The organism is Agrobacterium tumefaciens str. B6, from assembly GCF_001541315.1.
Lineage (GTDB): Bacteria > Pseudomonadota > Alphaproteobacteria > Rhizobiales > Rhizobiaceae > Agrobacterium > Agrobacterium radiobacter.
Window position 1 is genome coordinate 1 of the sequence record NZ_LMVK01000005.1, and the last position, 55,639, is coordinate 55,639.

Annotated in this window: 62 protein-coding genes and 1 tRNA gene; 11 read left to right on the top strand and 52 right to left on the bottom strand. The window is 58.4% G+C overall.

Translation table 11 applies throughout. The annotated features are described in order from the left end of the window. Window positions 1-280 (top strand): 3,4-dihydroxy-2-butanone-4-phosphate synthase (locus ASB65_RS05735; RefSeq protein WP_162266769.1); only part of this gene is annotated, 280 nt, incomplete at its 5' end. A gap of 75 nt (window positions 281-355) precedes the next feature. Here the strand turns inward: ASB65_RS05735 and ASB65_RS05740 are convergent. The 5 genes from ASB65_RS05740 to ASB65_RS05765 form a co-directional block, all read right to left on the bottom strand. After that, window positions 356-1,117 (bottom strand): ABC transporter permease, encoded by a 762-nt coding sequence (locus tag ASB65_RS05740; protein WP_003507827.1) that lies wholly within the window; start codon window positions 1,115-1,117, stop codon window positions 356-358. After that, a complete protein-coding gene (locus ASB65_RS05745) occupies window positions 1,114-2,040 on the bottom strand; it encodes an ABC transporter ATP-binding protein (protein WP_003507825.1) in 927 nt (308 codons plus the stop codon). The genes ASB65_RS05740 and ASB65_RS05745 overlap by 4 nt, the downstream gene beginning before the upstream one ends. Before the next feature lie 105 nt (window positions 2,041-2,145). Further along, window positions 2,146-2,967 (bottom strand): sulfite exporter TauE/SafE family protein, encoded by an 822-nt coding sequence (locus ASB65_RS05750; protein ID WP_060723298.1) that lies wholly within the window; start codon window positions 2,965-2,967, stop codon window positions 2,146-2,148. Between the two features lie 480 nt (window positions 2,968-3,447). Beyond that, on the bottom strand, window positions 3,448-4,731 hold the full coding sequence (locus ASB65_RS05760; RefSeq protein WP_060723299.1) for an extensin family protein: 1,284 nt from the start codon (window positions 4,729-4,731) through the stop codon (window positions 3,448-3,450). 339 nt (window positions 4,732-5,070) lie between these two features. Further along, window positions 5,071-6,885 (bottom strand): methyl-accepting chemotaxis protein, encoded by a 1,815-nt coding sequence (locus ASB65_RS05765; protein WP_060723300.1) that lies wholly within the window; start codon window positions 6,883-6,885, stop codon window positions 5,071-5,073. 242 nt (window positions 6,886-7,127) lie between these two features. On the opposite strand from ASB65_RS05765, the gene ASB65_RS05770 reads away from it, so the two are divergent. Then, complete coding sequence (locus tag ASB65_RS05770) at window positions 7,128-7,442, top strand: DUF1883 domain-containing protein (RefSeq protein ID WP_060723301.1); 315 nt, start codon at window positions 7,128-7,130, stop codon at window positions 7,440-7,442. Between the two features lie 112 nt (window positions 7,443-7,554). Here ASB65_RS05770 and ASB65_RS05775 read toward each other — a convergent pair whose 3' ends face one another. Both ASB65_RS05775 and ASB65_RS05780 read right to left on the bottom strand, forming a co-directional pair. Continuing rightward, a complete protein-coding gene (locus ASB65_RS05775) occupies window positions 7,555-8,871 on the bottom strand; it encodes a replication-associated recombination protein A (RefSeq protein WP_060723302.1) in 1,317 nt (438 codons plus the stop codon). Beyond that, window positions 8,868-10,274: a DegQ family serine endoprotease gene (locus ASB65_RS05780; RefSeq protein ID WP_060723303.1), complete on the bottom strand. Its 1,407-nt coding sequence runs from the start codon at window positions 10,272-10,274 to the stop codon at window positions 8,868-8,870. Before ASB65_RS05780 ends, ASB65_RS05775 begins: the two co-directional genes overlap by 4 nt. A 220-nt stretch (window positions 10,275-10,494) precedes the next feature. Here ASB65_RS05780 and ASB65_RS05785 point away from each other — a divergent pair, with 220 nt between their 5' ends. Further along, window positions 10,495-10,845 carry a lysozyme inhibitor LprI family protein gene (locus ASB65_RS05785; RefSeq protein WP_060723304.1) on the top strand — a complete coding sequence of 117 codons (351 nt, stop codon included), beginning with the start codon at window positions 10,495-10,497 and terminating at the stop codon, window positions 10,843-10,845. A 16-nt stretch (window positions 10,846-10,861) separates the two neighbouring features. Here the strand turns inward: ASB65_RS05785 and ASB65_RS05790 are convergent, their stop codons facing one another. Next, window positions 10,862-11,863: a serine hydrolase domain-containing protein gene (locus tag ASB65_RS05790; RefSeq protein WP_060723305.1), complete on the bottom strand. Its 1,002-nt coding sequence runs from the start codon at window positions 11,861-11,863 to the stop codon at window positions 10,862-10,864. A gap of 229 nt (window positions 11,864-12,092) precedes the next feature. Between ASB65_RS05790 and ASB65_RS05795 the strand changes: the two genes are divergently transcribed. Continuing rightward, window positions 12,093-12,575, top strand: a complete 483-nt coding sequence (locus ASB65_RS05795; RefSeq protein ID WP_077998587.1) for a GNAT family N-acetyltransferase — start codon at window positions 12,093-12,095, stop codon at window positions 12,573-12,575. Between the two features lie 61 nt (window positions 12,576-12,636). On the opposite strand, the gene ilvD is transcribed toward ASB65_RS05795, so the two are convergent. Continuing rightward, entirely contained in the window at window positions 12,637-14,472 is a 1,836-nt protein-coding gene (gene ilvD / locus ASB65_RS05800; RefSeq protein ID WP_060723307.1) for a dihydroxy-acid dehydratase, read from the bottom strand. Window positions 14,473-14,784: 312 nt separating this feature from the next. Here ilvD and msrP point away from each other — a divergent pair, with 312 nt between their 5' ends. Together msrP and msrQ are read left to right on the top strand one after the other, a co-directional pair. Then, on the top strand, window positions 14,785-15,726 hold the full coding sequence (gene msrP, locus ASB65_RS05805; protein ID WP_060723308.1) for a protein-methionine-sulfoxide reductase catalytic subunit MsrP: 942 nt from the start codon (window positions 14,785-14,787) through the stop codon (window positions 15,724-15,726). Between the two features lie 2 nt (window positions 15,727-15,728). Continuing rightward, a complete protein-coding gene (gene msrQ / locus ASB65_RS05810) occupies window positions 15,729-16,376 on the top strand; it encodes a protein-methionine-sulfoxide reductase heme-binding subunit MsrQ (RefSeq protein ID WP_060723309.1) in 648 nt (215 codons plus the stop codon). Here the strand turns inward: msrQ and ASB65_RS05815 are convergent. After that, a complete protein-coding gene (locus tag ASB65_RS05815) occupies window positions 16,330-16,758 on the bottom strand; it encodes a DUF2809 domain-containing protein (RefSeq protein ID WP_060723310.1) in 429 nt (142 codons plus the stop codon). The genes msrQ and ASB65_RS05815 overlap by 47 nt on opposite strands. A 55-nt stretch (window positions 16,759-16,813) precedes the next feature. Here ASB65_RS05815 and ASB65_RS05820 point away from each other — a divergent pair, with 55 nt between their 5' ends. Both ASB65_RS05820 and ASB65_RS05825 read left to right on the top strand, forming a co-directional pair. Continuing rightward, complete coding sequence (locus ASB65_RS05820) at window positions 16,814-17,686, top strand: DUF817 domain-containing protein (RefSeq protein WP_060723311.1); 873 nt, start codon at window positions 16,814-16,816, stop codon at window positions 17,684-17,686. A 5-nt stretch (window positions 17,687-17,691) separates the two neighbouring features. Continuing rightward, the gene (locus ASB65_RS05825) at window positions 17,692-18,210 is read left to right on the top strand and encodes a hypothetical protein (protein WP_060723312.1); all 519 of its coding nucleotides are present in this window, start codon (window positions 17,692-17,694) and stop codon (window positions 18,208-18,210) included. 152 nt (window positions 18,211-18,362) lie between these two features. Here the strand turns inward: ASB65_RS05825 and rplQ are convergent, their stop codons facing one another. The 31 genes from rplQ to rpsL form a co-directional block, all read right to left on the bottom strand. Continuing rightward, window positions 18,363-18,788: a 50S ribosomal protein L17 gene (rplQ, locus tag ASB65_RS05830; protein WP_003495230.1), complete on the bottom strand. Its 426-nt coding sequence runs from the start codon at window positions 18,786-18,788 to the stop codon at window positions 18,363-18,365. A 119-nt stretch (window positions 18,789-18,907) separates the two neighbouring features. Further along, a complete protein-coding gene (locus tag ASB65_RS05835) occupies window positions 18,908-19,918 on the bottom strand; it encodes a DNA-directed RNA polymerase subunit alpha (RefSeq protein ID WP_003495228.1) in 1,011 nt (336 codons plus the stop codon). 195 nt (window positions 19,919-20,113) lie between these two features. After that, complete coding sequence (gene rpsK, locus ASB65_RS05840; RefSeq protein ID WP_003495225.1) at window positions 20,114-20,503, bottom strand: 30S ribosomal protein S11; 390 nt, start codon at window positions 20,501-20,503, stop codon at window positions 20,114-20,116. Between the two features lie 138 nt (window positions 20,504-20,641). Continuing rightward, window positions 20,642-21,010, bottom strand: coding sequence for a 30S ribosomal protein S13 (gene rpsM, locus ASB65_RS05845; RefSeq protein ID WP_003507791.1), 369 nt, complete (start codon window positions 21,008-21,010; stop codon window positions 20,642-20,644). 299 nt (window positions 21,011-21,309) lie between these two features. Next, window positions 21,310-21,900, bottom strand: a complete 591-nt coding sequence (locus tag ASB65_RS05850; protein ID WP_003507790.1) for an adenylate kinase — start codon at window positions 21,898-21,900, stop codon at window positions 21,310-21,312. Then, window positions 21,897-23,237: a preprotein translocase subunit SecY gene (secY, locus tag ASB65_RS05855; protein ID WP_003507789.1), complete on the bottom strand. Its 1,341-nt coding sequence runs from the start codon at window positions 23,235-23,237 to the stop codon at window positions 21,897-21,899. The genes ASB65_RS05850 and secY overlap by 4 nt, the downstream gene beginning before the upstream one ends. A gap of 331 nt (window positions 23,238-23,568) precedes the next feature. Continuing rightward, window positions 23,569-24,048, bottom strand: a complete 480-nt coding sequence (rplO, locus tag ASB65_RS05860; RefSeq protein ID WP_003507788.1) for a 50S ribosomal protein L15 — start codon at window positions 24,046-24,048, stop codon at window positions 23,569-23,571. Between the two features lie 16 nt (window positions 24,049-24,064). Then, window positions 24,065-24,271 carry a 50S ribosomal protein L30 gene (gene rpmD / locus ASB65_RS05865; protein WP_003495212.1) on the bottom strand — a complete coding sequence of 69 codons (207 nt, stop codon included), beginning with the start codon at window positions 24,269-24,271 and terminating at the stop codon, window positions 24,065-24,067. Between the two features lie 11 nt (window positions 24,272-24,282). Further along, complete coding sequence (gene rpsE / locus ASB65_RS05870) at window positions 24,283-24,852, bottom strand: 30S ribosomal protein S5 (protein WP_003495208.1); 570 nt, start codon at window positions 24,850-24,852, stop codon at window positions 24,283-24,285. Window positions 24,853-24,971: 119 nt separating this feature from the next. Next, window positions 24,972-25,334: a 50S ribosomal protein L18 gene (gene rplR / locus ASB65_RS05875; RefSeq protein WP_003507787.1), complete on the bottom strand. Its 363-nt coding sequence runs from the start codon at window positions 25,332-25,334 to the stop codon at window positions 24,972-24,974. 12 nt (window positions 25,335-25,346) lie between these two features. Continuing rightward, window positions 25,347-25,880, bottom strand: a complete 534-nt coding sequence (rplF, locus tag ASB65_RS05880) for a 50S ribosomal protein L6 (protein WP_003495204.1) — start codon at window positions 25,878-25,880, stop codon at window positions 25,347-25,349. Window positions 25,881-25,923: 43 nt separating this feature from the next. After that, complete coding sequence (gene rpsH / locus ASB65_RS05885) at window positions 25,924-26,322, bottom strand: 30S ribosomal protein S8 (RefSeq protein WP_003507786.1); 399 nt, start codon at window positions 26,320-26,322, stop codon at window positions 25,924-25,926. Window positions 26,323-26,334: 12 nt separating this feature from the next. After that, window positions 26,335-26,640: a 30S ribosomal protein S14 gene (gene rpsN / locus ASB65_RS05890; RefSeq protein ID WP_003507785.1), complete on the bottom strand. Its 306-nt coding sequence runs from the start codon at window positions 26,638-26,640 to the stop codon at window positions 26,335-26,337. 33 nt (window positions 26,641-26,673) lie between these two features. Next, window positions 26,674-27,228, bottom strand: coding sequence for a 50S ribosomal protein L5 (gene rplE / locus ASB65_RS05895; RefSeq protein WP_060723313.1), 555 nt, complete (start codon window positions 27,226-27,228; stop codon window positions 26,674-26,676). Continuing rightward, window positions 27,221-27,529, bottom strand: a complete 309-nt coding sequence (gene rplX / locus ASB65_RS05900) for a 50S ribosomal protein L24 (RefSeq protein ID WP_003495200.1) — start codon at window positions 27,527-27,529, stop codon at window positions 27,221-27,223. The genes rplE and rplX overlap by 8 nt, the downstream gene beginning before the upstream one ends. Window positions 27,530-27,541: 12 nt before the next feature. Next, a complete protein-coding gene (rplN, locus tag ASB65_RS05905) occupies window positions 27,542-27,910 on the bottom strand; it encodes a 50S ribosomal protein L14 (protein ID WP_003495199.1) in 369 nt (122 codons plus the stop codon). A gap of 235 nt (window positions 27,911-28,145) precedes the next feature. After that, the gene (gene rpsQ / locus ASB65_RS05910) at window positions 28,146-28,382 is read right to left on the bottom strand and encodes a 30S ribosomal protein S17 (protein ID WP_003495195.1); all 237 of its coding nucleotides are present in this window, start codon (window positions 28,380-28,382) and stop codon (window positions 28,146-28,148) included. 11 nt (window positions 28,383-28,393) lie between these two features. Then, window positions 28,394-28,594, bottom strand: coding sequence for a 50S ribosomal protein L29 (gene rpmC, locus ASB65_RS05915; RefSeq protein WP_060723314.1), 201 nt, complete (start codon window positions 28,592-28,594; stop codon window positions 28,394-28,396). 12 nt (window positions 28,595-28,606) lie between these two features. Further along, window positions 28,607-29,020 carry a 50S ribosomal protein L16 gene (gene rplP, locus ASB65_RS05920; RefSeq protein WP_003507774.1) on the bottom strand — a complete coding sequence of 138 codons (414 nt, stop codon included), beginning with the start codon at window positions 29,018-29,020 and terminating at the stop codon, window positions 28,607-28,609. Window positions 29,021-29,058: 38 nt separating this feature from the next. After that, window positions 29,059-29,790 (bottom strand): 30S ribosomal protein S3, encoded by a 732-nt coding sequence (gene rpsC, locus ASB65_RS05925; RefSeq protein ID WP_003507773.1) that lies wholly within the window; start codon window positions 29,788-29,790, stop codon window positions 29,059-29,061. Continuing rightward, complete coding sequence (gene rplV / locus ASB65_RS05930; protein WP_003495184.1) at window positions 29,790-30,179, bottom strand: 50S ribosomal protein L22; 390 nt, start codon at window positions 30,177-30,179, stop codon at window positions 29,790-29,792. The genes rpsC and rplV overlap by 1 nt, the downstream gene beginning before the upstream one ends. 2 nt (window positions 30,180-30,181) lie before the next feature. Continuing rightward, window positions 30,182-30,460, bottom strand: a complete 279-nt coding sequence (gene rpsS, locus ASB65_RS05935; protein WP_003507772.1) for a 30S ribosomal protein S19 — start codon at window positions 30,458-30,460, stop codon at window positions 30,182-30,184. A 15-nt stretch (window positions 30,461-30,475) separates the two neighbouring features. Beyond that, window positions 30,476-31,312 carry a 50S ribosomal protein L2 gene (gene rplB / locus ASB65_RS05940; RefSeq protein ID WP_003507771.1) on the bottom strand — a complete coding sequence of 279 codons (837 nt, stop codon included), beginning with the start codon at window positions 31,310-31,312 and terminating at the stop codon, window positions 30,476-30,478. A 43-nt stretch (window positions 31,313-31,355) separates the two neighbouring features. Then, entirely contained in the window at window positions 31,356-31,649 is a 294-nt protein-coding gene (locus ASB65_RS05945) for a 50S ribosomal protein L23 (RefSeq protein WP_003495178.1), read from the bottom strand. Then, a complete protein-coding gene (gene rplD / locus ASB65_RS05950; protein WP_003495173.1) occupies window positions 31,646-32,266 on the bottom strand; it encodes a 50S ribosomal protein L4 in 621 nt (206 codons plus the stop codon). Before rplD ends, ASB65_RS05945 begins: the two co-directional genes overlap by 4 nt. A 12-nt stretch (window positions 32,267-32,278) precedes the next feature. Beyond that, the gene (gene rplC, locus ASB65_RS05955; protein WP_060723315.1) at window positions 32,279-32,920 is read right to left on the bottom strand and encodes a 50S ribosomal protein L3; all 642 of its coding nucleotides are present in this window, start codon (window positions 32,918-32,920) and stop codon (window positions 32,279-32,281) included. 204 nt (window positions 32,921-33,124) lie between these two features. Beyond that, window positions 33,125-33,433, bottom strand: coding sequence for a 30S ribosomal protein S10 (gene rpsJ / locus ASB65_RS05960; protein WP_003507767.1), 309 nt, complete (start codon window positions 33,431-33,433; stop codon window positions 33,125-33,127). A 311-nt stretch (window positions 33,434-33,744) separates the two neighbouring features. Further along, window positions 33,745-34,920 carry an elongation factor Tu gene (gene tuf, locus ASB65_RS05965; protein ID WP_060723316.1) on the bottom strand — a complete coding sequence of 392 codons (1,176 nt, stop codon included), beginning with the start codon at window positions 34,918-34,920 and terminating at the stop codon, window positions 33,745-33,747. A gap of 65 nt (window positions 34,921-34,985) precedes the next feature. Next, window positions 34,986-37,085 carry an elongation factor G gene (fusA, locus tag ASB65_RS05970; RefSeq protein WP_003507762.1) on the bottom strand — a complete coding sequence of 700 codons (2,100 nt, stop codon included), beginning with the start codon at window positions 37,083-37,085 and terminating at the stop codon, window positions 34,986-34,988. Between the two features lie 34 nt (window positions 37,086-37,119). Continuing rightward, a complete protein-coding gene (gene rpsG / locus ASB65_RS05975) occupies window positions 37,120-37,590 on the bottom strand; it encodes a 30S ribosomal protein S7 (protein WP_003507761.1) in 471 nt (156 codons plus the stop codon). Between the two features lie 77 nt (window positions 37,591-37,667). Then, on the bottom strand, window positions 37,668-38,039 hold the full coding sequence (rpsL, locus tag ASB65_RS05980) for a 30S ribosomal protein S12 (RefSeq protein WP_003507760.1): 372 nt from the start codon (window positions 38,037-38,039) through the stop codon (window positions 37,668-37,670). A gap of 526 nt (window positions 38,040-38,565) precedes the next feature. On the opposite strand from rpsL, the gene ASB65_RS05985 reads away from it, so the two are divergent. From ASB65_RS05985 to ASB65_RS05995, 3 genes are all read left to right on the top strand, one after another. Next, on the top strand, window positions 38,566-38,859 hold the full coding sequence (locus tag ASB65_RS05985) for a hypothetical protein (protein ID WP_003507722.1): 294 nt from the start codon (window positions 38,566-38,568) through the stop codon (window positions 38,857-38,859). An 11-nt stretch (window positions 38,860-38,870) separates the two neighbouring features. Continuing rightward, entirely contained in the window at window positions 38,871-39,221 is a 351-nt protein-coding gene (locus tag ASB65_RS05990) for a VOC family protein (RefSeq protein ID WP_003507721.1), read from the top strand. A 98-nt stretch (window positions 39,222-39,319) separates the two neighbouring features. Continuing rightward, window positions 39,320-40,405, top strand: a complete 1,086-nt coding sequence (locus tag ASB65_RS05995; protein ID WP_080868446.1) for a helix-turn-helix transcriptional regulator — start codon at window positions 39,320-39,322, stop codon at window positions 40,403-40,405. A gap of 154 nt (window positions 40,406-40,559) precedes the next feature. Here ASB65_RS05995 and rpoC read toward each other — a convergent pair whose 3' ends face one another. From rpoC to tuf (ASB65_RS06050), 11 genes are all read right to left on the bottom strand, one after another. Beyond that, window positions 40,560-44,768, bottom strand: coding sequence for a DNA-directed RNA polymerase subunit beta' (gene rpoC, locus ASB65_RS06000; RefSeq protein WP_003507719.1), 4,209 nt, complete (start codon window positions 44,766-44,768; stop codon window positions 40,560-40,562). 181 nt (window positions 44,769-44,949) lie between these two features. Beyond that, complete coding sequence (gene rpoB, locus ASB65_RS06005; RefSeq protein ID WP_060723318.1) at window positions 44,950-49,086, bottom strand: DNA-directed RNA polymerase subunit beta; 4,137 nt, start codon at window positions 49,084-49,086, stop codon at window positions 44,950-44,952. A gap of 263 nt (window positions 49,087-49,349) precedes the next feature. Next, on the bottom strand, window positions 49,350-49,727 hold the full coding sequence (rplL, locus tag ASB65_RS06010) for a 50S ribosomal protein L7/L12 (protein WP_003507708.1): 378 nt from the start codon (window positions 49,725-49,727) through the stop codon (window positions 49,350-49,352). A gap of 59 nt (window positions 49,728-49,786) precedes the next feature. Further along, window positions 49,787-50,305 (bottom strand): 50S ribosomal protein L10, encoded by a 519-nt coding sequence (gene rplJ / locus ASB65_RS06015; protein WP_003507705.1) that lies wholly within the window; start codon window positions 50,303-50,305, stop codon window positions 49,787-49,789. A gap of 355 nt (window positions 50,306-50,660) precedes the next feature. Beyond that, window positions 50,661-51,356, bottom strand: coding sequence for a 50S ribosomal protein L1 (gene rplA / locus ASB65_RS06020; protein WP_003507704.1), 696 nt, complete (start codon window positions 51,354-51,356; stop codon window positions 50,661-50,663). A 2-nt stretch (window positions 51,357-51,358) separates the two neighbouring features. Next, window positions 51,359-51,790 carry a 50S ribosomal protein L11 gene (rplK, locus tag ASB65_RS06025; protein WP_003507702.1) on the bottom strand — a complete coding sequence of 144 codons (432 nt, stop codon included), beginning with the start codon at window positions 51,788-51,790 and terminating at the stop codon, window positions 51,359-51,361. A gap of 144 nt (window positions 51,791-51,934) precedes the next feature. Continuing rightward, window positions 51,935-52,465 carry a transcription termination/antitermination protein NusG gene (gene nusG / locus ASB65_RS06030; RefSeq protein ID WP_003507690.1) on the bottom strand — a complete coding sequence of 177 codons (531 nt, stop codon included), beginning with the start codon at window positions 52,463-52,465 and terminating at the stop codon, window positions 51,935-51,937. A gap of 22 nt (window positions 52,466-52,487) precedes the next feature. Beyond that, window positions 52,488-52,688, bottom strand: a complete 201-nt coding sequence (secE, locus tag ASB65_RS06035; RefSeq protein ID WP_003507689.1) for a preprotein translocase subunit SecE — start codon at window positions 52,686-52,688, stop codon at window positions 52,488-52,490. 183 nt (window positions 52,689-52,871) lie between these two features. Further along, window positions 52,872-52,947 (bottom strand) — tRNA-Trp (locus tag ASB65_RS06040). Window positions 52,948-53,072: 125 nt separating this feature from the next. Continuing rightward, window positions 53,073-53,966, bottom strand: a complete 894-nt coding sequence (locus ASB65_RS06045; RefSeq protein ID WP_060723319.1) for an NAD-dependent epimerase/dehydratase family protein — start codon at window positions 53,964-53,966, stop codon at window positions 53,073-53,075. A gap of 142 nt (window positions 53,967-54,108) precedes the next feature. After that, complete coding sequence (gene tuf, locus ASB65_RS06050) at window positions 54,109-55,284, bottom strand: elongation factor Tu (RefSeq protein WP_003507684.1); 1,176 nt, start codon at window positions 55,282-55,284, stop codon at window positions 54,109-54,111. Window positions 55,285-55,639: the final 355 nt, after the last annotated feature.

The window sequence follows — 55,639 nt, forward strand, 5'->3', positions numbered from 1 at the left end:
CGCCCGCCCCGGCCATATCTTCCCGCTGCGCGCCAACCCGCAAGGCGTTCTCGGCCGCACCGGTCATACCGAAGCGGCCGTCGATCTTTGCCGTCTAGCCGGGAAATTCCCCTGCGGCACCATCTGCGAAGTCGCCAATGACGACGGCACCATGGCCCGCCTGCCCCAGCTCGAAGCCTTTGCCGAACGCCACGGCCTGCTCGTTGTGACGATCAAGGATCTCGTTTCTTACCTCAAGGGCGAGGTTGTCGAGGACGTGGTGCAGAAGCAGGTCGCCTGATCTGCGCTTCCTTGTTGTGAATACGAAAACGCCCGGTGCAAACCGGGCGTTAAATTTTAAAAAAAGCTTTTCCGATCAGTTTCGCAACCGATACCCCGTCTTGAACATCCAGCTGACAACACCGAGGCAGAGCGCCAGAAACAGCGTGATCATCGCCAGACTGATGATCGGATTGACGTCGGCGATCTCATAGAAGCTCCAGCGGAAACCGCTGATGAGATAAAGCACCGGATTGAAGTGGCTGACCGTCTGCCAGAAGGGCGGCAGCATGTCGATGGAATAGAAGCTGCCGCCAAGGAAGGTCAAAGGCGGCACCACCAGCATGGGGATGAGGTTCAGCTGCTCGAAATTCGTCGCCCATATGCCGATGATGAAGCCGAACAGGCTGAAACTGACAGCCGTCAGCACGAAGAACAGCACCATCATGAACGGATGAGCGATGGTGATATCCACGAAGAAGGTGGCTGTTATCAGGATGATCGTCCCGATCATCAGGCCCTTGGTCGCCGCCGCCCCGACATAGCCGGCGACAATTTCCGTCATCGATACGGGCGCGGACAATATCTCATAGACCGTGCCGGTGAATTTCGGAAAATAAATGCCGAAGGAGCCGTTGCCGATACATTGCGTCAGCAGCGTCAGCATGATGAGGCCGGGCGTTATGAACGCGCCGTAGGAAACCCCGCCAACCTCCTGAATCCGCGAGCCGATCGCGGTTCCGAAGACGATGAAATAAAGCGAGGTGGAGATGACTGGCGAGACCACGCTCTGCAGCAGGGTGCGCCGCGTGCGTGCCATTTCGAACAGATAGATGGCCTTGATGGCTTCGAAATTCATTTCTGGCCTCCCACCAGCGAAACGAAGATATCCTCAAGCGAGCTCTGTCGCGTTGAAATATCCTTGAAATGGATGTTGGCGGCGGAAAGGGCGCTCAGAACATCGGCAATACGGCCCTGCTCGCCATTATCCTCGATTTCATAGGTGACGGTGCAACCGTCTTCAGAAAGCGTCAGACCGAAGGGCGCGAGGCTTTCGGGCAATTGCTCCACCGGCTGGGCGAGTTCTAGGAAAAGCTGCTTGCGGCCGAGTTTCTTCATCAGCGCCGTCTTTTCTTCCACCAGCAGCAATTCGCCGCCATTGATGACGCCCACCCGGTCGGCGATTTCTTCCGCCTCCTCGATGTAATGCGTGGTGAGGATGATGGTGACACCCTTGGCCCGCAGCTCGGACACGACGTTCCACATGTCGCGGCGGAGCGCCACATCAACGCCGGCGGTTGGCTCGTCGAGGAACAGAACCTTCGGCTCATGCGCCAGCGCCTTGGCGATCAGCACACGGCGCTTCATGCCGCCGGAAAGCTCGCGCAGCATGTTGTCCTTCTTGTTCCAGAGCGACAGGGATTTCAGGATGCGCTCGATCAGTTCCGGGTTCTTCTTCTGCCCGTGCAGGCCGCGCGAGAAGCTGACGGTGTTCCACACCGTCTCGAACTGGTCGGTCGTCAGTTCCTGCGGCACGAGGCCGATCAGGGCGCGGGTCTGGCGAAAATCCTTCACCACATCATGCCCGCCGACAAGCACCGAACCTTCACCCGGATTGACGAGGCCGCAGACAATCGAGATCAGCGTCGTCTTGCCGGCGCCGTTCGGGCCGAGAAGGGCAAGGATTTCACCCTCCCTGATATCGAGGCTGACACCTTTGAGCGCCTGAAAGCCGTTTGCGTAGGATTTTGTCAGATTCCGTATCGAAACAATGGCATTCATGGCGAATTCTTTCGAAAAACCGAGTAAGATGAACGCCATATAGACCGCAGAGGTTGCAAATGCCACCCCAGCGGACCGAACACTGCGTTCGGCAGAGACGGAAAATCAGCCGTAGACGCTATAGAAAAACTGCGCTGCGACGAAGACCAGAAACACCCCAAAGGCCCGCTCCAGCTGCTTCTTGCTGAGCGCATGGGCGAGCCGAGCGCCATAGGGCGCAACGACAAGCGTGATGGGGATCAGCAGCACCACGGCGATCCAGTTGATGAAGCCGGTGGAAAACGGCGGCAAGCCCGAATGCCCCCAGCCGGCCCAGATGTAGCCCAGAAGACCCGGCAGCGAAATCAGCACGCCGACACCGGAAGAGGTGGCGACCGCCTGATGGATCGTGCGTCCATAGAGCGTCATGAAGGTATTGTTCATCACCCCGCCGCCCACGCCCATCAGGCCGGAAAAGAGCCCGATGCCGGTGCCAACAAGAAAGCGGCCCGGGTTTTGCGGCAGGTCGGAACCGAGATGCCAGCTCGCCCGGTTGAAGATCATCCGGAAGGCGAGCGCGAGCGCGATGAAAGCGAAGATCAGCCGCAGTGCAACGCTGGAGGCATAGGCGGCAACCACGGATGCGAGGATGGTGCCGAGCGGTACGGCAACGATCCAGCCCTTCAGCAGATCGATATCAACAGCGCCTTTCTGACGATGCGTGAGAAACGAACGGATGGAGGTGGGCACGATGATGGCAAGCGAGGTGCCGAGCGAGAGATGCATGCCCACCGCCTCCGGCACATCCAGAAGCCCGAAGACCTGGTAGAAGACGGGCACCAGCACCGCGCCGCCGCCGATGCCGAACAGGCCGGCCAGAAGACCGGCGACCACACCCGCTACCGCAAGCGCCGCCGCAAAGACCATCAGCTCTGAAACAGGGGGCATAAAGGCAGGCTCCCGAAGGCCGTTGTCACAAACATGTGACCCTCATAGCGTATCAGAAGAGCGCGGCAAGCCATGTTGGCCGCAGGTCAGTACGGCGCGATGTCTTTTGCCGCATATCCGCGCCGGATGGACCACTCCATGGGATCGTTTTCCCATTGCATGCCCTTGCAAAGACGCCGATATCCCCCCGATAAGGCTGTCTTCTTCAACCGGCCTTCGGGCCGGTCTTTTTTTGTGGGAATGTGACAGAAGAGTTGGAATTCCGGAAAGTGAATCCACACTTCCGTCATTCCGGCCTTGAGCCGGAATCCAGCCGACGCGCGTCGGCGCGACGGCAAGGCTCCTTTCAGCTCAAGGACTTCAGCTGGCTGGATTCCGGTTCAAGGCCGGAATGACGGAAGTTGCAAACATGACGCATTATAGCGAGCGTCTAAAACGCCGCCCGACTATCGCCCCGCCCAATCACGCCTTTCGCGTCTCCTAGTCACAATGCCTGTAACCTGACTTGCGCGTGCGCAGGTCGAAGTGAAAATGGTTCCAGTGGTTGGGATCGCTGCCCGGTCCGAGAACGGTCGAGAAATATTTGCAGCTGTCGGACCTCACCGCCTTCAGCAGCGCCTTTTCGCGGAAGGCGAAGAAGCTCTTGCTGCGCACGTCGATTTCCTTGCCGTTCTTCAGCGTGATGGTGCCGATGTCGATGGCGTTACCGCGCGCATGTTCCGACCAGGGATTGCTGGAACGCGAATTCATCTTGCGGCAGGAATAGCCGCCCATCGGCGTGATGCGACCAACGCCGGAGAGATAACGGAAGCGCGAGGATGGCACGAGTTCGAACTTCACCCATTTGGCAAAGGCAAGCGTGACCTGGCAATTGAGCTTCACGGCCGGGCGGATGGCGACGCCGCTGGCGAGACCGCTGAGTTCGATCGGATAATCGATACCGCAGGTCGGACCATCGGCAATGCGCGCAACGTCCCGGAAAGCAACGCCGAGGCGGCGCAGTTCGGAGCGGCAGGCAACTTCGGAAGATGGCATGACGCCTGGTGGCATCGAGCGGTTGCTTTGCGGCCCACCGCCCGCCATCGGATTATCAGGCATGAGCATGGCGACTTCCTCCACCGGCTGGCGGCGCGAGGAGGAGCCGAGCGGCGGCGGCGGGATGAGCCGCGACTGGCTGGCCCGTTGCGGCTGGCGGGCCGGAGGCACGGCCATGGGATTATCCGTGCCGATGCCATCCACCACCGGCTGCGCGGAAGCACCCTCGGCAATCTCCGCATCCTGTTCTTCGGCAAGTCCGCGGACCGGCTCCACACCCAGCATGGAATCCATGTTCACGCCGCCTTCGCCTTCAGCGATCTGGTTGCCGGTCATCTGCTGCGCGGGCATGGTCTGGCTCTGCATGGTCTGCGCCGGCACAGTGGTATGGCCGCTGGCCGCCATGCGCGCCTGATGCTGGGAATCGAGTGTCGAATAACCCTGCCCGCCCTGCGGCGATTGCAGCAGGGGATCCTGCGAGGCGTAAGGTTCCGGCATCGGCTGAGAAATGGCCGCGGGATAGTCACCGCCCTGCCCGACCCGCTCCGCCTGATACACGGCACCCGCCGGCGCGCTGTAACCCTGCTGCCGCGAGGAGCGGATAGCGCTGACGCGCGTGGTGCCGTCCACTTCCGCCGGTGGCACGAGGCCCTCCGCCGAACACGACACCATGACCGTAGAAATCATCAGCAACGTCACAAGACGACGCGGAAGGGAAACATACGCCATACGAGAACCTGTACCTTCAGCGGCCGCTATTCGCGGCAATACAGGATAAATTTTAAAGAAATGAGGTAAACGAAACCTTATTGGTTACGGGAAATAACGAACCTGGTTGTTGCGTGACGCTGCAAATGAAGAAGGCACGATCGAAATCGCGTCGAAGGTCATAACAGAAACGCTGAAACCTCTCCTCCGACATCCTCGGGCTTGACCCGAGGATCAAGAGCCGCACGAGGAATGAATCCTCGGGTCAAGCCCGAGGATGACGTCGAGTGCTGGAAAAGCTTCTCATTCATCTAAGGGCGCAGCCATGGCCGCGCCCTCCACTTTACCAAAACGCATATGTCACGCGGCCCGTGAAACCTCGCGCGCAACCCCATTTCCAAGTTCGAAACGCGACAGCAGCGAGCGCAGCTGGCGGCTTTCCTCGGCGAGCGTCTGGCTGGCCGCCGTCGTTTCTTCCACCATGGCGGCGTTCTGCTGGGTCATCTGGTCCATGTGGTTGACGGAGGTGTTGATCTCCTGCAGGCCGGTCGCCTGTTCGCGCGCGGCCGTGGCGATGGAGTTGACATGGCCATCGACACGGTTGACCAGCGCCAAGATCTCCTCCAGCGCATCACCTGTCGAGCGCACGAGTGCGACGCCGCCGCCGACCTCCTCCGCCGAACGGTTGATGAGGGTCTTGATCTCCTTGGCTGCATTGGCAGAACGTTGCGCCAGTTCGCGAACTTCCTGCGCCACCACGGCAAAACCACGCCCGGCCTCGCCCGCACGCGCCGCTTCCACACCGGCATTCAGCGCCAGAAGATTGGTCTGGAAAGCGATCTCGTCGATAACAGAGATGATCTGCCCGATGCGCTTGGAAGAGTCCTCGATGCGGCCCATGGCGTCGACGGCATTACGCACGATCTCGCCCGAGCGGCCGGCGCTGGTTTTCGTGTCCTGCACCATCTGCCGGGCCTCGTTGGCCCGCTCGGAAGCGGTGCGCACCGTGGCGGTGATTTCGTCGAGAGCGGCTGCCGTCTCCTCCAGCGCCGCCGCCTGCTGTTCGGTCCGGCGGGAAAGATTGCCGGTCGCGCCGCTGATATCAGAGGCACTGTCATTGACGACATGGCCGGTCCTGGCAATGGCCTCGATCGCACCGTGCAATGCGCCGACGGCACGGTTGAAGTCCATGCGCAGCTTTTCATAGTCCGTGCCGATATCGGTAAGCGAAACGGTCAGATCGCCATTGGCAAGCGCTTCGAGCGCATTGCCCAGTTGCTCCATGGCATGGGCCTGCCGCTCGGATGCGGAACGAAGCACCATCTCGTTGCCGTGCCGCGCTTCTTCCAGCGCCCGTTGCTGGTCGGCCTCGCGGGCCTGCAGCGCGCTGCGCTCATTGACGCTGTCGCGCAGTACCAGCAGCGTCTTGGCAATCGCGCCGATTTCATTGCGACGGTCGGCGAACTGGATATCCGCCGCGCCGTCACCATCGGCGATGCGCCGCATGCTCTGGCGGATGAGATCGATCGGCCGGGTCACGCTGCGCACGACGGCTGCGGCCACGCCGACAACCAGAAGGCCGGCCACGACACAAAGACCGCCATTAAAATAGACGTCGCGCCAGAACACCGCTTCAAGATCGTCAACATAAACACCGGTGCCGACAATCCATCCCCAGGGGGCGAAACCGGCGACATGGGAGAATTTCTCGACCGGTTCCGGCGCACCGGGCTTCGGCCAGTAATAATCGACAAAGCCCTTGCCGCCTGCCTTGACCGTGTTCACGAACTCGACGAACAGCGCCTTGCCGTTCGGGTCCTTGTTGGCGGTAAGGTCCGTGCCGTTCATCTCGGGCTTGATCGGATGCATCACCATTTTCGGATGCATGTCGTTGATCCAGAAATAGCCGCTGCCATTGCCGTAGCGCATTGCCGCAATGGTCGTCTTGGCCTGCTGTTGCGCCGCCTCCCGCGTCAGGCTTCCGCCCTGCTCCAGCCGGTAATATTGATCGAGAATGGCAACAGCGGTTTCGTTCATTGCCGCAAGCCCGGCTTTCCGTTCGCGCTCCATTTCGTGGTAGCTTTCAAACAGGCTGAATGTGAGAGCCGCGGCCAGTATTGCCAGAAACAATGCGACGAGCGCATACAGGCGCATAGATATTGTTACGTTTTTCATGTTCCCCCTCAACGTCGCTGATGCACTTCGACCAGCCGATGTTAAAGGCAAAAAATTTATTATTATTAAATACACATATTATACGTTGGTATTATTCTTATATGCTCACATTAATTCGCACCGCCATTCCAAACCGGTACAAAAAGCGTGAATTTTCAAACCGGCCGGCGGCATTTAAAGACAGCGTTAACCCTGCCGCCCCTATCCTCCTTGACCGAAATTACACTGCAGGGAGGCGCGCGATGGCACGGCCCAATTTTCGCTATACGCATTATGACCTGAAGGAACTTCGGGCCGGCACGGTCATTGAAGTATCCCTGTCGGCCGTCAACAATGTCCGGCTGATGACGGGGGCGAATTTCCAGCGTTTTACCGAATTGCTCGACTTCAAATATCTCGGCGGCGTCGCGAAAAAATCGCCGATCCGCCTCGCCATTCCAGAGACGTTACACTGGCATTTGGTCATCGACGCCGAAGGCCATAGCGGCCTCGCCGAATCCTCGGTCAAGATGCTGCCCGCGCAGCCGCAGGCAGCACCACATCGCAAGGCATCCTGATCTTCTTTAAAAACAGTGAGTTGCCGCGGTTTTGCGACTCTTTTTGCCAACGGCCTGAATCTTTTTCTTAAGATCGACCGCAATACGGTTTCGGCTCAAACCGCGCAAAAACCTAACGCGATCCCCGCTCGCGGCGCAGCTTCGCCCACCAGTCCAGACGCTTGCGGATTTCCCTTTCGAAACCCCGGTCCGGCGGATCGTAAAAGGTCGTGCGCCCCATTTTCTCCGGGAAATAATCCTGCCCGGAAAAGGCATCCGGCTCGTCATGGTCGTAGCGATAGCCATCGCCGTAACCTTCGCCCTTCATGAGCTTGGTCGGCGCGTTCAGAATATGTTTCGGAGGCACCAGCGAGCCGTTTTCCTTGGCCGCCCGCATCGCCGACTTGAAGGCGTTATAGACGGCGTTCGATTTCGGCGCGGTGGCGAGATAGACGCAGGCCTGAGCCAATGCGAGCTCGCCTTCCGGTGAGCCCAGATAATCATAGGCGTCCTTGGCGGCATTGCAGACGACGAGCGCCTGCGGATCGGCAAGGCCGATATCCTCAACCGCCATGCGCACCAGCCGCCGCCCGAGATAGAGCGGGTCTTCGCCGGCATCGAACATGCGGGCGAGATAATAAAGCGCCGCATCCGGGTCCGAACCGCGCACGGACTTATGCAGTGCGGAAATGAGATTATAGTGGCCGTCCTGGCTCTTGTCGTAAACCGGGGCGCGGCGCTGCACGATGCGGGTCAGCCCCTCGGTATCGAAGGTCTCATCCTTGCGCGCCGCACGCCAGACCTCTTCGGCAAGCGTCAGCACGGCGCGGCCATCGCCGTCGGCCATGCGGATGAGGCTTGCGCGCGCCTCCTCGGTGAGCGGCAGGGGCTTGCCCTCCGCCTCCTCGGCGCGTTTCAATAATTCGCTCAGGCTCTCTTCGTCATGCGAGCCGAACGTCAACACGCGCGCCCGTGACAACAGAGCGGCATTCAGCTCAAAGGACGGGTTTTCGGTGGTGGCGCCCACCAGAATGATGGTGCCGTCTTCCATCACCGGCAGGAAACTGTCCTGCTGGGCGCGGTTGAAACGATGAATTTCATCAACGAAAAGCAGCGTCTGCCGCCCATTCATCCGACGTGTGCGCGCTGCCTCGAAAACCTTCTTGAGATCGGCGCCACCGGAAAAGATCGCCGAAATCTGCTCAAAGGCCACCCCCGCCTCGCCGGAAAGCAGCCGCGCAACGGTGGTCTTGCCGGTGCCGGGCGGGCCCCAGAAGATCATCGATCCCAACGACCCGCTATCGATCATGCGGCGCAGAACGCCCTCCTCGCCCGTCAGATGCGGCTGCCCGGTCACCTCCGCCAGCGTCTTCGGACGCAGGCGATCGGCAAGAGGCCGCCGGTTGGCGACCTCCACGGGCACTTGCGGGGCGAAAAGATCGTCGCTCATCGCAGGAACTGCCGAATGCGTTGCCCGTCACGCAGGATTTCCACGCGCCAGAAGCCGGGATTGTCATCCAGCGCCTTTTCGACCGCAGCGGTGGAGGCGATGTCTGCACCGTTCAGCGACAGGATCACATCCTTCGGCTGGAAACCGACACGATAGGCCGGCGAACCGCGCTTCACATCGGTGATCACAACACCCGTCACCTGCGACGGCATCCGCAATTCATCGGCAAGCTTCGGCGAGAGATTGGCGACTGTCGCGCCGGCAAAGGGATTGCGGCCCTCGATCAGGCGCTCATCACGCGGCGCGGTTTCCGGCGCGGTGTCGAGCGCAATCGTAACTTTCTTCTCTTTGCCCTTTTCCACCACCGTTAGTTCGGCGGATTTGCCGATACCGGCGGTGGTCACGCGATATCCCAGCGCATCCGGATGCTCCACCTCGAAGCCATTGACGGCGGTAACGACCTCGCCGGGCTCGATGCCCGCCTTTTCGGCCGGTCCACCCTTGACGACGCTGACGACAAGCGCGCCGCGGGCCCGGTGCAGGCCAAGCGCTTCAGCAACGTCTGATGTCACGGGATCGAAGGTGGCACCGATATAGGGACGCTCGAAGCTCGCGTCACCGCGTTCAGCAGCAGCGACGAAAACCCGGACGAGATTGGCGGGGGTGGCGAAACCGATACCGTTCGATCCGCCGCCCCTGGAGAAGATCGCCGTATTGATGCCGATCAGCTCACCCGCCATGTTCATCAGCGCGCCGCCGGAATTGCCGGGGTTGATGGAGGCGTCGGTCTGGATGAAGAAGCCGAAATCACCCTGCGTTACCTGGTTGCGGGCGAGACCCGAGACAATGCCGCTCGTCACCGTCTGGCCGACACCGAAGGGGTTGCCGATGGCAAGCACCAGATCACCAACTTCAATCGCATCGGAATTGCCAAGCGACAGCACCGGGAACTGCTCTTTCGCATCAATCTGCAGAACGGCGAGATCGACCCGGTCATCTTTCAGCAGCACCTTGGAGGAGAACTCACGCCCATCCGCCAGCGCCACCTTGATGTCGTCAGCACCGTCGATGACGTGATTGTTGGTCACCACGAGGCCGCCGGCGGTCACGATCACGCCGGAGCCGAGCGACGACTGTTTTTCCGTGCGGTTCGGCATCTGCTGGCCGAAGAACTGCTCGAAGAAAGGATCGCCGGCAAAGGGCGACAGACGCCGCTGCACGACACGCTCGGCATAGACATTCACGACAGCGCCTGCGGTGCGCTTGACCAGCGGCGCAAAGGAAAGCTGCATTTCCGTGTGGCTTGAGGGCACGGTCCTGTTGTCCTGTGCGCCAGCGCCCCCGGGCAGGAGAATGAGCGCGGCAAGAAAGCCGGTGGACAGATACTTCAACACGCTTCGCATGTGATTCCTCATCGTCATCAGTATGATGGAGTTATAACGCCAAAGCCTGTAAAGCAAAGAGCGGCAAGATGATGGCTATCCTTTTCCCAAGCCGCGCCTTTTCCCAAGCCGCGCCTTTTCCCAAGCCGCGCCTTTTCCCAAATCATGGCAACAGCGAAATGGAACCAGCGAGCCGCCTTTCCGGTTTCATCCGCAACAGCATTTCTCAAAGAGACACGTCATGGATTTGAAAAAGCCCCTCCTCGCCTGCGGCCTGCTCCTCGCCCCCTCCCTCGTTTCGCCGGCCGCTGCTGCAAGCTTCGATTGCGGAAAGACCGATCTGGCGGCCGATGAAAAGGCGATCTGCGACAACCGTGCCCTCAACGATCAGGATGTGAAGATGGCCACCACCTTCGACATCCTCACCCAGCTGATGGCCATGGGTGCACGCGACACGCTGCGCGACGAACAGAGCAAATGGCTGAAGAAACGTCAGGAGTGTTCAGCCGACGTTGCCTGCCTGACAGCCGCCTATGAGGAGCGCATGAAACGTCTCGGAGAGGCGTTCCAGAGCATCAACAGGCCGCTCTGACCATTATCGCCTGCCCTTACACCGCACGGATGATGACTTCCATGAGGCCATGCAACTGATCGCGATAACCGGTTCTGGCGGAAGGTGCATCCTCACGAGAGGTCATCACGACGGATAGCCGCCTTGCGGGAACGATATAGAGCATCTGCCCGCCATAACCCCAGGCGTAATAGACCGTTTCGCCCGCCATTTCCTTGATGAACCAGCAATAACCATATCCGTCGCCGTTGAAGACCGAATTTGTGCGCTGCTGCCAGGACTGGTCGATCCAGCCTTGCGAAATCAGTCGCTCGCCCTCCGGTGTCGTCCCGCCACGCCGGTAAAGCTCGCCGAAGGCCAGCAACGATCGCGCCGTCATCGCCATCTGGTTGCCGCCGAGATAGACACCCTGCGGATCACGCTCCCAGCCGCCGATCGCAAATCCCTTGAGCGGACGAAACCAGTCACGTGCCAGAGCAAGCGTCGAGCGGCCGGAGGCCCTGGTCAATATCGCCGAGAGCAGATGGGTGGAGGCGGTGGAATAAAGCATGCCGCCGCCCGGTTCTCCGGCAAAACCGGAACCCAGCGCCATCCGAACCCAGTTGCGGCTGGCGACCCAGCGGCCGTAATTCGGCCCGGACATGCGCTCCAGACCTGACTGCATGGACAACAGGTTGCCGATGGTGATCCGTTCCAGCCGGGGATCGGGACTTGGCGGAAAATCGCCGCGCAGAACTGTCGCAATCGGCTGGTCTGCACTCTCGATGATCTTGCGATCAATCGCCATGCCGACCAGCGCCGAAATGATCGATTTCGAGGCCGACTTGATATTGGTGGAGCCATTCACGCTGGCCCCATGATAGGCGCGGCTTGCGACCTCCTCGCCGTCAATGCTGACTAGGACCGTCCTGAGGCTGGAAAGCGCGTCCGCCTCCCTCAGCAACGGATCGAAACGGATGCCATTGCTGGAGCTTTGCGCGCGGGCAAGTTCAGCAAAAGGCAGGGACGCAATGAGGGCGAGTGCGGTTCGTCTTTTCATGTCACTGAGCTAGTAAGCCATACGGCGATGAAAAGAGGTAACTCCGCCAATCACTCCAATGTGACCATATTTCAAGTACCGCATTCCCATACCGCAATTTGATAGTCCACCGGAACCTTCATGAAAACAAGGCGTTGCCATGCATTCCGGAATCGAGATGCGAAGCGCTTGAATCAGTTTCTGATCTTGAGGACTATCGCCCTGCCACAAATGCAAAAGACGGGAAACGATGCCGCAATTGAAATCATCACGCCTTGTCCTCCGACCTTTTAAGATGACGGACTCGCCGCCGCTCGCCCGGCTGACGAACGACCCGCTCATATTGCGCAATCTGCTGCGCACGACCTACCCTTTCGAACCCGATGATGCACGGCGTCTGATCAGGCGCATTGCTGAACGCCGGCTCCCGGTATGGGCGGTGGATGACGGCAGGCTGGTCGGTCTCATCGGCCTTTCAGGCGAATTCGGCCTTTGGCTTGATCGCCGTGTTTGGGGAAAGGGCTACGGAGAAGAAGCCGGACGCCTCGTCATCGATTATGCCTTTCAGCACATGGGCATCAAGACCCTGCATGCCAATCCCCTATTTGACAACAGGGCGTCGCACCGTCTGATGGACAAGCTGGGTTTTGTTGCGACCGGCCGTGCAACTGCCCTTTGCAGGCAACGGAGAAAAGTTGTGCCGCTTCGACCTTATCGGCTCGATAAAGAGTGATCGGCACAAAAAAGCCGCCGTTAATCAACGGCGGCTTTTTATCATCTCGCAGATCCGGAAATTACTCCGGCAGAATCCGCACGGCACCCTTGTCCGCACTGGACGCAAAGGCAGCATAGGCCTTCAGCGCCGTCGTGACATTGCGCTTGCGCGGTGCTTCCGGCTTCCAGCCCAGCTCTTCCTGTTCGGCGCGGCGCGAAGCCAGTTCCGAATCCGCTACCCTGAGATTGATCGTGCGGTTCGGGATATCGATCTCGATCAGGTCACCCTGGCGTACGAGGCCGATTGCGCCGCCCTGCGCCGCTTCCGGCGAGGCGTGACCGATCGAGAGGCCAGAAGTGCCGCCCGAGAAACGACCGTCGGTGATCAGTGCGCAGGCTTTGCCGAGGCCCTTGGATTTCAGGTAGCTGGTCGGATAGAGCATTTCCTGCATGCCCGGGCCGCCCTTCGGTCCTTCATAACGGATGACGACGACGTCGCCCGCCTTGACCTCGTTGCCGAGAATGCCCTTCACCGCTGCGTCCTGGCTTTCGTAAACGACCGCCGGGCCAGTGAATTTCAGGATGGATTCGTCAACACCCGCAGTTTTCACGATGCAGCCGTCGAGCGCGATGTTGCCGTAAAGCACGGCCAGACCACCATCCTTGGAGAAGGGCTTTTCGACCGAGCGGATGACGCCGTTGTCGCTATCTGTATCCAGATCGTCCCAACGCGAGGACTGGCTGAAAGCCACCTGTGTCGGCACGCCGCCGGGGGCAGCCTTGAAGAATTCACGCACCGTCTCGCTATTGGTGCGGGTGATGTCCCAGCGGTCGATGGCATCGCCAAGCGTCGCTTCGTGCACCGTATAGGTATCGCGGTTGATGAGGCCGCCGCGTTCCAGCTCACCGAGAATACGCATGATGCCACCCGCACGGTGAACGTCTTCCATGTGCACGTCCTGCTTGGCAGGCGCCACCTTGGAAAGGCAGGGAACCTTGCGGGAAAGACGATCGATGTCTTCCATGCCGAAATCGACACCGCCCTCATGCGCCGCCGCCAGAATATGCAGCACCGTATTGGTGGAGCCGCCCATGGCGATATCCAGCGACATGGCGTTTTCGAACGCCGCCTTGTTGGCGATGGTGCGCGGCAGAACGGTCTCGTCGTCCTGCTCGTAATAACGGCGCGCCAGATCAACGATCAGGTGACCGGCTTCGACAAACAGCCGCCGGCGATCCGAATGGGTGGCGAGCGTCGAACCGTTGCCGGGCAATGACAGACCCAGAGCCTCGGTCAGACAGTTCATCGAATTGGCGGTGAACATGCCGGAGCAGGAACCGCAGGTCGGGCAGGCCGAACGCTCGATGACCTTCACGTCCTCGTCGGAAATCTTGTCATCTGCTGCCGCAACCATGGCGTCGACCAGATCAAGCGCGACCGTCTTGCCGTGCAGAACGACCTTGCCCGCTTCCATGGGGCCGCCGGAAACGAAAACGGCGGGAATGTTGAGACGCCTCGCCGCATTCAGCATGCCGGGCGGGGTCTTGTCGCAGTTGGAAATGCACACCATCGCATCGGCGCAATGGGCATTGACCATATATTCCACGGAATCCGCAATGATTTCGCGCGACGGCAGCGAATAGAGCATGCCGTCATGGCCCATGGCGATGCCGTCATCAACCGCGATGGTGTTGAATTCCTTGGCGACGCCGCCTGCCGCCTCGATTTCACGGGCAACGAGCTGGCCAAGATCCTTCAGATGCACATGGCCCGGCACGAACTGCGTGAAGGAATTGACGACAGCGATGATCGGCTTGCCGAAATCGCTGTCCTTCATGCCGGTGGCGCGCCAAAGGCCGCGCGCGCCCGCCATGTTGCGGCCGTGGGTTGTCGTTCTTGAGCGATAGGCTGGCATGGTGTTTTCCTCGATCTCATGGCGAAGAGCGCATTGCCGCAAAGGCGGTAAAAATAGCTCCTGCCCTATTTTGCGGTTTTTCTAGCGCAAACCGCAAGCCCTGTCACTGTCACCTTCAGGCAAAACAGTACGGTTCGGTACGGTACGCCGCTTCCCGATGCAGCAATTCACGCGACCACTTATCACAAATGCGCGATTTCCGCCGCCCGGCCGTTGTTTTTGCACGACGCGCTGAAACATATCTGTGCAGCAGCCGTATAGCCTATCATAATCGATTTATCGCCGATGCACCCGGCTTTTGTGGAGGTTGAAATGCCCGCCTATCGTCCGCCCCTGATCGCGGCTACAGAAATCACGCCGAAGAATATCTACCTGTCCCGACGCGGCTTCCTCGGTACGGCGGCAGGACTTGCAGCAATCGGGCTTGGCGGCCGCGAGGCAATTGCCGCTCCGCTTACGGCGAAACCAGGCGCCTACAAGCTGGATGAAAAGCTCACCCCGCTCGACGCCGTCACCAGCTACAATAATTTTTACGAATTCGGCGTCGGAAAATCCGACCCTAAGGAAAATTCCGGCAAGTTCAAGCCCACCCCATGGACCGTGAAGGTGGATGGCCTTGTCTCCAAACCGCAAGAATTCGGCATCGAAGAGCTGATGAAATATCAGCTCGAAGAGCGTACCTATCGCATGCGTTGTGTCGAGGGCTGGTCGATGGTCATTCCATGGATCGGTTTCCCCCTCGCGGCACTTCTCGATAAGGTGGAGCCGCTTGGCAGCGCCAAATACGTGTCCTTCGAAACCGTGGTGCGGCCGGATGAAATGCCCGGCCAGAGCGGTCTGTTCCAGCCTCTGTCCTGGCCCTATGTCGAGGGTTTGCGCCTCGATGAGGCACGCCACCCGCTGACCATTCTGGCCGTCGGCCTATACGGCGAAACGCTGCCGAACCAGAACGGCGCACCTATCCGCCTCGTTGTTCCGTGGAAATACGGTTTCAAGGGCATCAAATCCATCGTCCGGATTTCGCTGACCGAGAAACAGCCGGAAACGACGTGGAAAAACTCCAACGCCCGCGAATATGGCTTCTACTCCAACGTCAATCCGCATGTGGACCATCCGCGCTGGAGCCAGGCGACGGAACAGCGCATCGGCGAAGGCGGCTTTTTTGGCACCCAGAACCGCCCTACCCTGATGTTCAACGGTTATGACGAGGTGGCTGGCCTTTATACCGGCATGGACCTGAAAGCGAATTATTGATCATGGCCCTCGCCTTTTCGCTTCCGTCGCTGCCGAAGCGTTACCAGCCGGCGGCTATCTGGTCGCTTTATGCGATCGGCCTCTGTCCGGGCGTCTGGTATTTCTACCTCGCCGCAACCGGTGGCCTCGGCTTCAATCCGGTCAAGGATTTCGAGCACCTGCTCGGCATTTGGGCGTTACGTTTCCTCTGCATCGGGCTTCTGGTGACGCCGCTGCGAGACCTGTTCAACATCAACCTCATCGCCTATCGCCGGGCGCTGGGGCTGATCGCCTTTTATTACGTGCTGGCACATTTCACCGTCTATCTGGTGCTGGACCGTGGCCTGATCATCAGCTCCATCGCCGGCGATATTCTGAAACGGCCCTATATCATGCTCGGCATGGCAGGGCTTACCATGCTCATTCCACTTGCGCTCACCTCCAACCGCTGGTCGATCCGCAAGCTCGGCAGTAGCTGGAACACGCTGCACAAACTCGTCTATCTCGTGCTCATCGTTGGCGTGCTGCATTTTGTGCTGGCGCGGAAATCAATCACGCTGGAGCCGGTGTTTTATATCAGCACGATGGTGGTGTTGCTCGGATACCGGCTGGTGCGGCCATCGATCATGGCAATGAAGAGGGCAAAGCGCGCCAGACCCGTCCGGCCATAATGGCGGCGGCCCCAATTCCCGCGATATAACAGACCATATTCCACAGCGAAAAAACACGGCCGAGCAGCAAAGCGCCGGAGGTCGTTGCGCGAAACCCATCCAGCGCCGGGAAATGAACAAGCCGGACGAGTTCCACGAGGATAGCCGCAATAATGGCGGCATGGACCTCATAGCCACGCCAACGGTAGGGAAAGACGGTCGCCAGCAACAGATAAACCATCGCACCCCAGAGCACTGATCCGCCATATTTTACCGCCACGAACGGCAGTCCCACATCGTAACCCAAGGTCCGCAGGCAAAGGCCGCAAACGATCACCGCCATCGCCGCCGCCAGAAACCGGATGCGGGCTAAATAAGATGGGGATACGCGCTGCAGGCCCATACGGCTTCCTTCGGGTTTTCGTATGAAAGGTGACTAACTGAGATCGGGGACGGAAATGAGCACAACAACAAGCCCGGCCGCAAGCCGCCTCTCCGTCTTGGACAATCTGCTCTGCGATACCTATCCCTGGGGCGAACTCAAGGGCATCAGGCGTTTTATCGTCGAGTTTCTGTATTTCGGCATCAAGGAGGCACGGGCCTGCATGTTCGCGGGCTTGTTCTTCGTCTCCATCTTCGTGGTGCCGCATGGCGGCGTGTTCGGCATCCCCCGATATGACGTGCTGCTGATCATTGCGCTCGGCATCCAGTTCTTCATGATCTGGAGCAGGCTCGAAACGCTTGACGAGGCCAAGGCCATCCTGCTGTTCCATATCGTCGGCTTCGCACTGGAAGTGTTCAAGACGTCGAGCGCCATCCAGTCATGGTCTTATCCGGATTTCGCCTACACCAAAGTGCTAGGCGTACCGCTCTTTTCCGGTTTCATGTATGCCGCCGTCGGCAGCTACATCATTCAGGCGTGGCGGCTGCTGGATGTGCGCATTCGCCACTATCCCGCCTACTGGATGGCGACCCTGATCGGTATCGCCATCTACGCCAACTTCTTCACCCATCACTTCATCGGCGATTACCGCTGGTACATCGCCGCCTGCGCCATCGGCCTCTATTCCCGCGCCACCGTCGTTTACCGCCCCTATGATCGCGACCGCAAGATGCCTCTGCTTCTCTCCTTCGTCCTGATCGGCTTTTTTGTCTGGCTGGCGGAAAACATCTCCACCTTCTTCGGTATCTGGAAATATCCCGATCAGATCGGTGCCTGGTCCGTCGTGCATATCGGCAAATGGAGTTCATGGTCACTGCTGGTCATCATGACCTTCACCATCGTCGCCCACCTCAAACACATCAAGGCCCGTATTCATATTCCGGAGTGAGAAAGATGAATTACTCCAAGGCATTTTCAAGTCTCGCAAGTTTTACAACTAAGCGCGTGGGCCTGAAATCCAACAATAGAACTGGCGGCCCTATATTCGCATTCCTAATAATCGCTTTGGCCGGTTGTGGTGTAGATTCACCTGATCGTTTGCGCAGCGATATCCCGGACGGCATCCCCGCTGGTGAGACGGTCTACTACAATACCAGATGGTTTGAATGCGCTGTCGCCATTTACAAGCTCGACTCCGTTTTCATGGATGAGGTCCGTCGGAACGGATTGCTTTCTCTAAACAAAGCAACATCCGCGCCTTGGGCTGAGGCGCCGGTACTGGGGGCGAACTACGCCATGGATCGCTGGGTCGCTGATTTTGTAAGTAGTTTGGACTGTATCGAAGACAAGAAGCTGCAAACGCTCTTTGAGCGAGCATCAGCCAACGGCGGCTATTTTCAAGTTCAGCTTACAAACTCGACAACCCTAATCGCGCCTGATGAGGGTTTAATGATGGTTGGCGGATACGAGTAGCTGCATCGCTAAGTATGGATTTAACTATCCCACTCCAACATTTCGCCGCGACGCAAACCTTAATCATTCTGTCGGTTGATATCTGAACGCAAAAAAGCCGGGTGATCTCTCACCCGGCTTTTTAACTCACGACGCCCTGAAGGCGTCAGAACTTATGCGGCTTCGGCGGCAGCAGCTTCTGCGGCAACGCGAGCCTTGTCGGCTGCGCCCTTGGCATCAACGTCGCGCTCGACGAATTCAACGACGGCGAGAGCCGCGTTGTCGCCCTGGCGGAAGCCGGCCTTCATGATACGCAGGTAGCCGCCGTTGCGGGTTGCGTAACGCGAAGCGATCGCGTCGAACAGCTTGCGAACGGCGTCCTGATCCTTGATCTGCGAGATCGCCTGACGACGAGCGTGCAGGTCGCCGCGCTTGCCGAGGGTCACGAGACGCTCGACGATCGGACGGATTTCCTTCGCCTTCGGAAGGGTGGTTACGATCTGCTCATGGGTGATGAGCGAAGCAGCCATGTTGGCAAACATTGCCTTGCGGTGGCTGGCGGTTCTATTGAGCTTGCGGCCTGAATTTCCGTGGCGCATTGCTATTCTCCTTTAGTGCAGGCTTCCTATCCGGACCTGCCGTTTCCTGGCACATGCAGGTGACTTACCTGCTGTTTGACGGGGAAAGGCAGTCTTTAAAGGGTCTGCCTTTTTGATTGTTAGTATTGGTCTTCGTAACGCTTGGCGAGATCTTCGATGTTCTCAGGCGGCCATGCCGGTACTTCCATACCGAGGTGCAGACCCATGGAAGCGAGAACTTCCTTGATTTCGTTCAGCGACTTGCGACCAAAGTTCGGCGTGCGAAGCATTTCGGCTTCGGTCTTCTGGATCAGGTCGCCGATATAGACGATGTTGTCGTTCTTCAGGCAGTTAGCCGAACGAACCGACAGCTCCAGCTCGTCGACCTTCTTGAGAAGCGCCGGGTTGAACGCGAGTTCGGTAACCGATTCTTCTTCTGCTTCCTTCTGCGGCTCGTCGAAGTTGACGAAGACGCCGAGCTGGTCCTGAAGAATACGAGCGGCGAAGGCAACGGCGTCTTCGCCGGAAACCGAACCGTTGGTCTCGATCGTCATGATCAGCTTGTCATAGTCGAGAACCTGGCCTTCACGGGTGTTTTCCACCTTGTAGGACACTTTCTTGACCGGAGAATAGAGGCTGTCCACCGGAATGAGGCCAATCGGGGCATCTTCCGCGCGGTTGCGCTCAGCCGGTACGTAACCCTTGCCGTTGTTGACGGTGAATTCCATGCGGATTTCAGCGCCATCATCCAGCGTGCAGATCACGTGGTCGGGGTTCAGGATCTCGATGTCGCCAACCGTCTGGATATCACCAGCTGTTACGGCACCTGGACCCTGCTTGCGCACGACCATGCGCTTGGAATCGTCACCATCCATCTTAATGGCGATTTCCTTGATGTTGAGCACGATATCCGTCACATCTTCCCGAACGCCGGGGATGGAGGAGAATTCGTGCAGGACACCGTCGATCTGCACGGCCGTTACAGCGGCGCCGCGCAGAGAAGACAACAGAACGCGACGCAGCGCGTTGCCGAGGGTGAGGCCGAAACCACGTTCCAGCGGCTCGGCAACGAGCGTTGCCTTGGTGCGGCTGGACGAGGTGAACTCGACCTTGTTCGGCTTGATAAGTTCCTGCCAGTTCTTCTGAATCATCTTTAAACCTTCCGTTCGCCGCCACCATCCAATCGTGACGGACCGAGCATGAAAACACCGAGAGGAACCTAATTCAGTGGTTCATCGGTGGGTTCTTGAGCGCAAGTCCGTCGATCGAAATCGACGCGCACACGCCAGATACACGAAAATTCCGCCTGACCTGGGGAAAGGCGGAATTTCCGAACCACGGTCGCGTCAGACGCGGCGCTTCTTGCGCGGACGGCAACCGTTGTGCGGGATCGGCGTCACGTCGCGAATGGAGGTGATCATGAAACCGGCAGCCTGCAGAGCGCGAAGTGCCGATTCACGACCGGAACCCGGACCGCAAACTTCAACTTCAAGCGACTTCATGCCGTGTTCCTGAGCCTTCTTCGCGCAATCTTCAGCAGCGATCTGGGCAGCGAACGGGGTCGACTTACGCGAACCCTTGAAGCCCTTGGCACCAGCAGACGACCAGGCAATAGCATTGCCCTGTGCGTCGGTGATGGTGATCATCGTGTTGTTGAAGGTCGAGTTGACGTGCGCGACGCCCGACGTGATATTTTTACGTTCGCGACGGCGAACGCGTGCGGCTTCCTTGGCCATTTTATACCTTTCATTGATCTCTTCACCGCCGTAACACCAGCGGCTACACCGGCGATCGACCCGTCTCCGAGCTTCACGCCAAACTCAGAAAGGCTGGCGCGGACTGCACCAGCCTCCCCTTTCCGGAGAACCGGAAAATTACTTCTTCTTACCAGCGATAGCCTTCGCCGGACCCTTACGGGTGCGGGCGTTGGTGTGCGTGCGCTGACCGCGGACCGGAAGGCCACGACGGTGACGCAGGCCGCGGTAGCAACCGAGGTCCATCAAACGCTTGATGTTCATCGACGTGTCGCGACGCAGGTCGCCTTCGACCTGGTAGTCGCGGTCGATGGCTTCGCGGATCTGAAGAACTTCAGCATCCGTCAGCTGATGAACGCGCTTGTCAGCCGGAAGACCGACCTTGTCCATGATTTCCTGCGCGAATTTCGGACCAATCCCGTGAATGTAGGTCAGCGCAATAACAACGCGCTTTGCAGTCGGGATGTTGACGCCAGCGATACGTGCCACGTCTTTTCTCCTTGGTTCCAGTTGCCATCCGGCAAGTGGTGATTCCATTCGAGCGGCCGAGACCGCCAGTTCAAAATTGATGTCCGCGACAAGTCAAAACGACCGAACCCGGATCTCCCTTCCCTCAGGGAAATCCGCGCCAGTCGCTTGGGATGTCGCGAGTTGGCGCGGTGTTTAACGGAATCAGCGCAAAAAAGCAACCGGCTCCGCCAAGATTCTTTTGCGATCCAAAGGATCAGTCGCCATGCGGAAGCGAGATATGGGCAAGAACACAACAGCCTCGCCCATCCGCTCCATGATCAGGCGGAGGCTTTCTCGAGAACGCGCTCGATGGCCTCGGTGACAGCATCGACGTCAGCCATACCGTCAAGCGTTACGAGTTCGCCCTGTTCGCTGTAATAGGCAGACAGCGGCGCGGTCTTCTCGCGATATTCCGTCAGGCGCTTGCGGAACGCTTCCGGATTGTCATCCGAGCGAACCGTGCCGCCGGCGGCAATGGTTTCAGCCACACGGTTTTCGATTCGGCGAATCAACGCCTCTTCGTCGACCTTGAGTTCGATAACGGCATCTAGGACCAGATTCTTCTTGCGCATGTTGTCTGCAAGCGCCTTGGCCTGCGGAACGGTGCGCGGATAGCCGTCCAGAATAAAGCCCTTGGCACAGTCCGGTGCTTCGATGCGTTCGGAAACGATCTGATTGACGATATCGTCGGAAACAAGCCCGCCGGCGTCCATGACGGCCTTGGCGCGTTTGCCGATTTCGGTGCCCGCGCTGACCGCAGCGCGAAGCATGTCACCGGTGGAAAGCTGCGGGATCCCGTACTTATCAGTCAGGCGCTTGGCCTGGGTTCCCTTGCCCGCACCCGGCGGACCCAAAAATATCAGTCTCATCGTCCCCTCTTTCCTCCACGCAACTTCGACTTCTTGATCAGCCCTTCATATTGCTGCGCGATCAGGTGGCCCTGAATCTGCGCAACCGTATCCAGAGTTACACTGACAACGATCAAAAGCGAAGTACCACCAAGGGCTAATGGAATGCCCGTGCGTGCGATAAGTGTCTCAGGAAGGATACACACGAAGACCAGATAAATCGCGCCGACCACGGTGATACGGGTCAGGACGTAATCAATGTACTCCGCGGTGCGCTCGCCCGGACGAATGCCCGGAATGAAGCCGCCATGCTTCTTGAGGTTATCTGCGGTGTCCTTCGGATTGAAGACGATCGCCGTATAGAAAAACGCGAAGAACGCGATCAGCAGGCCATAGAGCGCCATGAACAGTGGCTGGCCGTGCTGCAGCGACGCGATGATCGAAGTCGCCCAGGCCGGCAGGTTGGTGTTGCCGGCAAAACCAGCAGCCGTTGCCGGCAGGAGCAGCAGCGAAGATGCGAAGATCGCGGGAATGACGCCGGCCGTGTTGAGCTTCAGCGGCAGATGCGAAGTATCGCCCTGGAACATCCGGTTGCCGACCTGTCGCTTCGGATATTGAATGAGCAGACGGCGCTGGGCGCGCTCCACGAAGACGATAAGAGCGATGACACCGATGGCGACCACGACAACCATCAGGATGAGCGGGGTCGAAAGCGCACCGGTGCGGCCGAGTTCCAGCGTGCCGGCGAGCGCCTTGGGCAGGCCTGCGGCAATACCCGCGAAGATGATCAGCGAAATACCGTTGCCGATACCACGCGAAGTGATCTGCTCACCGAGCCACATCAGGAACATCGTGCCGCCGAGCAGCGTGATGACGGTGGAAACGCGGAAGAACCAGCCGGGATCGACCACAAGGCCGTTGCCGCTTTCAAGGCCGACCGCAATACCATAGGCCTGCAGCGTGCCGAGCAGCACCGTGCCGTAGCGGGTGTACTGGTTGATGATCTTGCGGCCGGCTTCGCCTTCCTTCTTCAACGCTTCGAGCGACGGCACGACCGACGTCATGAGCTGCACGATGATCGAAGCGGAGATGTAAGGCATGATGCCGAGGGCGAAGATCGCCATGCGCTCGACAGCGCCACCCGCAAACATGTTGAAAAGACCGAGAATACCGTTGGCCTGGCCACGGAAGGCCTGCGCATAGGCTTCGGGGTTCAGGCCCGGAAGCGGAATATGGGTGCCGAGACGGTAGACGAGAAGTGCGGCAAGAGTAAACCAGAGACGCTTTTTCAGATCCTCCGCCTTAGCGAAGGTCGAAAAATTCAGGTTCGAAGCCAGTTGTTCCGCTGCTGAAGCCATAAATTTCTCCGAATGACCCTTGCCAGCCAGCGCAACCGGCCGATGCGGAAAGGTCTAAAAGATACTGGTCAAAACCGGGCTTCGGACAAATGCGGCTCTCGACCGCCATCATGCCTCACCCTGTTTTTTATGTCCTATCCCCTCCCCTACGGAAGTTCAAGAACTGTGAGGCTCTCCCTGCAGCACTTTCTGCCGCAAGCGGGGCCAAGGAAGCACACCGCGAAGAGATTGCCCTGATGCTCTATAAATCGATTTAGATCGAAAGCACCATAGGCCAGGGAGCGCAAACGCCCGGAGCGACTATGCGCCCCGGGCGTCTGAAGTGTATATATTACTCGGAAGCTTCTACTGCAACAGCGAGAAGCTTGATCGAGCCGCCGGCCTTTTCGATCTTTTCGATTGCAGGCTTGGAAGCGCCGGCAACTTCGAAAGCGACCTTTGCCTTCAGCTCGCCGTCGGCGAGAATGCGAACGCCGTCCTTGGCGCGACGGATGATGCCGGCAGCCTTGAGAGCTGCAGCATCGATCGTTGCGGAAGCGTCAAGCTTCTTGGCGTCGATGGCGGTCTGAATGCGGCCGAGCGATACAACAACATATTCGGAAGCGAAGATGTTGTTGAAACCGCGCTTCGGCAGACGACGGTAGATTGGCATCTGACCGCCTTCAAAACCGTTGATGGCGACGCCCGAACGAGCCTTCTGACCCTTCACACCGCGACCACCGGTCTTGCCCTTGCCAGAACCGATACCGCGACCTACGCGGATACGGTCCTTGGAGGAGCCTTCGTTGTCTCTGATTTCATTGAGTTTCATGATAGGTTACTCCGTCTCACTTCTCGTCAACGACGCGAACGAGATGCTGGACCGCACGGATCATGCCGCGAACCGCAGGAGTATCTTCCAGGGTGCGCTGACGATGCATCTTGTTGAGACCCAGACCGACCAGCGTCTGACGCTGGATTGCCGGGCGGCGAATAGGGCTGCCGATCTGTTCGACCGTAACAGTCTTCTTGGCTTCAGTAGTCTTCTTGGCCATGATCCAGCTCCTTATTCTTCGGAAGCGTTGCCGGACGCGGCACGGCGAGCCTGAAGCGTCGCATACTTAAGACCGCGCTGTGCAGCGATGTCCTTCGGATGAACCTGATGCTTCAGAGCGTCGAACGTTGCGCGAACCATGTTGTACGGGTTCGAAGAACCGGTCGACTTGGCAACAACGTCGTGAACACCCAGCGTTTCAAAAACAGCGCGCATCGGGCCACCGGCGATGATACCGGTACCGGCCTTGGCCGAACGCAGCAGAACCTTGCCAGCGCCGTGACGGCCATTGACGTCATGATGCAGAGTGCGGCCATCGCGCAGCGGAACGAAGATCAGATCGCGCTTTGCGCTCTCGGTAGCCTTACGGATGGCTTCCGGAACTTCGCGAGCCTTGCCGTGACCGAAGCCAACGCGGCCCTTCTGGTCGCCAACGACGACGAGAGCGGCGAAGCCGAAGCGACGGCCACCCTTAACAACCTTTGCAACGCGGTTGATCGCGACCAGCTTGTCGACGAATTCGCTATCGCGCTCTTCACGGTTCTGGCGATCGTCGCGAGAACCTCTTTTTTCCTGTGCCATTGTCCTTGTCCTTTTTCTTTTACGGGTGGAACGGCAAACGAAAAGACCACCGGCCTCGATAAAGAGACCCGCATGGCCCGGTGAAATTCCGCCCGGATCGTTGTCCGGGCGGAAAAAAATCAGAAGTTCAGACCGCTTTCGCGGGCAGCGTCTGCCAGGGCCTTGATGCGGCCGTGATAGATGAACGCGCCACGATCGAATACGACATCCTTGACGCCAGCCTTGACGCCACGCTCGGCAACCAGCTTGCCTACGACAGCTGCTGCTGCAACGTCGGCGCCAGTCTTGAGCGAGCCGCGCAGATCTGCTTCGAGCGTGGAGGCAGACGCAAGCGTCTTGCCAGCAACGTCATCGATGATCTGGGCGTAGATGTTCTTCGACGAGCGATGAACCGACAGGCGCGGGCGGCCGTTGGCAACCGCCTTGATCTGGCGGCGCACACGGCTCGCGCGACGTGCAAGTGCTTCTTTCCTGCTAGCCATTTCGCGTGATCCTTACTTCTTCTTGCCTTCTTTGCGGACAATACGCTCTTCAGCGTACTTCACGCCCTTACCCTTGTAGGGCTCGGGACCGCGGTATTCGCGGATTTCCGCGGCTACCTGGCCAACCTGCTGCTTGTTGATGCCGGAAACGATGATTTCCGTCGGCTTCGGAACGGCAATGGTGATGCCGACCGGCGGCTCGTAAACCACGTCGTGGGAAAAGCCGAGAGCCAGCTGCAGGTTCTTGCCCTGCATGGCGGCACGGTAACCGACGCCGTTGATTTCGAGCTTGCGCTCGTAACCGTCCTTAACACCCTTGAAGATGTTCTCGATCATCGTGCGGGACATGCCCCACTTCGAACGAGCTTCCTTGGTGCCGTTAGCCGGCGTTACGGAAACGCCGTTATCTTCGAGCTTCAGCTGAATGTCGTCGTTAGCGACGAAAAACAGTTCACCCTTCGGGCCCTTCGCAGTGACCTTCTGGCCGTCGACATTGGCCGTCACACCTGCGGGAACCGGAACGGGCTTTTTACCGATACGAGACATTATTCAATCCTGTCTGTTCGTTATGGAGATCCTTGCTCGGGTCTTAGAAGACCGAGCAAAGAACCTCGCCACCAACGTTCTGTTCGCGAGCCTGGTGATCGGCCATCACGCCCTTCGGGGTCGAAAGGATGGTGATGCCGAGGCCGTTCGCGACCTGCGGAATGGACTTTACCGAGACATAAACCCGGCGGCCCGGCTTGGAAACGCGGCCGATCTCACGGATCACGGACGCGCCTTCGTAGTACTTCAGCTCGATGGTGAATTCGGACTTGCCGTTTTCGAAATCGACCTTGGAATAACCGCGAATGTAGCCTTCAGCCTGCAGCACGTCGAGAACGCGTGCGCGGAGGCTGGAAGCAGGCGTGCTTACCGCAGACTTGCGGCGAGCGGCACCATTGCGGATGCGGGTGAGCATATCACCCAAAGGATCAGTCATGGTCATGTGCCCGTCTCCTTACCAGCTCGACTTGACAATGCCCGGCACCTTGCCGGAATTGCCCAGCTCACGAAGCGCGATACGCGACATCTTGAGCTTGCGATAGAACGCGCGCGGACGGCCCGTTACTTCGCAGCGGTTGCGGATACGCGTCTTCGAGCCGTCACGCGGCAGCGAAGCGAGCTTCAGAGTGGCCTTGAACCGGTCTTCGATCGGAAGGGACTGGTTCATCACGATCGCCTTCAGTGCAGCGCGCTTGGCGGCCTGCTGGGCGACCGACTTGCGGCGGCGCTTGTTCTTTTCAACTGCGCTTGTTTTCGCCATATCGGAGTTCCTTTTCTACGCTCGTCGTTACGGTTAGTGACGGAACGGGAAGTTGAACTCTGTCAGCAGAGCCCGAGCTTCGTCGTCCGACGTCGCCGTCGTGCAAACGATGATGTCCATGCCCCACATCTGATCAACCTTATCGTAGTTGATCTCAGGGAACACAATGTGTTCCTTGATGCCCATGGCGAAGTTGCCACGGCCGTCAAAGCTCTTCGGGTTCAGGCCCCGGAAGTCGCGAACGCGCGGCAGCGCGATGTTGACCAGACGATCAAGGAATTCGTACATGCGTGCGCCACGAAGGGTAACCTTCGCACCGATCGGCATGCCTTCGCGAACCTTGAAACCAGCGATCGAGTTGCGAGCGCGGGTAACGACCGGCTTCTGGCCAGCAATTGCAGCCAGATCGGCGGCAGCAATCGTGGGCTTCTTGGAGTCGGCAGTTGCCTCGCCAACACCCATGTTGATCACGATCTTTTCAAGCTTCGGGATCATCATCACGTTGGCGTAGGAGAACTTCTCCTGCATGGCGCCACGGATACGGGAAACGTATTCCGCCTTGAGACGCGGCTCGTACTTATCAGCCATCGATCACTTCTCCCGAACGCTTGGCCACGCGGACCTTCTTGCCATCCACAACAGAGAAGCCAACGCGGGTCGGCTTGCCATCCTTGTCGACGATGGCGATGTTGGAGATGTGCAAGGATGCTTCCTTGTTGATGATGCCAGCTTCCTGTGCCTGGGTCTGGCGCTGGTGACGCTTCACCATGTTTACGCCACGCACAACGGCACGGTCTTCTTTCGGCATCACCTGGATTACTTCGCCGGTACGGCCCTTGTCCTTACCGGTCAATACGACAACCTTGTCGCCTTTACGAATTTTCTGCATCGCTATAGCTCCTTACAGCACTTCTGGAGCCAGCGAGATGATCTTCATGTGGTTCTTGGCGCGAAGTTCACGCGGAACCGGTCCGAAGATACGGGTGCCGATCGGCTCTTTCTTGTTGTCGATAAGAACGGCTGCGTTGTTATCGAAACGGATGACGCTGCCGTCAGCGCGGCGGATGTCCTTGGCGGTGCGAACGACAACCGCCTTCATCACGTCGCCCTTCTTGACGCGGCCGCGCGGAATAGCTTCCTTGATGGAAACGACAATAATGTCGCCAACAGAAGCATATTTGCGCTTCGAGCCGCCCAGCACCTTGATGCACATGACACGACGTGCGCCGGAATTATCCGCCACGTCGAGGTTTGTTTGCATCTGAATCATGTCAGGTCGCCTTCTTGTTGTTACCGGAACGGTTGGGCAAACTCTCCCGAGCGAGCCCCCTGCCCCAGCTTATGAATATATCTTCGTCTTGCGCGGAAATGTCGTGACAGGGTGGTTTCCCGAAGGACCTTCCGTGCGCATCAAAGCAAAAGACGCTCGATTCACGAGCGTCCTTGCGGTGCTTCATACAGGAATTCGCGCCAAGTTCAAGAGACCTGGCGCGATTCTGATGAAATTAAGCCTGGGCGGATACGACCGTCCAGCGCTTGTCCTTGGAGATCGGTGCGCATTCCTCGATGGAAACGACATCGCCGACCTTATACTGATTGTTCTCGTCGTGTGCCTTGTACTTCTTCGAACGACGAACGGTCTTCTGAAGCAGCGGGTGAGCGAATCGACGCTCAACACGAACTACGACAGTCTTCTCGTTCTTGTCGGACACAACGACGCCCTGCAGAATGCGTTTCGGCATATTATTTTTCCTTAGGCCTTGGCTTCTGCCGCCTTCTGGCGGGCAATGGTTTTAACGCGGGCGATATCCTTGCGGACTTCGTTGATGCGCGAGGACTTCTCCAGCTGACCAGTTACCTTCTGGAAGCGCAGGTTGAACTGCTCCTTCTTCAGATCGGCGAGCTTGTCCTTGAGCTGGTCGGCGCTGAGGCCGCGAACTTCATCGGCTTTCATGTGCCTTGCTCCTTACTCTGCGATGCGCTGTACGAAGCGCGTCTTGACCGAGAGCTTGGCAGCGCCGAGACGAAGCGCCTCACGGGCGATCTCCTCGGTAACACCGTCGATCTCGAACATCATACGACCGGGCTTGACCTTGCATGCCCAGTAATCGACCGAACCCTTGCCCTTACCCATACGAACTTCGGTCGGCTTGGCCGTAACCGGAACGTCTGGGAATACGCGGATCCACACACGACCTGCGCGCTTCATGTAACGCGTGATCGCGCGGCGGGCCGCTTCGATCTCGCGTGCATTCACGCGGTTCGGTTCCTGCGACTTCAAGCCGAATTCACCGAATGCCAGGTCAAAGCCGCCCTTGGCGACGCCTTTGATGCGTCCCTTGAACTGCTTACGGTACTTAGTACGCTTTGGCTGCAACATTTTCTTACTTCTCCGAGCTTATCTTTCGCCAGCGTCAATCAAGCGTTTTCGCGACGACGATCGGAACGATCGCCACGCTCACGGCTTGCAGGGCCCTGTGCGTCGCCTTCGAGACCGCGACGCTCAGAAGCCATCGGATCGTGCTCAAGGATTTCGCCCTTGAAGATCCAGACCTTGATGCCGCAGATGCCGAATGCGGTTTCAGCTTCGGCTGTGCCGTAGTCAATGTCCGCACGCAGCGTGTGCAACGGAACGCGACCTTCGCGGTACCATTCGGTACGAGCGATTTCTGCACCACCGAGACGGCCGCCGCAGGTGATCTTGATGCCTTCGGCGCCAAGACGCATTGCGGACTGAACAGCACGCTTCATCGCACGGCGGAAAGCCACGCGGCGCTCGAGCTGCTGAGCGATCGACTGGGCAACCAGCGTCGCGTCGATTTCCGGCTTGCGCACTTCAACGATGTTGAGGTGCGTTTCGGAGTTGGTCATCTCGGAAAGCTTCTTGCGAAGCTTCTCGATGTCTGCACCCTTCTTGCCGATGATCAGACCCGGACGAGCCGAGTGGATCGTGACGCGGCACTTCTTGTGCGGACGCTCGATGACGACCTTGGCGATGCCGGCCTGCTTGAGTTCCTTGATCAGGTAAGCCCGGATCTTCAGGTCTTCATGCAGAAGCTTGCCGTATTCAGCGGTGTCAGCGTACCAGCGGCTGTCCCAGGTACGGTTGATGCCGAGGCGGAAGCCGATCGGATTGATTTTCTGACCCATTATGCGGCCTCCCCTTTTTCCTCAACTTCACGAACAACGATCGTGAGGTGAGAGAACGGCTTTTCAATGCGGGAAGCACGACCACGGCCACGGGCGTGGAAACGCTTCATGGTGATGGACTTGCCAACATAGGCCTCGGCGACGACGAGAGCGTCGACGTCGAGGTCATGGTTGTTTTCCGCATTGGCAATTGCAGATTCGAGCGTCTTCTTGACGGTGCCTGCAATGCGCTTGCGGGAGAATTCGAGCTCGGCGAGAGCGCGATCAACCTTCTTGCCACGGATAAGAGCGGCAACCAGGTTCAGTTTCTGGGGGCTGACGCGGAGCGTACGGGCAATGGCCTGAGCCTCATTGTCCTTCAGCCGGCGTTCGGTCTTAGCCTTCGCCATGATTACTTCCTCTTTGCCTTCTTGTCCGCGCCGTGACCGTAATAGGTACGGGTCGGAGAGAATTCACCGAACTTGTGTCCGACCATGTCTTCGTTGACGGAGACGGGCACATGCTTGCTGCCGTTGTAGACGCCGAACGTCAGACCAACGAACTGCGGCAGGATCGTGGAGCGACGGCTCCAGATCTTGATTACTTCGTTACGTCCGCTCTCGCGCACCTTCTCAGCCTTGGTGAGAAGATAGCCGTCAACAAACGGACCTTTCCATACTGAACGAGCCATTAGTGACTACCTCTCTTACTTCTTACGCTGATGGCGCGAGCGCATGATGAACTTGTCGGTCGACTTGTTCGAACGGGTGCGCTTGCCCTTCGTGGGCTTGCCCCACGGAGTAACCGGGTGGCGACCACCCGACGTGCGACCTTCACCACCACCGTGCGGGTGGTCGACCGGGTTCATGACGACGCCGCGAACGTGCGGACGCTTGCCACGCCAACGCGAACGACCGGCTTTACCGTCGTTGATGTTGCCGTGATCCGAGTTCGAAACAGCGCCGATCGATGCGAGGCAGGAGCCGTGCACCAGACGCTGTTCGCCCGAGTTGAGACGCAGGATGGCCATACCGGCATCGCGGCCGACGAGCTGGACATACGTACCGGCGGAGCGAGCGATCTGACCGCCCTTGCCCGGCTTCATCTCGACGTTGTGGATGATCGAACCAACAGGAATGTACTGAAGCGGCATGGTGTTGCCGGGCTTCACGTCCACTGCCTTGTCGGAGGCGATCACCTTGTCACCGGCAGCGAGACGCTGTGGCGCGAGAATGTAAGCCTGTTCGCCGTCGGTATACGTAACCAGCGCGATGAACGCGGTGCGGTTGGGGTCGTATTCCAAACGTTCAACGGTGCCTTCAACGTCGAACTTGCGACGCTTGAAGTCAACCAGACGGTAGGTCCGCTTGTGACCGCCACCCTGGAAACGGACGGTGATCCGGCCCTGGTTGTTACGGCCACCCTTGGAGCTGAGGCCCTGGGTGAGAGCCTTTACCGGCTTGCCCTTGTAGAGCGAAGCGCGGTCCACGATAACCAGCTGACGCTGGCTCGGCGTGGTCGGATTGAAACTTTTCAATGCCATATTCTTGTTCCCTTTTGGGTCTTTGCCCGCTTGGGCCTAACCTTTAGAGTCCGGTGGACACGTCGATGGATTGACCTTCGGCGAGCGTAACGACGGCTTTCTTGACGTCCTTAAGCTTACCGGCGAACCCACGGAAACGACGGGTCTTACCCTTGCGGATAAGCGTGTTCACAGCCGTGACTTTGACGCCGAAGAGAGCTTCCACGGCAGCCTTGATTTCAGGCTTGGAAGCGCTTTTGGCGACGTTGAATACGACCTGGTTCTGTTCGGATACCAGCGTCGACTTTTCCGTGATCGAAGGAGATACGATCACATCGTAGTGGCGAAGATCCGTCATTTGAACCGCTCCTCCAGAGCCTCTACAGCAGCCTTGGAAAGCACGAGCTTGCCACGACGCAGGATGTCGTAAACATTGATGCCCTGAACCGGCAGAACGTCCACATTCGGGATGTTCTGAGCTGCGAGCTTGAAGTTGCCATCAAGTTCTGCGCCACCGATAACGAGAGCGTTGGTCAGGCCAAGCGAAGCGAAGCTGCCCAGCAGAGCCTTGGTCTTTGCTTCGGACGCGACGAGCTGATCGACGATGATCAGTTCTTCAGCCTTCAGCTTTGCGGACAGGGCGTGACGCAGAGCAAGCGCACGAACCTTCTTGGGAAGGTCATGTGCGTGGCTGCGAACGACCGGGCCGTGGGCCTTGCCGCCGCCGCGGAACTGCGGTGCGCGAGCCGAATGGTGACGAGCGCGGCCGGTACCCTTCTGCTTGTACATCTTCGCGCCGGTGCGGGAAACTTCCGACCGGTTCTTGGACTTGTGGGTTCCCTGCTGCTTCTTTGCAAGCTGCCAGCGAACCATACGGGCCAGGATGTCCTGGCGGGGGTCGAGGCCGAAGATCTCATCCGACAGAGAAACCTTGCCGGCGTCTTTTCCCTCGAGGGTTTTGACGTTCAATTCCATGATAAGGCTCCCTTACTTCGCAGCCGACTTGACGGCGTCGCGGACGATGATCCAGGAACCCTTCGAGCCGGGAACTGCACCCTTCACGAGGATGAGGCCACGGTCTTCATCGGTCGAAACGACTTCGAGGTTCTGGGTCGTAACGCGCGTCTGGCCCATATGACCAGCCATGCGCTTGCCCTTCCAGACGCGGCCCGGATCCTGGTTGTTACCGGTCGAACCGTGTGCACGGTGCGATACGGAGTTACCGTGCGAAGCGCGGCCACCACCGAAGTTGTGACGCTTCATAGCACCGGCAAAACCTTTACCGAGCGTGGTTCCAGTGACGTCGACCAGCTGGCCGGACTGAAAATGATTTGCGGTCAGTGTTGCACCGATGTCGATCAGGTTCTCGGGGGAAACCCGGAACTCGACGAGCTTGGCTTTCGGCTCGACGTTGGCAGCGGCAAAATGACCGCGAAGCGCCTTCGTCGTGTTCTTGACCTTGGACTGGCCGGCACCGAGCTGAACTGCGGTGTAGCCATTCTTGTCTTCCGTGCGCTGGGCAACGACTTGTACGTTATCCAGTCGCAATACTGTTACAGGGATATGTTCACCTGCGTCGTTATAGACGCGTGTCATACCCACTTTCTGTGCAATCACACCTGAACGCATTGGTTCATCCTCTTGCGAGCCTTGAAGGGAAAACCCTCTCTGGCCTTTGTTAAGGAGTGCCCTTCGACATCTCACGATGTTTCCGGTCTCCGGTTTGGAAGTCGTTGGATTTCTCCACGTACCTTCCTTGTTATTGGCCCTCACCCAAAGGTGAAGTCCGGCCTTTTACTTCAGCCCTCACCCTGGATGGGGTCGGGCCGGGTCTTAGAGCTTGATTTCCACGTCAACGCCGGCAGCGAGGTCGAGCTTCATCAGAGCATCGACAGTCTGCGGGGTGGGGTCAACGATATCGAGAAGACGCTTGTGCGTCCGCATTTCGAACTGTTCACGGCTCTTCTTATCAACGTGGGGAGAGCGGTTGACGGTAAACTTTTCGATGCGGGTGGGGAGCGGAACCGGGCCGCGAACGCTGGCGCCGGTGCGCTTTGCGGTCGACACGATTTCACGGGTAGAGGCATCGAGGATCCGGTGATCGAACGCCTTGAGGCGAATACGGATATTCTGGCCGTTCATTCGTCTTGTCCTTGTTCTTTGTTATTCGTTTCCGCACGCGGAAACACATGAACTTCTATTGATCGTGGCGCCGCAGATTTTCAAAAATCGAGAGGGATGAGCGTTACACCCCAATCATTTCGGTAGTCTGTATTGCTAAAAACACCGCGCTCCGCAATCGCTTGCGAATCCAGCGGTGATTGTGAGTGCGCGTTTACGCGCTTTCACCGAATTTTTCAAGCACTAAAAATGCAACGCCGCCAGGCTTTTTACTAAAAGGCCGGCGGCGGTGTTGTTCACACCGCCGCCAGTCAGAATTTCAATGGTCGAAATTACTCGACGATCGAAGCCACGATGCCGGCGCCGACGGTACGGCCGCCTTCGCGGATAGCGAAGCGCAGCTTTTCTTCCATCGCGATCGGAACGATCAGCTCGACTTCAACGGTGACGTTGTCGCCAGGCATAACCATTTCCGTGCCTTCCGGAAGCGACACGATGCCGGTCACGTCAGTCGTACGGAAGTAGAACTGCGGACGGTAGTTCGTGAAGAACGGCGTATGACGGCCGCCTTCTTCCTTCGTCAGGATGTAGGCTTCTGCCATGAACTTCTTGTGCGGCTTGACCGAACCCGGCTTGCACAGGATCTGACCACGCTCAACGCCGTCACGGGTAACACCGCGAACCAGTGCACCGATGTTGTCGCCAGCCTGGCCCTGGTCGAGCAGCTTGCGGAACATTTCAACGCCGGTAACAGTCGTCTTCGAAGTCGGACGGATGCCGACGATTTCGACTTCTTCACCAACCTTGACGATACCGCGCTCAACGCGACCCGTCACAACCGTACCACGGCCAGAGATCGAGAACACGTCTTCGATCGGCATCAGGAACGGCCGGTCGATCGGACGCTCAGGCGCCGGGATGTAGGCGTCAACAGCAGCCATCAGCTCGCGGATCGCGTCTTCACCGATCTTCTTGTCAGAATCTTCAAGAGCAGCAAGCGCCGAACCCTTGATGATCGGGATATCGTCGCCCGGGAAGTCGTAGGACGACAGAAGTTCGCGAACTTCCAGTTCAACGAGCTCGAGAAGCTCGGCGTCGTCAACCTGGTCGACCTTGTTGAGGAATACGACGATCGCCGGAACGCCAACCTGGCGAGCGAGCAGGATGTGCTCGCGGGTCTGCGGCATCGGGCCGTCAGCTGCAGAGCAAACCAGGATCGCGCCGTCCATCTGGGCAGCACCGGTGATCATGTTCTTCACGTAGTCGGCGTGGCCGGGGCAGTCGACGTGCGCGTAGTGACGGGCAGGCGTCTCGTATTCAACGTGTGCCGTCGAGATCGTGATACCACGAGCCTTTTCTTCCGGAGCCGCGTCGATCTGGTCATACGCCTTGAACTCGCCGAAGAACTTCGTGATTGCTGCCGTCAGCGACGTCTTGCCATGGTCAACGTGACCGATCGTGCCAATGTTGACGTGCGGCTTATTGCGCTCGAACTTGCTCTTTGCCATTAGTGGCTCTCCATTCTTGTCCCTTGACGGGAATAATCTTCAAAATTCGGTGGGGCGTACCCCGATCACTTCTGACCGGAGTACTTTGCCTGGATTTCCTGCGCCACGTTCGACGGAACCGGCGAATAGTGGTCGAACGTCATCGAGTACTGTGCACGGCCCTGCGACATGGAGCGCAGGTTGTCGACGTACTTGAACATGTTCGCGAGCGGAACATGCGCGTTGATGACGACGGCGATACCACGGCTTTCCTGGCCCTGGATCTGACCACGACGGGAGTTCAGGTCGCCGATAACGTCACCGACATAGTCTTCCGGCGTTACGACTTCGACCTTCATCATCGGCTCGAGAAGCTGTGCGCCAGCCTTCTTCGCTGCTTCACGGAAGCAGGCACGCGATGCGATTTCGAAGGCGAGAACCGACGAGTCAACATCGTGGAATGCACCGTCGACCAGCGTCGCCTTGACGCCGAGCATCGGGAAGCCAGCCAGCGGACCGGAAGACAGAACGCTTTCGATACCCTTCTGAACGCCCGGGATGTATTCCTTCGGAACAGCACCACCGACGATCTTCGATTCGAACTTGAAGTCTTCGCCTTCGGGGTTCGGTTCGAAGATGATCTTCACGCGAGCGAACTGACCGGTACCACCGGACTGCTTCTTGTGCGTGTAGTCTTCTTCGTGCTGACGCGTGATGGTTTCGCGGTAGGCAACCTGCGGAGCGCCGACGGTAGCTTCAACCTTGAACTCGCGACGCATACGGTCAACGAGAATGTCGAGGTGAAGTTCGCCCATGCCTGCGATGATCGTCTGACCGGATTCTTCATCCGTCTTGACGCGGAACGAAGGATCTTCAGCAGCCAGGCGGTTGAGCGCGAGGCCCATCTTTTCCTGGTCGCCCTTGGTCTTCGGCTCGATGGCGATCTGGATGACCGGCTCGGGGAATTCCATGCGCTCGAGGATAACCGGCTTCAGCGGATCGCAGAGCGTATCGCCAGTGGTGGTTTCCTTGAGGCCAGCCAGAGCAACGATGTCGCCGGCAAAGGCTTCTTCGATGTCTTCACGGCTGTTGGAATGCATCTGCAGCATACGGCCGACGCGCTCGCGCTTGTCCTTGACCGTGTTGATGACCGACGTGCCCTTTTCGAGCTTGCCGGAGTAGATGCGGGCGAAGGTCAGCGAACCGACGAAGGGGTCGTTCATGATCTTGAACGCGAGCATGGAAAGCGGCTCGCTGTCATCGGCATGACGCTCGATTTCGGCTTCGGTCTTGAAGTCGATGCCCTTGATCGCCGGAATGTCCAGCGGAGAAGGCAGGTAGTCGACAACAGCGTCGAGAAGCGGCTGAACGCCCTTGTTCTTGAACGCGGTACCGCAGAACATCGGGTGGAACTTCACGTCGATGGTGCCGCGGCGAACGAGCGCACGGATCTTTTCGTTGTCGGGCATGATGCCGTTCAGGTAGTCTTCCATCGCTTCTTCGTCGATCTCGACAACGGTCTCGATCAGCTTTTCGCGATATTCGTCAGCCTTGGCCTTCATGTCTTCAGGAATTTCGACGACGTCCCACTGAGCGCCGAGCGATTCGTCGCGCCAGATGAGTGCGTTCATCTCGATCAGGTCGATAACGCCCTTGAACTCGGTCTCAGCGCCTATCGGCAGCTGCATGACAACGGCGATGGCGCCGAGACGGGTCTTGATCATTTCTACCGAGCGGTAGAAGTCAGCGCCGGTCTTGTCCATCTTGTTACAGAAGATCATACGCGGAACATGATACTTCTCGGCCTGGCGCCAGACGGTTTCCGTCTGCGGCTCAACACCGGCGTTGGCGTCGAGCAGCGCGATGGCGCCGTCGAGAACGCGCAGCGAACGCTCAACTTCAATGGTGAAGTCGACGTGGCCGGGGGTGTCGATGATGTTGAAGCGGCGCATCTTGCCGTCGCGACCCTTCCAGAAGGTCGTGGTGGCAGCGGAGGTGATGGTGATACCACGCTCCTGCTCCTGTTCCATCCAGTCCATCGTGGCTGCGCCATCGTGAACTTCACCGATCTTGTGCGACTTACCGGTGTAATAAAGGATACGCTCGGTGGTCGTCGTCTTGCCGGCGTCGATATGCGCCATGATACCGAAATTGCGGTAGTCTTCGATTTTATATTCGCGAGCCATAATGGACTGCCTTTCGATATGCGACCGGTTAAGATTACCAGCGGTAATGCGAGAATGCGCGGTTGGCGTCGGCCATCTTGTGCGTGTCTTCGCGCTTCTTGACAGCAGAACCGCGGTTGTTCGCAGCGTCCATGAGTTCGCCGGAAAGGCGATCGACCATGGTCGTTTCGTTGCGCTTGCGGGCAGCCGTGATCAGCCAGCGAATAGCGAGAGCCTGACGGCGCTCGGGACGAACGTCGACGGGAACCTGATAGGTGGCACCACCAACGCGGCGCGAACGCACTTCAACGTGCGGAGCAACGTTGTCGAGGGCGGAGTGGAACACGCCGAGCGGCTCCTGCTTCGTCTTGCCCTGAACGACGTCGAACGCGCCGTAAACGATGCTTTCTGCGACCGACTTCTTGCCGTGAAGCATGATGGCGTTCATGAACTTGGTGACGACCAGATCGCCGAACTTCGGGTCCGGGTTGATCTCACGCTTTTCTGCACTATGGCGACGGGACATATTTTTTGTCTCTCAATGTTATTGACGCTTTACCACGCGGAGAACCTCGCGCAGCGCCGGAATTTGTTAAACCCGAATTACTTCGGACGCTTCGCACCGTACTTGGAGCGGCGCTGCTTGCGGTTCTTGACGCCCTGGGTATCGAGAACACCGCGGATGATGTGGTAACGCACACCCGGCAAGTCCTTTACGCGGCCGCCGCGGATCATGACCACGGAGTGTTCCTGAAGGTTGTGACCTTCGCCCGGAATGTAACCGATGACTTCGAAGCCGTTGGTGAGGCGGATCTTGGCAACCTTACGCAGAGCCGAGTTCGGCTTCTTCGGGGTCGTCGTGTAAACGCGGGTGCAAACACCACGCTTCTGCGGGTTTTCCTGAAGAGCAGGAACCTTGTTGCGCTTTACCTGTGCCTGGCGAGGCTTGCGGATCAGCTGGTTTACGGTAGGCATATAACCATCCCTTGCAAAAACTACTTAAGCCACCCTCACGGGTGGCGGCTATGCCGTTGCCGGCGACGATGCACGCATATATCCTCATGCGCAAAACGTGGCCCGATCCGGTTTCACGGATGGACCACCAAGAGCAGAGGACACCGGATGAGGCGTCTTGCGTGCAACATTCGTGTCTTCTACGTGCAATGGAGACCCGTTTGAGATGATGTTCGGGAAAAAGCTTTCCGAACGGCCAGCACCCACAGAGGCTCCGATGGCGGGCGTACTACTGTTTTAGCCAGCTTTCGTCAAGGGCGAATCCGCATTTTGCCCGCGCGCCCGCGGCCACGAAGCCCGCGTCCGGGCCATTTCCAGCCAGCTTTAACATAAGTCGGCGCAGAAGGTTGCGATTTCGACCTCCACGCTTTGGCTTTTCATAAAATCCGTCTATTGATTCCCTGTGGCGAGCCGGAGCAGCGCCGCCACGGGCGGAACCGATTCCATCGGCCCCCATTACAGCAACGAATGATCAAGGAACCGCGTCATGAGCACCCTCCCCGACAACGACAACGGACGCGAAGAGCCGATGGTCTTCATCGTCATCGGCAAGGCCTATGAGCACGACAATTCCGAAGGCATCGACATCCACGTCATTTTGCGGGCGCCGGACGACGATACCGCCGTGCGCGAAACGCTGAACGCGCTTTCCGAGGAAGGCTTCATCGAAGCGGACCTCGACCAGATCGGCATGCTGACCGAAGTTCCCGATGAAGAGCCGCACGCTTCCGCCTATCAGGGCGCGCTCGAAGGCGAAGTCGCCATCATCCGTTTCGCCTGAGGCGCAAATCCATGGCGGTAAGACGGGTCGTCGCCAATATAGAAACGCCCGACCCAGCGCGGGCGAAGGCGTTTTATTGCGATATTCTCGGCATGCCCGTCGCCATGGATCACGGCTGGATCGTCACCCATGCCAGCCCGCTCGAAGCAAGAGCACAGGTCAGCTTCGCAAGTGAAGGCGGCTCCGGCAATGATGTGCCGGACCTTTCGATCGAGGTTGATGATTTCGAGGAGGTCCACGCCAGAATCCTGAAGGCCGGGCTGCCCATCGAATACGGCCCCGCCGTCGAGGCATGGGGCGTACGCCGCCTTTTCGTGCGCGACCCCTTCGGCAAACTTATCAATATATTAAGTCACTCATAGATTATATACTTTTAATACAATAGTATTATTTCTTTATCCGTTGAACAATACCAAAATATGAGCTTACAATAGTACCGGCGCAAAATTCCGGTGGCGGGTTGGATAATATATCTTCAGCAGACATTATCGATGACATTTACGAGGCGGCACTTTTCCCTGATCGCTGGGCTGAGGTCATAGAGACAATCGGTAACCGCCTGGATTTCTGGGGCGGTGCGCTTACCTGGGGCAAGGGTGAGGAAGAGGCATGGCTCTTTACCCCCAATCTGCAGGACGTGATGCAGGCCTTCATGGAAGGCGGCTGGAACAGGCGCAACGATCGCCTAACCCGCGCAATCCGCGAAGGACAGTTTTCCTTCGTACAGGATTTTGACGTCTTCACCCATGACGAATGGGCCGGATTGCCGATCGTGCGTGACTTCCTGATGCCGCGCGGATTGGGATATGGCGCGGCAACGCAGATTGCGCCACCGGATCATCCGGAAATGACAGTGCTTTTCGAACGCAAACTCGATAGCGGCGTCATCGGGCCGGAAACCATGGCGGCGCTGGGCCGGCTGAGGCCACACATTGCCCGCAGCCTCACCCTCGCAACCCGGCTGCAGCGACAGAAGGCCGACGCCATGACGCTCGGGCTGAACGCCATAGGCGCGCCAGCGGCGGTGCTACAGGCGAGCGGGCGTATCCTCTCCGCAAACGACATGTTTCTCTCTCTCAGGAAATGTATTTCCACCCGTGCCCGCGACAGGATCGTGGTGTCAGACGAAAGAGTAAACCGGCTGCTCTATAAGGCGCTCGCCGGAGATAATGTCGGCTCTTTCCCCCTCCCGACCGGCGAAGATCGGTCCTGCATCCTCCACGTCATACCGTTGCGCAGGAACGCACTGGATTTGTCCCCGAAAGGTTCCGCCATCGTGCTGATATCGCAACCCATGGGCACCATCACCGATGCAACGTCACTGTTAAAAGGGCTATACGATCTCACCAAGGGCGAGGCCCGCGTGGCTCTGGAAATCATGAAGGGGCTCTCGCTTCCCGCCGTGGCGAAGCAATTGCAGATTTCCCATGAAACGGTGCGCAGCAACGCCAAGTCGATCTATGCGAAGACTGGCAGCACCGGCCAAACTGATCTCGTTCGCCGGCTCTCCGTTCTCACCCGCTATAACATCCGCGAACAGAGCTGACCCTCGCCGCGCGGCTGAAGATAATCTCAAAGACAAATCGTAAAATCGCGCTGACTCGCCGGTGGCTTCCACACAAACAAAAACGCCCGGATTGCTCCGGGCGTTTCCATTGAACCTTTGGCGGGGCTTCGTAAAGCCCCTGCCCTGTCTGACCTTATTCGGCGGCCGGAGCCTGGTCCGTCATGTCCTGCAGCATCTGGTTCGCAGAGCCTGCACCCGTACCCTTGCGGCGTTCCTCGAGGATGAGGTCGTCGCGCGAGGTGGCGATGCGGCGGATCTGCGTCATGGTGCCGCCGGTACCGGCCGGGATGAGACGGCCGACGATGACGTTTTCCTTGAGGCCCTGCAGCGTGTCCGTCTTGCCGGCGATCGCAGCTTCCGTGAGAACCTTGGTGGTTTCCTGGAAGGATGCGGCCGAGATGAAGGACGGCGTCTGCAGCGAAGCCTTGGTGATGCCGAGCAGAACCGGCTCGCCATAGGCAGGCTTCTTGCCTTCTTCGATCAGGCGGTCGTTGTTGTCGTCAAGCTCGATGCGATCGACGTTGTCGCCAACGATGTACTGGCTGTCGCCAGCATCGGTGATTTCAACCTTCTGCAGCATCTGGCGAACGATCACCTCGATGTGCTTGTCGTTGATCACAACGCCCTGGAGTCGATAGACTTCCTGGATTTCGTTCACGAGGTAGGAAGCCAGAGCCTCCACGCCCTTGATCGCCAGAATGTCGTGCGGCGCCGGGTTGCCGTCGAGAATGTATTCGCCCTTCTCGATGTAGTCGCCTTCCTGAAGATGGAAGGGCTTGCCCTTCGGAATCAGGTATTCGACCGGCTCGACGCCGTCTTCCGCAGGCTCGATCATCACGCGACGCTTGTTCTTGTAGTCGCGGCCGAGGCGGATCGTACCATCGATCTCGGCGATGATGGCGTGATCCTTCGGACGACGTGCTTCGAACAGTTCGGCAACGCGCGGCAGACCACCGGTGATGTCCTTCGTCTTGGCGCTTTCCAGCGGCGAACGTGCAAGCACGTCACCCTGGGAGACCTTGGAACCCGGCTCGACCGACAGGATCGCGTCCACGGACAGATGGAAGCGGGCTTCGCCACCACGGCTAAGCTTCGCCACAGCGCCGGAAGCGTCCTTGATGATGATCGCGGGCTTCAAGTCCGAACCGCGCGGCGTCGAACGCCAGTCAATGACCTGACGCTTGGTGATGCCGGTGGATTCGTCGGTCGCTTCCAGAACGGAGAGACCGTCGACGAGGTCTTCGAAGTGAACGGTACCTTCCACTTCCGTCATCATCGGACGGGTGTAGGGGTCCCACTCTGCAAGACGCTGGCCACGCTTAACCTTGTCGCCATCATCCACGAAGATCTTCGAACCGTAAGCGACACGCTGCGAGGAACGTTCCGCGCCGCGCTCATCAAGGATCGTAACGGACATGTTACGACCCATGGCGATGAGAACGCCTTCCGAGTTCCGCAGGATGTTGCGGTTCTTGATCTGGATCGTGCCTTCATACGACGCTTCGAGGAACGACTGGTCGACCACGTTCGCCGTACCGCCAAGGTGGAAGGTACGCATGGTGAGCTGCGTGCCCGGTTCACCGATCGACTGTGCGGCGATGACGCCAACGGCTTCGCCCATGTTGACAGGCGTACCGCGTGCAAGGTCACGACCGTAGCAGACGCCGCAGACGCCGATCTGCACTTCGCAGGTCAAAGCAGAGCGGATGCGAACGGACTGGATGCCCGCCTTTTCGATGGCGGCCACATCGGCCTCATCGATAAGCGTGCCGGCCTTGACGATGTTCTCGCCGGAAACCGGATGATCGATATCGTCCAGAGCCGTACGGCCGAGGATACGTGCGCCAAGCGAGGCAACAACCTGACCGGCATCGACGATGGCGGTCATGGTGAGGCCCTTGTCGGTGCCGCAATCCACGGAGTTGACGATGCAATCCTGCGCGACGTCGACGAGACGACGGGTAAGGTAACCCGAGTTCGCCGTCTTCAAGGCGGTGTCTGCCAGACCCTTACGGGCACCGTGGGTCGAGTTGAAGTACTCGTTAACGGTCAGGCCTTCCTTGAAGTTCGAGATGATCGGCGTCTCGATGATTTCACCCGACGGCTTCGCCATCAGGCCGCGCATGCCGCCCAGCTGACGCATCTGGTTCGGAGAACCACGGGCGCCCGAGTGGGACATCATGTAGATGGAGTTCATCGGCTTCTGGCGGCCCGTTTCCGGATCGAACTCGACAGCCTTGATGCGTGCCATCATTTCTTCGGCGACCTTTTCGGTAGCCTTGCCCCAGGCGTCGACAACCTTGTTGTACTTTTCGCCCTGGGTGATGAGACCATCATTATACTGCTGTTCGTATTCCTTCACGAGAGCTTCGGTGTCACCGACGATCTTCACCTTGCTGTCCGGAATGACCATGTCGTCCTTGCCGAACGAAATGCCGGCGCGGCAGGCATGGGCAAAGCCGAGCTGCATGATGCGGTCGCAGAAGATAACCGTGTCTTTCTGGCCGCAATGACGGTAGACCGTGTCGATCATCTTGGAGATGTTCTTCTTGGTCATTTCCTGGTTGCAGACGTCGAAAGGCACGTTGACGTTCTTCGGCAGAAGTTCGCCAATCAGCATACGGCCAGGGGTCGTTTCATGGATCTTGGAAACCGGCTTGCCGTCGGCATCCACGGTCTTGAAGCGACCACGGATCTTGGCATGCAGCGTCACGACCTTGTTTTCAAGCGCGTGATGCAGTTCGCCGATATCCGAGAAGGCCATGCCTTCGCCCGGCTCGTTCTGGTTCATGATCGACAGGTAATACAGGCCGAGAACCATGTCCTGCGAAGGAACGATGATCGGGTGGCCGTTTGCCGGATGCAGGATGTTGTTGGTCGACATCATCAACACGCGCGCTTCCAGCTGGGCTTCCAGCGAAAGCGGAACGTGAACAGCCATCTGGTCACCGTCGAAGTCGGCGTTGAAGGCCGTGCAGACGAGCGGGTGCAGCTGGATGGCCTTGCCTTCGACCAGCATGGGTTCGAAAGCCTGGATACCCAGACGGTGCAGCGTCGGTGCGCGGTTCAGGAGAACCGGATGTTCGCGGATGACCTCGTCGAGGATATCCCAAACTTCAGGCTTTTCCTTTTCGACCAGCTTCTTGGCCTGCTTGACGGTCGAGGAGTAACCCTTGGCGTCGAGGCGGGCATAGATGAACGGCTTGAACAGTTCGAGCGCCATCTTCTTCGGCAGGCCGCACTGGTGCAGCTTCAGTTCCGGACCGGTCACGATAACCGAACGACCGGAATAGTCGACGCGCTTGCCGAGAAGGTTCTGGCGGAAGCGGCCCTGCTTGCCCTTGAGCATGTCGGAGAGCGACTTCAGCGGACGCTTGTTGGCGCCCGTGATGACGCGGCCGCGACGGCCGTTGTCGAACAGCGCATCGACGGATTCCTGCAACATACGCTTTTCGTTGCGGATGATGATGCCAGGCGCACGAAGCTCGATCAGGCGCTTCAGACGGTTGTTACGGTTGATGACGCGACGATAGAGATCGTTGAGGTCGGACGTCGCAAAACGGCCGCCATCCAGCGGAACCAGCGGGCGCAGGTCCGGCGGAATGACCGGAACGACCTTCATGATCATCCATTCCGGACGGTTGCCCGACTCCATGAAGTTCTCGACGATCTTCAGGCGCTTCATCAGCTTCTTCTGCTTGAGATCAGACGTGGTCTCAGCAAGTTCGGCACGCAGGTCGCCAGCGATCTTTTCGAGGTTCATCGAAGCCAGCATCTCATAGATGGCTTCAGCGCCGATCATGGCGGTGAACTGGTCTTCGCCGAACTCGTCAACGGCAATCATGTACTCTTCCTCGGACAGAAGCTGGTTCTGCTTCATCGAGGTGAGGCCCGGTTCGGTGACGATGTAGTTCTCGAAATAGAGAACGCGTTCGACATCCTTCAGCGTCATGTCGAGCAAGGTCGAGATACGCGAGGGAAGCGACTTCAGGAACCAGATATGGGCAACGGGCGCTGCGAGCTCGATATGGCCCATGCGCTCACGGCGAACGCGCGACAGCGTCACTTCGACGCCGCACTTTTCGCAGATGATGCCCTTGTACTTCATGCGCTTGTACTTGCCGCACAGGCACTCGTAGTCCTTGATCGGTCCGAAAATGCGCGCGCAGAAAAGACCGTCGCGTTCCGGCTTGAACGTACGATAGTTGATGGTTTCCGGCTTCTTGATCTCGCCGTAGGACCACGACAGGATTTTTTCCGGCGAAGCGATCGAAATCCGGATGGAATCGAAATGCTGCGCAGGCACCTGAGGATTGAAAAGATTCATGACCTCTTGGTTCATGCCTTGTCTCCTTGAGAGGCTAGCTGCTGCCCCTGTTTGCATCTGGACCGGCTTCTTCCCGGGTCACCGTCCAGAGCTTTAAATACGGATTAACCGCACAATGCGGCGAAAGTGTCCCTCGGCAACCGCAGGCTGCCGGAGGAACCGGCAGGCGCCTAAAAGGCGCCCACCTCTCTCAATTTTATTCCGCTGCGTCGGGCAGCTGATCCTCGGACTGGTTCTCGACCTTCGAGTTCTCCAGTTCGACCGAAAGGCCGAGCGACCGCATTTCCTTGACGAGAACGTTGAAGCTCTCCGGAATGCCGGCCTCGAACGTATCGTCACCACGGACGATCGCCTCGTAGACCTTGGTGCGGCCCGCCACGTCGTCCGACTTGACGGTGAGCATTTCCTGCAGCGTGTAAGCCGCGCCGTATGCTTCCAGTGCCCAGACTTCCATTTCCCCGAAGCGCTGTCCGCCGAACTGCGCCTTGCCGCCCAGCGGCTGCTGGGTAACGAGCGAGTAAGGACCGATCGAGCGAGCGTGGATCTTGTCGTCAACAAGGTGGTTCAGCTTGATCATGTACATGTAGCCGACGGTGACCTGGCGGTCGAACTGCTCACCGGTACGACCGTCATAAAGAACGGACTGACCGGATTCTTGCAGACCTGCCCTCTTCAGCATCGCGGCAACGTCTGGCTCATGCGCACCGTCGAAGACCGGGGTCGCGATGGAAACACCGCGCTTGGCTTCTTCGGCAAGCTTGACCAGCGACGCATCGTCAAAGCGCTGTACCTCATCATGCGATTCACTCGCATAGATTTCGGTAAGCTCGGTACGAAGCTCGCTGATGTCCAGCGTCTTGTGATACTCTTCGAGCATCTCGCCGATCTTCTTGCCCATACCAGCGCATGCCCATGCGAGGTGGGTTTCGAGGATCTGGCCGACGTTCATGCGCGAAGGCACGCCGAGCGGGTTCAAGCAGATGTCGACATGCGTGCCATCTTCGAGGAACGGCATGTCTTCGACCGGAACGATACGCGAGACGACGCCCTTGTTACCGTGACGGCCGGCCATCTTGTCGCCCGGCTGGATCTTGCGCTTCACAGCAACAAAGACCTTGACCATCTTCATGACGCCCGGAGGCATTTCATCGCCGCGCTGGACCTTTTCGACCTTGTCCATGAAGCGCTGTTCAAGGCGCGACTTGGATTCGTCGTACTGGCCGCGAAGCGCTTCCAGTTCGGACTGAGCCTTTTCGTCCTCGACCGCGAACATCCACCACTGCGAGCGGGGATATTCGGAGACGACGGCGTTGGAAAGCTCGACGCCCTTCTTGAAGCCCTTCGGACCGGCGATGGAAACGTGACCACGCAGCATGTCGATCAGGCGGCCGTAGACGTTACGGTCAAGAATTGCCTGTTCGTCGTCGCGGTCCTTCGCCAGACGTTCGATCTCTTCGCGCTCGATTGCCATCGCGCGCTCGTCCTTCTCCACACCGTGACGGTTGAAGACGCGGACTTCCACAACGGTACCAAACGTGCCCGGAGGCATGCGCATGGAGGTGTCGCGAACGTCGGAAGCCTTTTCACCGAAGATGGCGCGCAGAAGCTTTTCTTCCGGCGTCATCGGGCTTTCGCCCTTCGGCGTGATCTTGCCGACGAGGATGTCGCCCGGCTGAACTTCCGCACCGATGTAAACGATACCGGCTTCGTCGAGGTTCTTCAGCGCTTCTTCCGAAACGTTCGGAATGTCGCGCGTGATTTCTTCCGGACCAAGCTTCGTATCACGCGCCATCACTTCGAATTCTTCGATGTGGATGGAGGTGAACACGTCGTCGGAAACGATACGTTCCGACATCAGGATCGAGTCTTCGTAGTTGTAGCCGTTCCAGGGCATGAACGCGACGAGCGCGTTGCGGCCAAGTGCCAGATCGCCGAGGTCGGTCGACGGGCCGTCCGCGATGATGTCGCTCTTGGAGATAACATCGCCGACGGAGACCAGCGGACGCTGGTTGACGCAGGTGTTCTGGTTCGAACGCTGGAACTTCTGCAGACGGTAGATATCGACGCCCGACTTGCCGGCATCGAGTTCTTCCGTAGCGCGGATAACGATACGGGTCGCATCCACCTGGTCGACGACACCGCCGCGGCGAGCCGCGATGGCAGCGCCGGAGTCACGGGCAACGATCGGTTCCATGCCTGTGCCGACGAACGGCGCTTCCGCCCGCAGAAGCGGAACGGCCTGACGCTGCATGTTCGAGCCCATGAGAGCGCGGTTGGCGTCGTCGTTTTCCAGGAACGGAATGAGAGCCGCCGCGACCGAAACGAGCTGCTTCGGCGAAACGTCCATCAGGTTGATGTTGTCGCGCGGTGCGAGCATAACTTCGCCCGAGTGACGGCAGACGACGAACTCTTCAGTGAAGGCGCCTTCGCCATCGAGTTCGGCATTGGCCTGTGCGACGTAGTACTTGGCCTCTTCCATGGCGGAGAGGTAGATAACGTCGGTCGTCACCTTGCCGTCGATGATCTTGCGGTACGGGCTTTCGATGAAGCCGTACTTGTTGACGCGGGCAAAGGTGGCAAGCGAGTTGATCAGACCGATGTTCGGGCCTTCCGGCGTTTCGATCGGGCAAATACGGCCGTAGTGGGTCGGGTGAACGTCGCGGACTTCGAAGCCGGCGCGCTCACGGGTCAGACCACCCGGTCCAAGAGCCGAAAGACGGCGCTTGTGGGTGATTTCCGAAAGCGGGTTCACCTGGTCCATGAACTGCGACAGCTGCGAGGAACCGAAGAATTCGCGAACGGCGGCAGCTGCCGGCTTCGCATTGATCAGGTCCTGCGGCATCACGGTGTCGATTTCGATCGAGGACATACGTTCCTTGATCGCACGTTCCATGCGCAGAAGCCCGAGGCGGTACTGGTTTTCCATCAGCTCGCCGACCGAACGCACACGGCGGTTGCCGAGGTTGTCGATGTCGTCGATTTCGCCCTTGCCGTCGCGCAGTTCGACCAGCATCTTGACGACGGCGAGGATGTCTTCCTTGCGCAGCGTGCGCACGGTGTCTTCCGCATCGAGGTCGAGACGCATGTTCATCTTCACGCGGCCAACAGCCGAGAGATCGTAACGCTCTGCATCGAAGAACAGCGAGTTGAACATCGCTTCCGCGGAGTCCATGGTCGGCGGTTCGCCCGGACGCATGACGCGGTAGATGTCGAACAGCGCTTCCTGGCGGTTCTGGTTCTTGTCAACGGAGAGCGTGTTACGGATGTAGGCGCCAACATTGACGTGGTCGATGTTGAGAACCGGAATCTCGTCGAAGCCGGACTGAAGGATCAGGCCAAGCGTCTTCTCGTCGATTTCGTCGCCAGCTTCGAGATAGATTTCACCCGTCTCGTAGTTGACGATGTCTTCGGCCAGGAAGTTTCCGTAGAGGTCTTCGTCAGTCGCCTTAAGCGCCTTCAGGCCCTTGTCGACGAGCTGGCGGATAAGGCGCGGGGTCAGCTTCTTGCCACCCTCGACAACAACTTCGCCGGTGTCGGCGTCGATCATGTCGGTGATGACCTTGGCATTCTTCAGCGCGTCAGGCTGGAACGGGATACGCCAGCCGTCACCGGCGCGCTCGTAGGTAGCCTTGGTATAGAAGGTCGACAGGATTTCTTCGCCGTCCATGCCGAGCGCCATCAGGAGCGAGGTCACGGGCAGCTTGCGGCGACGGTCGATACGCGCATAGACGATGTCCTTGGCGTCGAATTCGATGTCGAGCCAGGAACCGCGATACGGGATAACGCGGGCAGCGAAAAGCAGCTTGCCGGAAGAATGGCTCTTGCCCTTGTCGTGATCGAAGAACACGCCCGGCGAACGGTGCATCTGCGAAACGATGACGCGCTCGGTGCCGTTGACGATGAACGTACCGTTATTGGTCATGAGCGGCATGTCGCCCATGTAGACGGACTGTTCCTTGATGTCCTTGATGGACTTCGCGCCCGTATCTTCATCGATATCGAACACGATGAGGCGCAGCGTCACCTTCAGCGGCGCTGCATAGGTCAGATCGCGCTGACGGCATTCCTCTACGTCGAACTTCGGCGCTTCGAATTCGTAGGACACGAATTCGAGCATGGAGGCGCCGGAAAAATCGGTGATCGGGAATACGGACTTGAATACGGCATTCAATCCCTCGTCGGGACGGCCACCCTTGGGCTCGTCAACCATGAGAAACTGGTCGTACGAAGCCTTCTGAACCTCGATGAGGTTCGGCATTTCCGCTACTTCTGGAATTTTGCCGAAAAACTTGCGTACGCGCCTGCGACCGTTAAACGAAAGGGTCTGAGCCATCGTCGCTCCTTTAAAAATTGCATCCGGGCCTGCAACGGACGGGAACCGATGGCCAGTCGATCCCGTCAAGCAATGGGTGTCATCAATCTCGTTCCACATCCCGGATCGATCAGGCCGGATTGCCTAGATGAGCCGGTTCGGAACCATTCTCTTGAAGAACCCATTACCCAAAAGCCATTTTCACGCGGCTTTTGGGTAATGAGTTTTAAAAACGATGACGACGGAAAGGGGCATGGAGCCCCTTCCCGCCAGCAATCGCAAGATTACTTAACGTCGACCTTAGCGCCGGCTTCTTCAAGCTTCTTCTTGAGATCAGCAGCTTCAGCCTTGGAAACAGCTTCCTTGACAGCCTTCGGAGCGCCTTCAACGAGGTCCTTGGCTTCCTTCAGGCCGAGGCCCGTGATAGCGCGGACTTCCTTGATGACGTTGATCTTGTTGGCGCCAGCGTCAACCAGGATCACGTCGAATTCAGTCTTTTCTTCTTCAACAGCAGCAGCAACGCCAGCACCGCCAGCAGCAGCAACAGCTACCGGAGCAGCAGCGGAAACGCCCCACTTTTCTTCGAGAAGCTTCGACAGTTCTGCAGCTTCCAGAACGGTCAGGGTGGAGAGGTCTTCTACGATCTTTGCGAGATCAGCCATTTTGATAGTTCCTTTTGTTCAGTTCGAACCAGTTTGAATATTTACAGCGAAAAACCGCCTTAAGCGGCTTCGTCCTTCTTGGCGTAAGCCGAGAACACCCGTGCCAGCTGGCTTGCAGGTGCGGCGACAACCGTAGCGACGCGAGTTGCCGGGGCATTGAGAAGGCCCAGCAGCTTTGCGCGCAGCTCGTCCAGCGAAGGCAGGGTCGCAAGCGACTTGACTGCTTCGGCGTTGAGCGTGGTTGCACCCATGGAACCACCGAGAACAACGACCTTGTCGTTGGTCTTTGCGAAATCCATGACGACTTTCGGAGCGATCATCGGGTCGACGCTGTATGCAATCAGCGTCTGGCCCTTGAAGAGATTTGTCATCCCTTCCGACTCCGTGCCCTGAAGAGCGATCTTGGCCAGGCGGTTCTTCGCGACCTTGACGGTGCCTCCGGCAGCGCGCATCTTCGAACGGAAGTCGTTCATCTGCGCAACGGTGACACCAGCATAGTGGGCCACGACAACCGAACCGGAAGCCTTGAAGACTTCGTTCAGCTCCGTGACGAATTCGCGTTTTTCCGCTCTTTCCACTGTCTGTCTCCAGTAGACGGGACCACATGATTGTGAACCCGTCGGGTTTGCCTTTGCCCCAAGGGACCTTTTTACAAAGATCCCGAGCGACGCTCGAGGATCCTGTCCCCCGCTCTGTCGCCGCAAACGGCTTCAGGCACAGGCACACCAGGTTCGAACCGGACAGTCAGGCATCAGCAGATACCTCAAATCCAGCCTCACCCGTCTCATGCAGGTTGAATGATTAAGGCCAGGCCCCGAAGGAAATGGCCACCCGCAATCTCGGACAGGAGTTCCGGGTTTCCCCGGAAATCTCCGGCTCCTGGGAGCCGGAAATTCTTTTATTCACACTTCCCTTGGGAAGCGCGAGAATTGATTAAGCCGTAACCGACGAAGGGTCGATCTTGACGCCCGGACCCATGGTCGAGGAAATGGCGACGCGCTTGACGTAGTTGCCCTTGGCGCCAGCCGGCTTTGCCTTGATGACGGCATCGGCGAAAGCCTTGATGTTTTCCTCAAGAGCCTTGGCGTCGAACGAAGCCTTGCCAACGCCAGCGTGTACGATACCGGCCTTTTCGACGCGGAACTCGACAGCGCCGCCCTTGGACGCCTTGACGGCGCCGGCAACATCCATGGTCACCGTACCGACCTTCGGGTTCGGCATCATGCCACGCGGGCCGAGTACCTTGCCGAGACGGCCGACGAGCGGCATCATGTCCGGGGTCGCGATGCAACGATCGAAGTCGATCTTGCCGCCCTGAACGATTTCAACCAGTTCTTCTGCACCAACAACGTCAGCGCCAGCAGCCGTGGCTTCATCAGCCTTGGCGCCACGTGCGAAGACGGCGACGCGAACGTCACGGCCCGTGCCGTTCGGCAGGTTGACAACGCCACGAACCATCTGGTCCGCGTGGCGCGGGTCAACGCCGAGGTTCATCGAAACTTCAACGGTTTCATCGAACTTGGCGACAGCACGTTCCTTGACCATCGAAATGGCGTCGGTGAGAACGTAAAGCTTGTTGGGATCCACACCTTCGCGGATCTTCTGAATGCGCTTTGCTACCTTGGCCATGATCAACCTACCACTTCCAGGCCCATGGCGCGGGCGGAGCCCTCAACCATTGCCATTGCGCCTTCGATGTCGGCTGCGTTCAGATCCTTCATCTTGGCTTCTGCGATCGTCTTGACCTGAGCCTTGGTGATGGAGCCGATCTTGGCGCCCTTGCCAGGCGTCTTGGAACCGGAGGTGATCTTGGCTTCCTTCTTCAGCCAATACGTCATCGGCGGCTGCTTCATGACGAAGGTGAAGGACTTGTCCTGGTAATAGGTGATGACGACCGGAATCGGCATACCCTTTTCCATTTCCTGCGTGGCGGCATTGAACGCCTTGCAGAATTCCATGATGTTAATGCCACGCTGACCAAGTGCCGGACCGATCGGCGGGGACGGATTGGCCGCCCCGGCCTTTACCTGCAACTTGAGCTGGCCTGCAACTTTCTTAGCCATATCTCTCTGCCTTTCAATTCAAACCGGTTACCCGGCTTCTCTTAAGCCGGATCGCTCCGGCGGCTGCGGTTGCGTGGTGCGGCGCCCTGCTCCGGCTTAAAGAGCCAGTTTGCCTTCCACGCGCTTGGGGTCTTGCCCCGCCAATCAGACCTTCTCGACCTGATTGTATTCCAGCTCGACCGGCGTAGCGCGGCCGAAAATCGAAACTTCCACCTTCAGGCGCGAACGCTCTTCGTCGACATCCTGAACAACGCCGTTGAACGACGCGAACGGACCGTCGGAAACGCGAACCTGCTCGCCGATCTCGAACGAAACCGAAGACTTCGGACGCTCGACACCTTCCTGAACCTGACCGAGGATACGCTCGGCTTCATAATCGGGAATCGGAACAGGCTTGCTGTCCGAACCGAGGAAACCGGTAACCTTCGGCGTGTTCTTGATGAGGTGATAGGCCTCATCCGTCAGGTTGGCGCGCACCAGCACGTAACCTGGAAAGAACTTGCGCTCGCTGTCGACCTTACGGCCACGACGCACCTCGACAACCTTTTCGGTCGGCACGAGGATTTTCTCGAACAGATGAGAAAGACCCTTCTGACGGGCCTTCTCTTCGATCGACTCAGCGACCTTCTTTTCGAAATTCGAATATGCGTGAACGATATACCAGCGCGCTGCCATTTTTTATTCTCCGTTCAATCCGTTACCGGCCGACGTTCAGCACGAGGCTAAGCACCCAGCCGATGAGCTGGTCAGCAGCAAAGAAGAACAGAGCCGCAAAAATGACCATCACCAGCACCATAGCCGTCGAAATCATGGTCTCGCGGCGCGACGGCCAAGTGATTTTTGACGCTTCGGCGCGAACCTGCTGCAGAAACGTAAACGGATTGGTTTTGGATGCCATTGACTGCCCACGCAATTACGGCGCGTAAAGCCGAACTAATCAGCCCCACGCACCGCGTGTCTGTTTTGACCTTACATAAACACCGATTCCACTTTTAACAAGAGGAAATCGACATTCGGCGAAATTCGCCGGAAATCCGGCCCCATCTGCCATGCAGCGAAAACCGCGCTTGCGAATGGAAAGTGGCAGGGGCAGAGGGGCTCGAACCCCCGACCTGCGGTTTTGGAGACCGCCGCTCTACCAACTGAGCTATACCCCTTCAGCACCTGAATCGGCCGCGAAATCGCTTGGCCAATTCGGTATGCGCTCCTTTAAGGTGCAGGGAAAGGAATGGCAAGTGTGTTTTTTGTTTTTTCCACTCCGCCCCCGAAAATCCTGCGCCTCTCAGGTTTTAACGTATTTCCGCCAGTCATGTTCTTCGCTGAAGCCCAGGACCTCGCGAATCTTGCGGTTGGAGATCAACCCCTCATGATCCCCGATCTCGCGGCGGAATTGCACGTCAGGGAAATAAGTCTGCGCAAGCTCGCGCGTGGGGACCGTCGCTGTCGCTGTATCATTGACGGCGTTGAAGACCTGATAACCGAGGCCGTCCTTTTCGATGCACAGATGGCAGATCTGGCCAAGATCGCGCGCATCGATGTAACCCCAGGCATTGCGTTTGCGCGTTTCCGGACGGGCGAAGAAGCCGGGAAACTTCTCATATTCATGCGGCTCGATGACATTGCCGATTCGCAGCGCGTAAATGTCGCATCCGCTTCGCTCGGCAAATGCCCGTGCCGTCTTTTCGTTCACCACCTTCGACAGCCCGTAGGAATCCATCGGATCGACATCATAGTCTTCCTCAAGCGGGAAATGGTGGAAATCCTTCTCGCCCTCGGCAAAACAGACCCCGTAGGTGGTCTCGCTCGATGCGATGACGATCTTGCGGATACCAAGCTTCACCGCAGCCTCGATGACGTTGTAGGTTCCCATTGTATTGATGCGGAACGTCTCGTTGTCGGGCTTTATCAGAATGCGCGGAACCGCGGCGAAGTGGATCACCGCATCATAGGGCAAAACACCCTTCCCGCTTTCGAGCTCTGCAAAGTTCCTGTGCATGGACAGGGCATTAAAGACCTGCCCGCTGTCGGTGATGTCGACAATGAGATTGGTGACGCCCGGCCTGTCGAGCGGAACGAGATCGATGTTGTGGACCTCATAACCCTTGTCGATAAGCCACGGGATCACATGCCTGCCGGCCTTGCCGGAACCACCGGTAAATAGAACGCGCTTCTTCATGATACTCCTCATCATCTCCCCGGCAACGAAGTAGCAGCCCGGACAGGGAAGCGAAAGCCACCCTCCCCCTAACGCGCAATACAAAACAAAAAACCCCGCTGTCTCCAGCGGGGTTTCCGTCAAGCCTTTTCAGGCCCGAAGATTACTCGACGATCGAAGCCACGATGCCGGCGCCGACGGTACGGCCGCCTTCGCGGATAGCGAAGCGCAGCTTTTCTTCCATCGCGATCGGAACGATCAGCTCGACTTCAACGGTGACGTTGTCGCCAGGCATAACCATTTCCGTGCCTTCCGGAAGCGACACGATGCCGGTCACGTCAGTCGTACGGAAGTAGAACTGCGGACGGTAGTTCGTGAAGAACGGCGTATGACGGCCGCCTTCTTCCTTCGTCAGGATGTAGGCTTCTGCCATGAACTTCTTGTGCGGCTTGACCGAACCCGGCTTGCACAGGATCTGACCACGCTCAACGCCGTCACGGGTAACACCGCGAACCAGTGCACCGATGTTGTCGCCAGCCTGGCCCTGGTCGAGCAGCTTGCGGAACATTTCAACGCCGGTAACAGTCGTCTTCGAAGTCGGACGGATGCCGACGATTTCGACTTCTTCACCAACCTTGACGATACCGCGCTCAACGCGACCCGTCACAACCGTACCACGGCCAGAGATCGAGAACACGTCTTCGATCGGCATCAGGAACGGCTGGTCGATCGGACGCTCAGGCGTCGGGATGTAGGCGTCAACAGCAGCCATCAGCTCGCGGATCGCGTCTTCACCGATCTTCTTGTCAGAATCTTCAAGAGCAGCAAGCGCCGAACCCTTGATGATCGGGATATCGTCGCCCGGGAAGTCGTAGGACGACAGAAGTTCGCGAACTTCCAGTTCAACGAGCTCGAGAAGCTCGGCGTCGTCAACCTGGTCGACCTTGTTGAGGAATACGACGATCGCCGGAACGCCAACCTGGCGAGCGAGCAGGATGTGCTCGCGGGTCTGCGGCATCGGGCCGTCAGCTGCAGAGCAAACCAGGATCGCGCCGTCCATCTGGGCAGCACCGGTGATCATGTTCTTCACGTAGTCGGCGTGGCCGGGGCAGTCGACGTGCGCGTAGTGACGGGCAGGCGTCTCGTATTCAACGTGTGCCGTCGAGATCGTGATACCACGAGCCTTTTCTTCCGGAGCCGCGTCGATCTGGTCATACGCCTTGAACTCGCCGAAGAACTTCGTGATTGCTGCCGTCAGCGACGTCTTGCCATGGTCAACGTGACCGATCGTGCCAATGTTGACGTGCGGCTTATTGCGCTCGAACTTGCTCTTTGCCATGTGAATTGCTTCCTGTGAACGTGAAGTAGTTTCCCCGGCGCACCGGTTTGGTGTCGCCGTTTAAGGCTTTGTAAGCGAATGCGCAAGACTTAATTATGAAAGCGTCTTCGCGCGCGCCTTAAGCGTGCCTTGAGGCCTGTATATGGTGTCTGGTTTGCGACATTTAAACCCTCGCGAGGGTGAGGCAGACGTCGGCCGGGAGCCCCCCTCCGTCAGCCTAGCTAATCACTAAACAAGATATTTCTATCACAACTTCTTTACCTGCACCGGCATGATGGCTTAAGTGCATTCCATCGCCGCGGGGAGACGGGCGATTGGAATCCGGCGCGCGCGCCATCCCATGCCATATCTCGAT

Coding starts and splice junctions, on each gene's coding strand:
- ASB65_RS05740 (WP_003507827.1), bottom strand. CDS start 1,117: ATGAATTTCGAAGCCATCAAGGCCATCTATCTGTTCGAAATGGCACGC.
- ASB65_RS05745 (WP_003507825.1), bottom strand. CDS start 2,040: ATGAATGCCATTGTTTCGATACGGAATCTGACAAAATCCTACGCAAAC.
- ASB65_RS05750 (WP_060723298.1), bottom strand. CDS start 2,967: ATGCCCCCTGTTTCAGAGCTGATGGTCTTTGCGGCGGCGCTTGCGGTA.
- ASB65_RS05760 (WP_060723299.1), bottom strand. CDS start 4,731: ATGGCGTATGTTTCCCTTCCGCGTCGTCTTGTGACGTTGCTGATGATT.
- ASB65_RS05765 (WP_060723300.1), bottom strand. CDS start 6,885: ATGAAAAACGTAACAATATCTATGCGCCTGTATGCGCTCGTCGCATTG.
- ASB65_RS05770 (WP_060723301.1), top strand. CDS start 7,128: ATGGCACGGCCCAATTTTCGCTATACGCATTATGACCTGAAGGAACTT.
- ASB65_RS05775 (WP_060723302.1), bottom strand. CDS start 8,871: ATGAGCGACGATCTTTTCGCCCCGCAAGTGCCCGTGGAGGTCGCCAAC.
- ASB65_RS05780 (WP_060723303.1), bottom strand. CDS start 10,274: ATGCGAAGCGTGTTGAAGTATCTGTCCACCGGCTTTCTTGCCGCGCTC.
- ASB65_RS05785 (WP_060723304.1), top strand. CDS start 10,495: ATGGATTTGAAAAAGCCCCTCCTCGCCTGCGGCCTGCTCCTCGCCCCC.
- ASB65_RS05790 (WP_060723305.1), bottom strand. CDS start 11,863: ATGAAAAGACGAACCGCACTCGCCCTCATTGCGTCCCTGCCTTTTGCT.
- ASB65_RS05795 (WP_077998587.1), top strand. CDS start 12,093: ATGCCGCAATTGAAATCATCACGCCTTGTCCTCCGACCTTTTAAGATG.
- ilvD (WP_060723307.1), bottom strand. CDS start 14,472: ATGCCAGCCTATCGCTCAAGAACGACAACCCACGGCCGCAACATGGCG.
- msrP (WP_060723308.1), top strand. CDS start 14,785: ATGCCCGCCTATCGTCCGCCCCTGATCGCGGCTACAGAAATCACGCCG.
- msrQ (WP_060723309.1), top strand. CDS start 15,729: ATGGCCCTCGCCTTTTCGCTTCCGTCGCTGCCGAAGCGTTACCAGCCG.
- ASB65_RS05815 (WP_060723310.1), bottom strand. CDS start 16,758: ATGGGCCTGCAGCGCGTATCCCCATCTTATTTAGCCCGCATCCGGTTT.
- ASB65_RS05820 (WP_060723311.1), top strand. CDS start 16,814: ATGAGCACAACAACAAGCCCGGCCGCAAGCCGCCTCTCCGTCTTGGAC.
- ASB65_RS05825 (WP_060723312.1), top strand. CDS start 17,692: ATGAATTACTCCAAGGCATTTTCAAGTCTCGCAAGTTTTACAACTAAG.
- rplQ (WP_003495230.1), bottom strand. CDS start 18,788: ATGCGCCACGGAAATTCAGGCCGCAAGCTCAATAGAACCGCCAGCCAC.
- ASB65_RS05835 (WP_003495228.1), bottom strand. CDS start 19,918: ATGATTCAGAAGAACTGGCAGGAACTTATCAAGCCGAACAAGGTCGAG.
- rpsK (WP_003495225.1), bottom strand. CDS start 20,503: ATGGCCAAGGAAGCCGCACGCGTTCGCCGTCGCGAACGTAAAAATATC.
- ASB65_RS05850 (WP_003507790.1), bottom strand. CDS start 21,900: ATGAGACTGATATTTTTGGGTCCGCCGGGTGCGGGCAAGGGAACCCAG.
- secY (WP_003507789.1), bottom strand. CDS start 23,237: ATGGCTTCAGCAGCGGAACAACTGGCTTCGAACCTGAATTTTTCGACC.
- rplO (WP_003507788.1), bottom strand. CDS start 24,048: ATGAAACTCAATGAAATCAGAGACAACGAAGGCTCCTCCAAGGACCGT.
- rpmD (WP_003495212.1), bottom strand. CDS start 24,271: ATGGCCAAGAAGACTACTGAAGCCAAGAAGACTGTTACGGTCGAACAG.
- rpsE (WP_003495208.1), bottom strand. CDS start 24,852: ATGGCACAGGAAAAAAGAGGTTCTCGCGACGATCGCCAGAACCGTGAA.
- rplR (WP_003507787.1), bottom strand. CDS start 25,334: ATGGCTAGCAGGAAAGAAGCACTTGCACGTCGCGCGAGCCGTGTGCGC.
- rplF (WP_003495204.1), bottom strand. CDS start 25,880: ATGTCTCGTATCGGTAAAAAGCCCGTTCCGGTTCCCGCAGGTGTGACG.
- rpsH (WP_003507786.1), bottom strand. CDS start 26,322: ATGACCATGACTGATCCTTTGGGTGATATGCTCACCCGCATCCGCAAT.
- rpsN (WP_003507785.1), bottom strand. CDS start 26,640: ATGGCGAAAACAAGCGCAGTTGAAAAGAACAAGCGCCGCCGCAAGTCG.
- rplE (WP_060723313.1), bottom strand. CDS start 27,228: ATGGCTGATAAGTACGAGCCGCGTCTCAAGGCGGAATACGTTTCCCGT.
- rplX (WP_003495200.1), bottom strand. CDS start 27,529: ATGCAGAAAATTCGTAAAGGCGACAAGGTTGTCGTATTGACCGGTAAG.
- rplN (WP_003495199.1), bottom strand. CDS start 27,910: ATGATTCAGATGCAAACAAACCTCGACGTGGCGGATAATTCCGGCGCA.
- rpsQ (WP_003495195.1), bottom strand. CDS start 28,382: ATGCCGAAACGCATTCTGCAGGGCGTCGTTGTGTCCGACAAGAACGAG.
- rpmC (WP_060723314.1), bottom strand. CDS start 28,594: ATGAAAGCCGATGAAGTTCGCGGCCTCAGCGCCGACCAGCTCAAGGAC.
- rplP (WP_003507774.1), bottom strand. CDS start 29,020: ATGTTGCAGCCAAAGCGTACTAAGTACCGTAAGCAGTTCAAGGGACGC.
- rpsC (WP_003507773.1), bottom strand. CDS start 29,790: ATGGGTCAGAAAATCAATCCGATCGGCTTCCGCCTCGGCATCAACCGT.
- rplV (WP_003495184.1), bottom strand. CDS start 30,179: ATGGCGAAGGCTAAGACCGAACGCCGGCTGAAGGACAATGAGGCTCAG.
- rpsS (WP_003507772.1), bottom strand. CDS start 30,460: ATGGCTCGTTCAGTATGGAAAGGTCCGTTTGTTGACGGCTATCTTCTC.
- rplB (WP_003507771.1), bottom strand. CDS start 31,312: ATGGCATTGAAAAGTTTCAATCCGACCACGCCGAGCCAGCGTCAGCTG.
- ASB65_RS05945 (WP_003495178.1), bottom strand. CDS start 31,649: ATGACGGATCTTCGCCACTACGATGTGATCGTATCTCCTTCGATCACG.
- rplD (WP_003495173.1), bottom strand. CDS start 32,266: ATGGAATTGAACGTCAAAACCCTCGAGGGAAAAGACGCCGGCAAGGTT.
- rplC (WP_060723315.1), bottom strand. CDS start 32,920: ATGCGTTCAGGTGTGATTGCACAGAAAGTGGGTATGACACGCGTCTAT.
- rpsJ (WP_003507767.1), bottom strand. CDS start 33,433: ATGAACGGCCAGAATATCCGTATTCGCCTCAAGGCGTTCGATCACCGG.
- tuf (WP_060723316.1), bottom strand. CDS start 34,920: ATGGCAAAGAGCAAGTTCGAGCGCAATAAGCCGCACGTCAACATTGGC.
- fusA (WP_003507762.1), bottom strand. CDS start 37,085: ATGGCTCGCGAATATAAAATCGAAGACTACCGCAATTTCGGTATCATG.
- rpsG (WP_003507761.1), bottom strand. CDS start 37,590: ATGTCCCGTCGCCATAGTGCAGAAAAGCGTGAGATCAACCCGGACCCG.
- rpsL (WP_003507760.1), bottom strand. CDS start 38,039: ATGCCTACCGTAAACCAGCTGATCCGCAAGCCTCGCCAGGCACAGGTA.
- ASB65_RS05985 (WP_003507722.1), top strand. CDS start 38,566: ATGAGCACCCTCCCCGACAACGACAACGGACGCGAAGAGCCGATGGTC.
- ASB65_RS05990 (WP_003507721.1), top strand. CDS start 38,871: ATGGCGGTAAGACGGGTCGTCGCCAATATAGAAACGCCCGACCCAGCG.
- rpoC (WP_003507719.1), bottom strand. CDS start 44,768: ATGAACCAAGAGGTCATGAATCTTTTCAATCCTCAGGTGCCTGCGCAG.
- rpoB (WP_060723318.1), bottom strand. CDS start 49,086: ATGGCTCAGACCCTTTCGTTTAACGGTCGCAGGCGCGTACGCAAGTTT.
- rplL (WP_003507708.1), bottom strand. CDS start 49,727: ATGGCTGATCTCGCAAAGATCGTAGAAGACCTCTCCACCCTGACCGTT.
- rplA (WP_003507704.1), bottom strand. CDS start 51,356: ATGGCCAAGGTAGCAAAGCGCATTCAGAAGATCCGCGAAGGTGTGGAT.
- rplK (WP_003507702.1), bottom strand. CDS start 51,790: ATGGCTAAGAAAGTTGCAGGCCAGCTCAAGTTGCAGGTAAAGGCCGGG.
- nusG (WP_003507690.1), bottom strand. CDS start 52,465: ATGGCAGCGCGCTGGTATATCGTTCACGCATATTCGAATTTCGAAAAG.
- secE (WP_003507689.1), bottom strand. CDS start 52,688: ATGGCATCCAAAACCAATCCGTTTACGTTTCTGCAGCAGGTTCGCGCC.
- ASB65_RS06045 (WP_060723319.1), bottom strand. CDS start 53,966: ATGAAGAAGCGCGTTCTATTTACCGGTGGTTCCGGCAAGGCCGGCAGG.
- tuf (WP_003507684.1), bottom strand. CDS start 55,284: ATGGCAAAGAGCAAGTTCGAGCGCAATAAGCCGCACGTCAACATTGGC.